The organism is Amorphus sp. MBR-141 (assembly GCF_053628695.1).
In genome coordinates this window covers 1-57,671 of record NZ_JBRJGW010000016.1, presented here as the reverse complement: position 1 = coordinate 57,671, position 57,671 = coordinate 1, and the positions used below count along the sequence as shown (strand labels likewise).

General features: G+C 68.5%; 45 protein-coding genes, 1 tRNA gene and 1 riboswitch. Of the genes, 34 read left to right on the top strand and 12 right to left on the bottom strand.

Annotated features, from left to right (window positions below):
* Nucleotides 1-196 precede the first annotated feature (196 nt).
* The gene (locus tag ACSSVZ_RS19660; protein WP_453972437.1) at nucleotides 197-883 is read left to right on the top strand and encodes a GntR family transcriptional regulator; all 687 of its coding nucleotides are present in this window, start codon (nucleotides 197-199) and stop codon (nucleotides 881-883) included.
* 63 nt (nucleotides 884-946) lie between these two features.
* Here ACSSVZ_RS19660 and ACSSVZ_RS19655 read toward each other — a convergent pair whose 3' ends face one another.
* A complete protein-coding gene (locus ACSSVZ_RS19655) occupies nucleotides 947-2,416 on the bottom strand; it encodes an MDR family MFS transporter (RefSeq protein ID WP_453972436.1) in 1,470 nt (489 codons plus the stop codon).
* 337 nt (nucleotides 2,417-2,753) lie between these two features.
* On the opposite strand from ACSSVZ_RS19655, the gene ACSSVZ_RS19650 reads away from it, so the two are divergent.
* On the top strand, nucleotides 2,754-3,731 hold the full coding sequence (locus ACSSVZ_RS19650) for a 2-hydroxyacid dehydrogenase (protein ID WP_453972435.1): 978 nt from the start codon (nucleotides 2,754-2,756) through the stop codon (nucleotides 3,729-3,731).
* 123 nt (nucleotides 3,732-3,854) lie between these two features.
* Nucleotides 3,855-3,930 (top strand) — tRNA-Ala (locus ACSSVZ_RS19645).
* Nucleotides 3,931-4,114: 184 nt separating this feature from the next.
* On the opposite strand, the gene ACSSVZ_RS19640 is transcribed toward ACSSVZ_RS19645, so the two are convergent.
* Together ACSSVZ_RS19640 and ACSSVZ_RS19635 are read right to left on the bottom strand one after the other, a co-directional pair.
* Nucleotides 4,115-8,965, bottom strand: coding sequence for a DUF3320 domain-containing protein (locus ACSSVZ_RS19640; protein WP_453972434.1), 4,851 nt, complete (start codon nucleotides 8,963-8,965; stop codon nucleotides 4,115-4,117).
* A 1,638-nt stretch (nucleotides 8,966-10,603) separates the two neighbouring features.
* Entirely contained in the window at nucleotides 10,604-11,209 is a 606-nt protein-coding gene (locus ACSSVZ_RS19635) for a TetR/AcrR family transcriptional regulator (RefSeq protein WP_453972433.1), read from the bottom strand.
* Between the two features lie 185 nt (nucleotides 11,210-11,394).
* On the opposite strand from ACSSVZ_RS19635, the gene ACSSVZ_RS19630 reads away from it, so the two are divergent.
* Nucleotides 11,395-12,192 carry an alpha/beta fold hydrolase gene (locus ACSSVZ_RS19630; RefSeq protein ID WP_453972432.1) on the top strand — a complete coding sequence of 266 codons (798 nt, stop codon included), beginning with the start codon at nucleotides 11,395-11,397 and terminating at the stop codon, nucleotides 12,190-12,192.
* Nucleotides 12,193-12,540: 348 nt separating this feature from the next.
* Here the strand turns inward: ACSSVZ_RS19630 and ACSSVZ_RS19625 are convergent, their stop codons facing one another.
* A complete protein-coding gene (locus tag ACSSVZ_RS19625; protein ID WP_453972521.1) occupies nucleotides 12,541-12,810 on the bottom strand; it encodes a DUF6925 family protein in 270 nt (89 codons plus the stop codon).
* Nucleotides 12,811-13,062: 252 nt separating this feature from the next.
* Between ACSSVZ_RS19625 and ACSSVZ_RS19620 the strand changes: the two genes are divergently transcribed.
* The gene (locus tag ACSSVZ_RS19620) at nucleotides 13,063-14,031 is read left to right on the top strand and encodes a hypothetical protein (protein WP_453972431.1); all 969 of its coding nucleotides are present in this window, start codon (nucleotides 13,063-13,065) and stop codon (nucleotides 14,029-14,031) included.
* A gap of 21 nt (nucleotides 14,032-14,052) precedes the next feature.
* Complete coding sequence (locus ACSSVZ_RS19615; RefSeq protein ID WP_453972430.1) at nucleotides 14,053-19,950, top strand: autotransporter outer membrane beta-barrel domain-containing protein; 5,898 nt, start codon at nucleotides 14,053-14,055, stop codon at nucleotides 19,948-19,950.
* Nucleotides 19,951-20,491: 541 nt separating this feature from the next.
* Here the strand turns inward: ACSSVZ_RS19615 and ACSSVZ_RS19610 are convergent.
* Complete coding sequence (locus tag ACSSVZ_RS19610) at nucleotides 20,492-21,628, bottom strand: AraC family transcriptional regulator ligand-binding domain-containing protein (RefSeq protein WP_453972429.1); 1,137 nt, start codon at nucleotides 21,626-21,628, stop codon at nucleotides 20,492-20,494.
* Here ACSSVZ_RS19610 and ACSSVZ_RS19605 point away from each other — a divergent pair.
* From ACSSVZ_RS19605 to ACSSVZ_RS19560, 10 genes are all read left to right on the top strand, one after another.
* Entirely contained in the window at nucleotides 21,615-23,207 is a 1,593-nt protein-coding gene (locus ACSSVZ_RS19605) for an arylsulfatase (RefSeq protein ID WP_453972428.1), read from the top strand. The genes ACSSVZ_RS19610 and ACSSVZ_RS19605 overlap by 14 nt on opposite strands.
* A 126-nt stretch (nucleotides 23,208-23,333) precedes the next feature.
* Nucleotides 23,334-24,314, top strand: coding sequence for an HAD family hydrolase (locus ACSSVZ_RS19600; protein ID WP_453972427.1), 981 nt, complete (start codon nucleotides 23,334-23,336; stop codon nucleotides 24,312-24,314).
* Nucleotides 24,315-24,388: 74 nt separating this feature from the next.
* Nucleotides 24,389-25,402 carry an AAA family ATPase gene (locus tag ACSSVZ_RS19595; RefSeq protein ID WP_453972426.1) on the top strand — a complete coding sequence of 338 codons (1,014 nt, stop codon included), beginning with the start codon at nucleotides 24,389-24,391 and terminating at the stop codon, nucleotides 25,400-25,402.
* 13 nt (nucleotides 25,403-25,415) lie between these two features.
* Entirely contained in the window at nucleotides 25,416-26,405 is a 990-nt protein-coding gene (locus ACSSVZ_RS19590; RefSeq protein ID WP_453972425.1) for a DUF58 domain-containing protein, read from the top strand.
* Nucleotides 26,402-26,902 (top strand): DUF4381 domain-containing protein, encoded by a 501-nt coding sequence (locus ACSSVZ_RS19585; RefSeq protein WP_453972424.1) that lies wholly within the window; start codon nucleotides 26,402-26,404, stop codon nucleotides 26,900-26,902. Before ACSSVZ_RS19590 ends, ACSSVZ_RS19585 begins: the two co-directional genes overlap by 4 nt.
* A complete protein-coding gene (locus tag ACSSVZ_RS19580) occupies nucleotides 26,899-27,921 on the top strand; it encodes a VWA domain-containing protein (RefSeq protein ID WP_453972423.1) in 1,023 nt (340 codons plus the stop codon). The genes ACSSVZ_RS19585 and ACSSVZ_RS19580 overlap by 4 nt, the downstream gene beginning before the upstream one ends.
* Nucleotides 27,918-29,459 (top strand): VWA domain-containing protein, encoded by a 1,542-nt coding sequence (locus tag ACSSVZ_RS19575; RefSeq protein WP_453972422.1) that lies wholly within the window; start codon nucleotides 27,918-27,920, stop codon nucleotides 29,457-29,459. The genes ACSSVZ_RS19580 and ACSSVZ_RS19575 overlap by 4 nt, the downstream gene beginning before the upstream one ends.
* A complete protein-coding gene (locus ACSSVZ_RS19570) occupies nucleotides 29,456-30,769 on the top strand; it encodes a hypothetical protein (RefSeq protein WP_453972421.1) in 1,314 nt (437 codons plus the stop codon). The genes ACSSVZ_RS19575 and ACSSVZ_RS19570 overlap by 4 nt, the downstream gene beginning before the upstream one ends.
* Nucleotides 30,770-30,833: 64 nt before the next feature.
* On the top strand, nucleotides 30,834-31,901 hold the full coding sequence (locus ACSSVZ_RS19565) for a formylglycine-generating enzyme family protein (protein WP_453972420.1): 1,068 nt from the start codon (nucleotides 30,834-30,836) through the stop codon (nucleotides 31,899-31,901).
* Nucleotides 31,902-32,583: 682 nt separating this feature from the next.
* The gene (locus ACSSVZ_RS19560) at nucleotides 32,584-33,216 is read left to right on the top strand and encodes a 2OG-Fe(II) oxygenase (RefSeq protein WP_453972419.1); all 633 of its coding nucleotides are present in this window, start codon (nucleotides 32,584-32,586) and stop codon (nucleotides 33,214-33,216) included.
* A 22-nt stretch (nucleotides 33,217-33,238) separates the two neighbouring features.
* On the opposite strand, the gene ACSSVZ_RS19555 is transcribed toward ACSSVZ_RS19560, so the two are convergent.
* Nucleotides 33,239-33,541 carry a PqqD family peptide modification chaperone gene (locus ACSSVZ_RS19555; protein WP_453972418.1) on the bottom strand — a complete coding sequence of 101 codons (303 nt, stop codon included), beginning with the start codon at nucleotides 33,539-33,541 and terminating at the stop codon, nucleotides 33,239-33,241.
* Between the two features lie 209 nt (nucleotides 33,542-33,750).
* On the opposite strand from ACSSVZ_RS19555, the gene ACSSVZ_RS19550 reads away from it, so the two are divergent.
* The gene (locus tag ACSSVZ_RS19550; RefSeq protein WP_453972417.1) at nucleotides 33,751-33,912 is read left to right on the top strand and encodes a hypothetical protein; all 162 of its coding nucleotides are present in this window, start codon (nucleotides 33,751-33,753) and stop codon (nucleotides 33,910-33,912) included.
* A gap of 12 nt (nucleotides 33,913-33,924) precedes the next feature.
* On the top strand, nucleotides 33,925-35,853 hold the full coding sequence (locus tag ACSSVZ_RS19545; RefSeq protein WP_453972416.1) for an asparagine synthetase B family protein: 1,929 nt from the start codon (nucleotides 33,925-33,927) through the stop codon (nucleotides 35,851-35,853).
* 14 nt (nucleotides 35,854-35,867) lie between these two features.
* Here the strand turns inward: ACSSVZ_RS19545 and ACSSVZ_RS19540 are convergent, their stop codons facing one another.
* Complete coding sequence (locus ACSSVZ_RS19540; protein WP_453972415.1) at nucleotides 35,868-36,695, bottom strand: sulfotransferase domain-containing protein; 828 nt, start codon at nucleotides 36,693-36,695, stop codon at nucleotides 35,868-35,870.
* A 23-nt stretch (nucleotides 36,696-36,718) separates the two neighbouring features.
* The gene (locus tag ACSSVZ_RS19535) at nucleotides 36,719-37,585 is read right to left on the bottom strand and encodes a hypothetical protein (RefSeq protein WP_453972414.1); all 867 of its coding nucleotides are present in this window, start codon (nucleotides 37,583-37,585) and stop codon (nucleotides 36,719-36,721) included.
* Nucleotides 37,586-37,964: 379 nt separating this feature from the next.
* On the opposite strand from ACSSVZ_RS19535, the gene ACSSVZ_RS19530 reads away from it, so the two are divergent.
* A complete protein-coding gene (locus tag ACSSVZ_RS19530; RefSeq protein WP_453972413.1) occupies nucleotides 37,965-38,834 on the top strand; it encodes a 3-keto-5-aminohexanoate cleavage protein in 870 nt (289 codons plus the stop codon).
* Nucleotides 38,835-38,907: 73 nt separating this feature from the next.
* On the opposite strand, the gene ACSSVZ_RS19525 is transcribed toward ACSSVZ_RS19530, so the two are convergent.
* Nucleotides 38,908-39,507, bottom strand: a complete 600-nt coding sequence (locus ACSSVZ_RS19525; protein ID WP_453972412.1) for a nuclear transport factor 2 family protein — start codon at nucleotides 39,505-39,507, stop codon at nucleotides 38,908-38,910.
* Between the two features lie 189 nt (nucleotides 39,508-39,696).
* Here ACSSVZ_RS19525 and ACSSVZ_RS19520 point away from each other — a divergent pair, with 189 nt between their 5' ends.
* Entirely contained in the window at nucleotides 39,697-41,322 is a 1,626-nt protein-coding gene (locus ACSSVZ_RS19520) for a bifunctional 3-(3-hydroxy-phenyl)propionate/3-hydroxycinnamic acid hydroxylase (RefSeq protein WP_453972411.1), read from the top strand.
* Nucleotides 41,323-41,366: 44 nt separating this feature from the next.
* Here the strand turns inward: ACSSVZ_RS19520 and ACSSVZ_RS19515 are convergent, their stop codons facing one another.
* Nucleotides 41,367-42,143 carry a helix-turn-helix domain-containing protein gene (locus ACSSVZ_RS19515; RefSeq protein WP_453972520.1) on the bottom strand — a complete coding sequence of 259 codons (777 nt, stop codon included), beginning with the start codon at nucleotides 42,141-42,143 and terminating at the stop codon, nucleotides 41,367-41,369.
* A 145-nt stretch (nucleotides 42,144-42,288) separates the two neighbouring features.
* Between ACSSVZ_RS19515 and ACSSVZ_RS19510 the strand changes: the two genes are divergently transcribed.
* From ACSSVZ_RS19510 to ACSSVZ_RS19485, 6 genes are all read left to right on the top strand, one after another.
* Nucleotides 42,289-42,831 (top strand): TRAP transporter small permease, encoded by a 543-nt coding sequence (locus tag ACSSVZ_RS19510; RefSeq protein WP_453972410.1) that lies wholly within the window; start codon nucleotides 42,289-42,291, stop codon nucleotides 42,829-42,831.
* 53 nt (nucleotides 42,832-42,884) lie between these two features.
* Nucleotides 42,885-44,186: a TRAP transporter large permease gene (locus tag ACSSVZ_RS19505; protein WP_453972409.1), complete on the top strand. Its 1,302-nt coding sequence runs from the start codon at nucleotides 42,885-42,887 to the stop codon at nucleotides 44,184-44,186.
* 100 nt (nucleotides 44,187-44,286) lie between these two features.
* Nucleotides 44,287-45,288 carry a TRAP transporter substrate-binding protein gene (locus ACSSVZ_RS19500; RefSeq protein WP_453972408.1) on the top strand — a complete coding sequence of 334 codons (1,002 nt, stop codon included), beginning with the start codon at nucleotides 44,287-44,289 and terminating at the stop codon, nucleotides 45,286-45,288.
* A gap of 70 nt (nucleotides 45,289-45,358) precedes the next feature.
* A complete protein-coding gene (locus tag ACSSVZ_RS19495) occupies nucleotides 45,359-46,339 on the top strand; it encodes a VOC family protein (RefSeq protein ID WP_453972407.1) in 981 nt (326 codons plus the stop codon).
* 44 nt (nucleotides 46,340-46,383) lie between these two features.
* Entirely contained in the window at nucleotides 46,384-47,235 is an 852-nt protein-coding gene (locus ACSSVZ_RS19490) for a fumarylacetoacetate hydrolase family protein (RefSeq protein WP_453972406.1), read from the top strand.
* Between the two features lie 9 nt (nucleotides 47,236-47,244).
* A complete protein-coding gene (locus ACSSVZ_RS19485) occupies nucleotides 47,245-48,225 on the top strand; it encodes an NAD(P)H-quinone oxidoreductase (protein ID WP_453972519.1) in 981 nt (326 codons plus the stop codon).
* A 22-nt stretch (nucleotides 48,226-48,247) separates the two neighbouring features.
* Here the strand turns inward: ACSSVZ_RS19485 and ACSSVZ_RS19480 are convergent, their stop codons facing one another.
* Entirely contained in the window at nucleotides 48,248-48,790 is a 543-nt protein-coding gene (locus ACSSVZ_RS19480) for a hypothetical protein (RefSeq protein ID WP_453972405.1), read from the bottom strand.
* A 448-nt stretch (nucleotides 48,791-49,238) separates the two neighbouring features.
* Here ACSSVZ_RS19480 and ACSSVZ_RS19475 point away from each other — a divergent pair, with 448 nt between their 5' ends.
* The 5 genes from ACSSVZ_RS19475 (at nucleotide 49,239) to ACSSVZ_RS19455 (ending at nucleotide 52,088) form a co-directional block, all read left to right on the top strand.
* Nucleotides 49,239-50,012 (top strand): ferredoxin--NADP reductase, encoded by a 774-nt coding sequence (locus tag ACSSVZ_RS19475; RefSeq protein WP_453972404.1) that lies wholly within the window; start codon nucleotides 49,239-49,241, stop codon nucleotides 50,010-50,012.
* A 48-nt stretch (nucleotides 50,013-50,060) separates the two neighbouring features.
* Entirely contained in the window at nucleotides 50,061-50,390 is a 330-nt protein-coding gene (locus ACSSVZ_RS19470; protein WP_453972403.1) for a hypothetical protein, read from the top strand.
* Nucleotides 50,387-50,671, top strand: coding sequence for a hypothetical protein (locus tag ACSSVZ_RS19465; RefSeq protein ID WP_453972402.1), 285 nt, complete (start codon nucleotides 50,387-50,389; stop codon nucleotides 50,669-50,671). Before ACSSVZ_RS19470 ends, ACSSVZ_RS19465 begins: the two co-directional genes overlap by 4 nt.
* Nucleotides 50,672-50,690: 19 nt before the next feature.
* Nucleotides 50,691-50,902: riboswitch (cobalamin riboswitch) on the top strand.
* Nucleotides 50,903-50,953: 51 nt separating this feature from the next.
* Entirely contained in the window at nucleotides 50,954-51,136 is a 183-nt protein-coding gene (locus ACSSVZ_RS19460; protein ID WP_453972401.1) for a CbtB domain-containing protein, read from the top strand.
* Nucleotides 51,137-51,326: 190 nt separating this feature from the next.
* Complete coding sequence (locus tag ACSSVZ_RS19455) at nucleotides 51,327-52,088, top strand: CbtA family protein (RefSeq protein WP_453972400.1); 762 nt, start codon at nucleotides 51,327-51,329, stop codon at nucleotides 52,086-52,088.
* A 173-nt stretch (nucleotides 52,089-52,261) separates the two neighbouring features.
* On the opposite strand, the gene ACSSVZ_RS19450 is transcribed toward ACSSVZ_RS19455, so the two are convergent.
* Nucleotides 52,262-53,272, bottom strand: coding sequence for an AraC family transcriptional regulator (locus ACSSVZ_RS19450; RefSeq protein ID WP_453972399.1), 1,011 nt, complete (start codon nucleotides 53,270-53,272; stop codon nucleotides 52,262-52,264).
* A gap of 248 nt (nucleotides 53,273-53,520) precedes the next feature.
* Between ACSSVZ_RS19450 and ACSSVZ_RS19445 the strand changes: the two genes are divergently transcribed.
* The 3 genes from ACSSVZ_RS19445 to ACSSVZ_RS19435 all read left to right on the top strand — a co-directional run bounded on the left by ACSSVZ_RS19445 (nucleotide 53,521) and on the right by ACSSVZ_RS19435 (nucleotide 57,397).
* On the top strand, nucleotides 53,521-54,582 hold the full coding sequence (locus ACSSVZ_RS19445; RefSeq protein WP_453972398.1) for a hypothetical protein: 1,062 nt from the start codon (nucleotides 53,521-53,523) through the stop codon (nucleotides 54,580-54,582).
* A gap of 13 nt (nucleotides 54,583-54,595) precedes the next feature.
* On the top strand, nucleotides 54,596-55,600 hold the full coding sequence (locus ACSSVZ_RS19440) for a hypothetical protein (protein WP_453972397.1): 1,005 nt from the start codon (nucleotides 54,596-54,598) through the stop codon (nucleotides 55,598-55,600).
* Between the two features lie 300 nt (nucleotides 55,601-55,900).
* Nucleotides 55,901-57,397: a phenylacetate--CoA ligase family protein gene (locus ACSSVZ_RS19435; protein WP_453972396.1), complete on the top strand. Its 1,497-nt coding sequence runs from the start codon at nucleotides 55,901-55,903 to the stop codon at nucleotides 57,395-57,397.
* The last annotated feature ends 274 nt before the right edge of the window (nucleotides 57,398-57,671 follow it).

Below are 57,671 nucleotides of genomic sequence, written 5' to 3'. Positions count from 1 at the left end.
GATCGAGTGACGCGCGTCGGTTCGGACCGATCGCCCGTCACGGCCGTTGTCCCGGCCTTGTGCGTGCAAGTGTCAAACTCTGGCGCCCGGCAATTCCACCGGGATGCAGGATGCTCTAAGGCTGAAGCGATGTCCTGACTGCGACATACCATAATACCGTATTATGAATGGGTCAATCAGACGAAGGAGACACGCCGTGGCGGCGGGAGACACCAGTTCTATCGACATCGTGAAAGCGGTCGCGCCGTTGCGGCTCCAGGTCGTGGAGGGCCTTCGGCGCGCCATCATTTCAGGCCGCCTGCAGCCGGGCCATCGCCTGACCGAGCGCGAACTGATGGCGATGATGTCGGTGTCGCGGACGGTGATCCGCGAGGCGCTGCGCCAGCTGGAGACCGAGGGCCTGGTGGCGATCGTGCCGAACCGGGGGCCGATCGTGCGCGAGCTCACCAAGGCGGAGGCCAACGACCTCTACCAGATCCGCTCAGTGATGGAGGGCTTTGCCGCGCGGCTGTTTGCCGAGAATGCCTCGGAGGAGGACATCGCCCGGCTGGAGGCGGAGCTGGACGCGGTCGAAAAGGCCTATGCCGACGGCGAGACGGAAACGATCCTGGTGACCAAGAACGCCTTCTACCGGATCATGTCCGTGGGGGCGGGGTCGCCCACGCTGGCGCAGATGCTGGACACGCTGCACGCGCGGATTTCGCGCTGGCGGGCGCTCGGGCTCAGCCATCCGGACCGGCGCGGCGGCCGCTCCGCGGAGACGGTGGACAACCTCAGGGCGGTGATCACCGCCATCAAGGCGCGTGACCCGGACGAGGCGGAGGCGCGCATGCGCGTGGAGACGCGCCAGGCCGCCGAGGAGGTCCGCCGGCTGCTGGGATGAGTATCCCGCGGGGCGACGCGGAGACCGGGTTTCTCGTCCGCCAGGGGCCCGCGGCTGTGGCGATCAGCTCCGTCCGCGCAGCGGCCGCTCCTCCAGCTTGACGAGGGAGAGCAGCGCCATCGACAGGGTGACGGCGGCGACCGCGAAGATCCACCGGAACGCCGACACCAGTCCCACCGGATCGGCGACGCGGGTGCCGATGTCCTCGATGCTCGCGCCCTGGCCGGCCATGGTCAGCAGGATGGCGCCGAAGATGGCCGCCATGATGGCCCCGCCGAACTGGCGGAAGAAGGTCGACGACGCGGTGGCCGTGCCCATCTGATGCGGCTCCACGGCGTTCTGGATCGCCACGATGGTCACGGGCAGGGCCGTGCCGATGCCCAGGCTGATCAGCCCGAGGGCCACCGACAGCGTCAGCCCCGACATCCGCTCGAAGCCGAATGCCGTCAGCGCCATGCCGGCGACCGCCCAGCACAGGCCGACGATCGCGACGCGCTTGTAGTGGCGCAGATAGTACATGCCGTGGCCGGCCACCGTCGCGCCGACCACGGCGCCGATCATCAGCGGGATGACCGCCAGCCCGGACTGGCTCGGCGAGTAGCCCAAAAGGGTCTCGAACAGCAGCGGCGTCACCACCGTCAGGCCGATGAAGCTGCCGGTGGAGAAGAACGCGCCGATCGCCCCCGTCGCGACCACCGGGTTGCGCAGGATGGTGATCGGCACCAGCGGCTCCGGCGCCATCCGCAGCCGGATGACGAACAGGATCCACAGCACCAGCGCCGCGGTGAACAGGGCCACCGTCGTCGACGACAGCCAGCCGTGGCTGTTGCCCGACCAGGTCAGCGGCAGCAGCATGCTCACCGTCGCCGCGATCAGCAGCACGGCGCCGATGCCGTCAAGGCTGTGGGGCCGCTCGTGGCGCGGCAGCCGCCGCAGCGCCGGCCAGCCGATCGCCGCCGACAGCGCCGCCAGCGGCAGGTTGATCCAGAAGATCAGCGACCAGTGGAAGAAGTCGGTCAGTGTGCCGCCGATCACTGGGCCGGCGAGGCTGGCAAGGGCGTAGACCGAGGTGATGTAGCCCTGGTAGCGGCCGCGGTCGCGCGCCGGGATCGCGTCCGCGACGATCGTCATCGGCACCGCCATCAGGCCGCCGGCGCCCAGCCCCTGGACGGCGCGCGCCAGCACCAGTGCCAGCATGGTCGGCGACAGGGCGCAGGCGATGGAACCCACCGTGAAGACGCCGAGCGCCAGGAACAGGGCCGTGCGTCGACCGCGAATGTCGGCATACTTGCCGTAGAGCGGCGCCGTCGCGGTCGCCATCAGCATGTAGGCCGTCACCACCCACGGCAGGTAGAAATCGTCGCCCAGGTCCGCAGCGATGGTCGGCAGGGCGGTGACGATCACCGTCTGGTCGAGCGCGGCCAGGAACATCGCCAGCATCACGCCGATCAGCACGATCCTGAGATCGCGTCCGTGCAGATAGGCGGGCGGCGTCGGGGCGGATGCGGACGGGGAAGGCGGATCGGACGTCATGGTCACCTGCGAATGCGGCCGGTTGCGGCCTCGGCCGTGGCCCCGCCCCCCGGCCGGTCCCGGAAGGGCCTTGCGAGAGCGGTATTACGGTCATACGGTCAGCATGCAAACCATGCACCGGGAGGCCGGGGCATGGGAAGTCGTCGGTGGGCGACGGCGTCGATCATCTGCAAGGCCGCCGCAACGCACCGGCAGGCCGGTCGGCGGGGACTGCCGGTCCCGAATCATCCGGAGCATAGCCCGATCGCGCGCGATCCGGGCGGCTTCGGTGGCCTCGGACCACCGGCAACCGGGCCTGCCGGCGCAGCCGCCGAACCGCAACGAGGGGAACTGCCGAATGACCTGCGATGTCGTCTGCCTGCGGCCGGAAGCCGATTTCCTGAAGGTGGGCGTCGCGCCGCCCGCAAGCCTGGCGATCGCCTTTCGCGCCCCGGACGCCGACGACGTCCCCGCGCTGGTTCGGGGGGCGAAAGCGGTGCTGATCCCGGCGGTCGGCCCGGCGCTTCCGGCCGCGCTGTTTCAGGGCAGCGACGTGCGCCTGGTGCAGGTCACCGGCGCCGGCGTCGACCGGCTCGACCGGGCCGGCATGGAGGGGCTCGGCATCGCCGTCGCCAACGTGCCCGGCGGCAGCAACGACGCGCTGGCCGAATACGCCATCGCCACCGCGCTGGTGCTGCTGCGCCGCTTCACCCAGTCGACCCGCGCGCTGCGGGCGGGCCGCTATGCCGCCCACCGCGCCGACCTCGTCCAGGCGCTGCCGCGCGGCCTGGGCGACATGACCGTGGGCGTGGTCGGCCTCGGCACCATCGGCCTCGACGTCGCCCGCGGATTTCATCGGATGGGGGCCAGGATCCTCTATTTCGATCCGGCGCCGCGCGATCCCGATGGCGCCGCGGCGCTCGGCGCCGAGCGGACCGACCTCGCGACGTTGCTGGAGCGGGCCGATGTCGTCACCCTGCACGTGCCGCTGCTTCCCGCCACGACGGGGCTGATCGGGGCGGCGGAGCTCGCCCGGATGAAGCCCGATGCGGTGCTGATCCACGCCTCGCGCGGCGGCATCGTCGACGAGGCGGCGCTGGCGCGGGCGCTGTCGGTGGGGGCCATCGCCGGGGCTGCCGTGGACGTCTATGCGCAGGAGCCGCCGGCCGCCGACCATCCGCTGTTCACGCTCGACGAGGCGGCCTCCGACCGGCTGATTCTGACGCCCCACATCGGCGGCGTCACGCGGCAGGCGTGGGCGACGCTGTTCCGCACGGCGTGGGACAACGTCCAGGCCGCGGTGGCGGGCGCCGGGATCCGCCACCGGGTCTACTGAGCCGCCGCCGGCGGCCGCGCCGGTGGATCGGCGGGGAGGGGCGTCCCAAGTGCCTTGACACGAGGTGCCGGCGCACCCTACATCCGCGATGCTTTCCGAGGCCGCGCGCCTCGCCAAGCCCCGGGGGCCGTAGCTCAGATGGGAGAGCGCTGCAATCGCACTGCAGAGGTCAGGGGTTCGATTCCCCTCGGCTCCACCAATCCCCCAGGAAGTCCCGGCTGGCGTGAAGCCGTTGAGTCCGAAGGCCCAGGGCCTTCCGTGTGCTGTGCGGACGTACGGCACACTCGGCATTCGGGCGGCCGGCCGAACTCGCCACCGCTCGGACCTCCGGTTCCAAAGTCGAACCTCTCGCCAGGAATCAGCGTGGCGAATGACTGGATCGGTCATCCGGCACGGTTGCGCGTCTGGCTGGCCGCTTCCTGAACCTTTCTCAAACGCTCCCTCGAAGAAGCCGAGAGCCGGTCGACGCCCAAGAGGCGCGCCATAACAAGGGGCGGATCATCCTCGTCGAAAATTTCTGGCTTCTGGAGGGCGAAGTCTGTCAGCTCCGCAAGCGAGATCTCCGGAATGTTCCTGCGGTGCTCTGGCCCGGCCGGCTTCCGATAGGGGAACCGATCTTGCGGGGGGCCATTCCACAGGAAGGGGCTGTCGCCTGTTTCTGTGCGCTCTGCACCGTGGACATGCTGTTCGATGCGCTCACGAATGCGCTTGCCCGTTCGTAGCCAACCGTGCGCGCGGGCGATGCGCTGCATGAGAATGTCCTCTCGTACAGGTGCTTCGGCCTCCAGGACCGCGTCGACCATTTCCTGAAGTGTCTGGCGGTACGAGGCGGCGTAGAAGCGATCGGCGTCAGCCGGAAACCGTGAGAGGTCGGTGACCCGATACAACTGCCCCGTTTGTCCATCCAGCTTTTGGTCAGTATGCACGAAAGTGCTGCCATCCTCCGCGAAGTGGTCCCCGAACATATCCTCTCGGGGCTCGGGATCTTCTGGCTCCGATGTTCCGGAGGAAGTCCGCGGAGGCAAATCGGCCTGCTCCTGCGCCTCTCTCGTCTCGCCTTCCGTTTCATTCATTTCCCAATGGATGGGCTCTTCTTCGGACGGCGTCGGCTCAGCGTGATTTCGGCTCTCCTCGAGCAGGGCTTCCAAAGCGTCGTGCAATCGGGTTGCTGCGCCGGCACTGTCGAACCACCAGTCGGTCGACCAGACCCGCAGGATGTTCCAGCCAAGGCCTCGAAGCACCTGTTCGCGGACCTTGTCGCGATCCCGAGCGGTCGCCGAACGGTGATAGGTGGCACCATCGCATTCGACGCCCGCGAGAAACGCTCCCGCCCGATCCGGGTGCTTCACGCCGATGTCCACCCGGAAACCTGAAACTCCGACCTGTGGGACGAGATGCCATCCGCGGTTGCGCAGCGCCTCGGCGATCGCTTCCTCGAACGGCGACTCCAGTTCACCCTGTGAGCCGGCATCCTGTGCGGGCAGCGCGACCGGTCCTCGTTCGGCGTAGTCGAGGAAGGTCTTGAGGTGATGGACACCGGTCGCCTTCGTTCGGCTCAGGTCGATCTGGTCGGCAGTTATTCCGGCGAAGACAACCAGTTCCTGACGGGCACGCGTGACCGCGACATTGAGACGCCGCTCGCCGCCATCGTGATTAATCGCACCGAAACTGACCGAGAGTTTTCCCGCGTGATCCTTGCAAAACGTGATGGAAAACAGGATCACGTCTCGTTCATCGCCTTGCACGTTCTCGAGGTTCTTCACGAAAACGGGCTCGATCCGCTCGTCGGCGAAGAACCATTCGAGGTCCTGGTTTGCCCGTCGCTCCTCGTCGAGGAAGTCCTGAATCAGGGACTGCTGCTGGGTGTTGAAGGTGATGACCCCGATCGTCGGCCGCTCGCGCTCCGGCAGGGCGAGCCAGCGTTTGAGGCGCCCCGCCACCTCCCGGGAAATCGCACGGGCCTCTTCCTTGTTTGTCCGGCTCTTGCCCCGGTCATAGACCGCGTTCGGCACGTGTCGGAAGGAAACTGCCCTGTCCTCGGTAACAGGAGAGGGGAACGTGATCAGCCGGTTCTCGTAGTAGTTCCAGTTCGAGAAAGCGATCAGCGACTCATGTCGGCTCCGATAGTGCCAGCGAAGGTCGTGAACCGGGAGCCCAGAAGCCTTGGCCTCGTCGAGGATGCTCTCCAGATCTTTTTCGTACTCTTCGACCTCGCCGCTCTCTTCCTCGTTTCGCCCGAAGAAGTTGGTGGGCGGAAGTTGCTTCGGATCACCGACGATGATTGTCTGCCGACCCCGCGCCACCGCCCCGACGGCGTCCCATGTCGTGATCTGTGAGGCCTCATCGAAGATGACGACGTCGAACAGTGCCTGTTCCGGCGGAAGGTACTGCGCGATCGAGAGCGGCGACATGAGCACGCATGGCGCGAGCTTTGCGAAGCTCTCTGGCATGCCGCCGATCATTTCTCGTATGGACCGGCTGGGCCGCTTGAGCTCCATCTGGTGCCGCAGGAGGCCGAGCTCCGACTTCCGCGGCACGCTTTGTGGAGAAGGCAGGTCGTGCTCGACAGCCGAGCGGACGCGAGCCGACGCGGCCTTGCGAACCAGATCGTCAATATCGCGGAACTCGCCGATCGCATGTTCGTGCTGGAAACGTCGGAAATCTCGCAGGGTTGCGTCATCGTCGATCGCCAGCGGAAGCCACCAGCGGACATAGCCGAGCAGAAGTGCTTCGCGTGCATCGTTCGCGACGATCGCGCCAGTCTCGAGGTCTCTGATCAAAGGTCCGAGGCCATAGGCCGTGGCCCTGTTTCTCACGGAACACCACGACGACCAGTTGCGCAGCAGAGAGCGGCAATTCTCCAGTTCCGAGGCAAGCTCGGCGACAGCGGATAGGCCGCCCCTGGCCTGATCGATCTCGGGCGCCGTGCCTGCGATGCCTGAGAACGTTGTTTCGGCTTCGAGGAAGTGGCGATATGCACGGAGGTACGCCTCTGCCGACCGCCGTATGGGCCTGCTTTCCGCCCCGGAGAGGACGGGCTCGACAGCCCGGGCGATTGCCTCGGCGTCGTTGCCAAAGTCCACCAGCTCAAAAAGCGCCTCTCGTAGGTGTGCGGCTGCAGTCAGGTGATCGCGGAGACGTTGGGTGTCCGTGTTCACGCCGTCGAAATAGTGTGGCACCGCAGAGAGCGGGCTGCCGTCAGCAGCGGATGCCGACGCCTGCATCGCTCGGAGCAGTGGAAGGTCGATCTGTGGATGGGCACGTCCGGCGCGCGCATACGACTGCAGGAGCTTCCGGCACTTGCGGCTGCGCAGCCATGAAAGCGGCCACATCGAGGAGGTTGCCTCGCGCCACTCCCGATCGAGCTGCTCGACCGGCACGCGCTGTACTTCACCTCGATCGTACTGTCCCGAGAGGCTTCCCTCATTTGAGGCGTAGTCTTGCAGCGTCGTCTGGAACGCATCGAGTGAGGAGCGAATTCGGTCAAACGTCTCATCGAAGATGACGGAGAAATCGCCCTCGGCATGCTCCTCAAGATGGGCGGCTATCGCCACATAACACGCGAGCTCTCGTCGATTGGCATCCGTGATAGATGGCAGGCCGATCTGAGGGCGGAGCTCGGAGAGCGCTGCCGCCAGTTGGGATGCCGCTTGGCTGTATTCCCGCCCGGCTGCAAGCAGTTGTTCCTGCCAGATAGAGCTCCACTCCGACACGTCGATCGAGTTCAGCACAGGGCGGACTTCAACCGCCGCGAACGTGAGGCCGAGCTCTTGCGCGAGTCCCTGGAGGTTCAGGAAGCTCGGGCGGTCATGCGCATCCTTTGACGGCCAGGTGAGGGCTGGGGCGTGGCGATCCTTTGCGCGCAGCGCGATGCCCATGGCGGCAAAAGGCGTAAGCCCGTTCGGTGACGAATAGTGGAGAGCTTCAACATAGGCGTTGAGCTGATCGCGGCGGACCTTGAGACGGTCGTTCAACTCCACCCATTCCGAACGGCTATCCTTGCCGCCCTTCTCCCACGCGTCCTTCAGTTGTCCAAGGAAACGACGACGGTCGGCCTTGTTCGAGTGCAGCTCAAGGCAATGATCCCCCAGCCCGTGCTCGCGCAGTCTGCGGTAGACGACATCCAAAGCCGCCGTCTTCTCCGCGACGAACAGCACGGTCTTTCGACTAGCCAGACAGTTCGCGATCATGTTGGCGATGGTCTGGCTCTTGCCCGTCCCCGGGGGGCCGATGACGACGAAGTCCTTGCCCTCTGCCGCCGCCAGGCTCGCAACAACCTGAGAGGAGTCAGCCGGCAACGGCGTGACGATTTCGGCGGGCGAGTAGAGGGTGTCGACTTCGCGCTCGTCTCGGAAGACTGCACTGTCGCTGGTGAAGGCCTGGTCCGGCGTGTCGATCAGGTGTCGAACGACGCGGTTTTGCCGCAGCGCATCGGTCCGCTCCGTCAGGTCCTTCCACATTAGAAACTTGGCGAAAGAGAAGGTCCCAAGTGCCGTCTCGTCCACGACCTCGAAGCCAGGCACGTCGCGAACCGCCTGCCGCATGCGCTCGAGCACGAGCGGGACATCTATGCCGCTGTCGTCGGTTGGCAGATCGTTCTGCAACGACGGCACATCCAGGTCGAAGTCGCGCTTCAGAAACTGGAGGAGCGTTGCATTGAAACGGACATCGTCCTCGTGGTGAAGCAGACGGAACTGCGAGGATGCGCTCCGGCGGTCAAGCCGCGTGGGAACGAGGAGAAGCGGAGCTCGATAAGTTCGGTCGTCCTCCGGCTTCTTCTTCCACCGCAGAAACCCGACAGCAATATAAAGGGTGTTGGTGCCCCCTTCGGCCAGATCACTCTTTGCCTGCCGGTAGAGCGTCGTCAGGCCGCCCTCTAAGGCCTTGGCGTCGAGCGGCGACGCCAACTCATCTCGCTTCAGGGCGTCGGCCGCGAACTGCCGCTGGATATCCTGACCACGGGTCTCCCGGAACAGTGCCGGATCCCGCTCCCCAAGGGGGTTCTGCTCGGGCAACGAGACAATCCTGATCCCGATGCCCTCCGCGAGCCGGTCCTCAAGATAGGCCGGGTCGGGGCAAAGAAACGGTACCGTCGATTTTGAGAGCGTGAAATTGAGCAGGCGATTGCGAAGCGACAGGTCGAGCAGCTTGCGCTGCCAACGATTGACACGGCCGGCGGGCGTTGTCGGCTTTTCCTCCGCGGTCTCCCCGGGCATCGCCTCAAAGTCGGGCATCGACGGGAGCGGAGGCTCGACGGCGGGTGTCTCGACGGCAGGTTGTACTGATGCGGTTCCATCGTGTGAGGCGAGGGGGTGATCCCCCCGCTGCGCGAGCGCGCCACGTCGATGGCTGCAACGAAAGAGGTTTCGTTCTCCTCGTCCAGCCGAGCCTTCGCCGAGTTGCAGGCCTGTGCGAAGGTCATCGCCGGGCGGTGGGTGACGCCGGTCGTCTCAAAGCTGATCAGTTCACGAGCCGCAATGGCTTTGCGAATTTCCGCCACGTCGGTTTCGAGCGTATGAGGCAACGTCCGTTTCGCAAGCCAGACGCCCACGGTCGCGTGCCCCTCGAACAGAAGCACGACCGGATGGAGCCCGGCAGCCTCAAGTGCCGCAGCAAAGAGCAGACTGGTGTCGAGGCAGGTCGCGAGGCCATGGTTCAGGATCGTGCCCGGCCGCCGGACCTTCTGGCCGCGGCTCTCGAAGCTGGCCGGAGGCTCGGCGTAATGTAGCCCGAGGCCCGCTATGGCAGAGTAGATGGCCGCGGCAAGCATATATGCGCGCCGTGGGTCGCCGCTTTGGTATCCGTCCATCCCCGATGGGTGACCATGTCGAGCAAGGCTTTCCGCCGCAGCCCGCAGGACCTTGGCCACTGCCCCGTCGTTCGGCATGATGAAGGCCGGCAACAGCTGCGCCATATCCGAGACGCCGCCCCATTCATCCCGGGCGAGCAGCCGGACTGCAACGGTTGCTTCTGTGACGACGACACCCCCTGACGCTAGCCGCAGGGTGACATCGCCTCTTTCCGCCTCATTGAGGCCGGAAAGATACCCGGGATCGAGATCGACTTTTTGATCGGATACCCAGACCGCATCGCCCGGCAGGAGCCGATCGATCTTCCAGGTCTTTGCTCGAAGGAAAGGCGGTGAAGCCGTCAGCGATAGCTCGGCATTCTCCAGCGCCTTTTGCGTGGAGTTGGCGAGTTTGATCGATCGGAGGACGGGTATCGCGTTCTGATAGGATGCGTAGGTGAAGGCGGCGGCGATCTCTGCCTCCAGCGACACCGCGCCCTCGCTCGCTCCTTCTGAGACTTCGTGCCCTGCGTCAGAAACGCCCGACCCCATCAACCTGCTCCAACTTCACGGTGAAATCTGTTGTTGTTTAGCAACTAAATCAGATCGGTTGTTCGCGGGAAACCAGGGGCAGGGGAAACACCTAGCAGGTGGTCGAGTGAGGTTTCGACATGTCCACGTGTTCTGCGACCTATCGCCGAGGGCTGCCAAGGCCGAGCCATAGCAGGTGAGGCAGAGTTGGCAACGAGGCGAAAGATCGGTCTCCGCCTGTTTCTTTGTGAAACCGGTTTCAAATTTGATTGACCACGGCGCGCCGAACGAGCCCAACTTCTTGGGCTTGATCCGTTTTTACTGCCGATTTGTGAGTGAAGCCGTTTCGCCCTCGTACGGACCAGTCGCAGTGGGCAGAGATGGACATTCTCACAGTTGCTCGGGAACGGATTCTGCTGGCCGGAAGGGGAATGGCAAGTTCCGGCGGCGAACCTAGCGAAGCGGACATTCGTGCGAGAACACGCGCCGTCGTGGTCGGCCCTTTCCGGACGTTCACTGGTCTCCGCGCGTCCCCGCACCGAAGGCCTTCGGATCATGGTCTCAGCGCACGCCGAGTGGCCCGCTCGGCTTCCTCGATGATCGCCCCAACCCGCGCCGGGGGTGGTGTCGAGATCAGCTGCAGGGCGATGCCGCGGAAGAGGCCAAGGAGGAACACGGCCATCGCCTCGGGGTCGGCGTCTGCTCGCACCGAGCCGTCGCTGATCCCTTCGCGAACCTTATCGGCGAGCAGGCCCCGGAAGCGAGCGTCCTGTTCCGCGTAGAGCGGCACCAGGACGGGATCGCTGGCAATCGCCTCGCCCCACATCTGCAGGAACGCGCGGGCAGCCGGACGTTTGTCGGTGACGTTCTTCAGGTAGGCGCGAACCGTGTCCGACAGCCAGACTCCGGCGCTTTCCCCAGGACCCGGGACATCAAAGGCCTGAGCATCGCGCATCACCGCGCGGAGCAGATTTTCGCGGCTGCCGAAGTGATGGGAGACGATCCCCCGGCTGTAGCCGGCGGCCTCGCCGACCTCCGCCAGGGTGAGCGCACGCGACCCGCGCTCGGCGATCAGCGCCGTCGCGGCAGCTACGACCTTGCGTTCGGTCTGCTCGCGACGCTCTTGCTGCGTGCGGCGCGCGGGAGGCTTATCGGGCATCAGGACTGTTCAGGCATCGGATCGACGAAACAGATGGTCTGTCCGTGTGCGCTCTCCTCCCATCGATTGCAAGCACGACAGAGCGTGCGCAAACGACCCCGGAGGGGCGATCGGCTCTGGTCCTTGCATGTCAATCATGCCATGATACTTGTGTGTTATTAAGCAAGTATCAAAGAGGTGACCTGATGTCGCGTACTCCACTCGTCCTCGTCCATGGCAACCCCGAGTCGGCGGCCATCTGGGGACCGCTCATAGGAGAACTCGACCGGGCCGACGCGGTCGCCCTGTCCCCGCCGGGGTTCGGCGTCCCCGCGCCCCGCGGCTTCGACTGTTCGACGACGGCCTATCGCGACTGGCTGGCGTCTCAGTTGGAGCTGTTCCGCGCTCCGGTCGACCTGGTGGGACACGACTGGGGCGGAATCCACGTCGCGGCGCTGGCCATGAGCCGTCCGGATCTGATCCGCAGCTGGGCCTCCGATGCGCTCGGCGTGTTCGCGCCCGATTACGTCTGGCATGCGCGGGCACAGAAGTGGCAGCAGGAGGGCGAGGGGGAAGCCTCGGTGCAGGAGATATGGGGCGGCGACTTTGAGCAGCGACTCGCCGTGACGTCGACCCTCGGGATGACCGGGCGCATGGCGGAGCGGGTCGCGGCAGGCATGGATCCCGAGATGGGCCGCGCCGTCCTCAAGCTGTTGCGGTCGGCACGTCAGCCGGCGATGGCCGAAGCGGGACAGCTCCTGCCGAGCGCCGCACGACGCCCGGGGCTCGCTCTCATCGCCGTCGACGACTTCGGGCGAGCGAGCGGGACGTTGGAGCAGCATGAGTGGGCAGCGCAGCGATCGGGCGCGACAATGGCGCATCTGCCGGGTGTGGGCCACTGGTGGCCGGAGGAGACGCCCGCACCGGTTGCTGAGGCTCTGACGACCTTCTGGGCGGCGCTGCCGGATCCCGCAGAGGCTCCTGCGACCGGCTCCGGGGGATGACATCTGGGGACCGGCGGCGTGGATCCCGGCAAGCGCCGCGACGTGGTGAGAGCGGCGTCGCCCGCGGCTTGCCACGGCTCGCTCGGCCCGATGGCAGATCTCGGCGACCCACACCGGCGACGTCGCCGGCGTCAGCGCCGATGGCCGACGCAGCACCGGCGACGCATGGTGCTCTACCGCATGCAAGACGGGCTGATCGTCGAGACCTGGTTGCACATTGGCGAAGCGAGTGTCGGCTGTCGGAGACGGCGCAAGCTGCCCTGTACGGCCGGGATGGGCGCGAACCTGAATGGGTGAAAATGGCCCGAAAGCGGACGGTCAGTTTCGCGCATCGTCGGACGCTCAAATTCAGGTATTTCCCATCAGCAGTTGCGGCAACACATGTTTCTGCGGGCCCTTCGGGCTGCGCTCGTCCGGCCTGGGGATGCGCTGCCTGACCTCTCCCCCGGCTTTGGTGACGAAGAGAGGATGCGGGGACAGCTTCGGCATCTCCTGCATCAGCGTGCCAAGCTCGGCTAGCGACCGCTCGGTCGCGGCGCGCAGGCGCTCGATCACCGTCCGATCGGCGCTCCGCACACAGACGTCGACCTGGAACGCACCGAGCCCTGTTTCGAACAGGATCGCGCCACACGTCGATTGTCTTCAAGCCCCCTATATCTGGGGGGTGGGCGGTGCGCGGGGGCAGTCCATTCACCCCGCATGCCTTGACGATTTGGGCTGATTTCCGGTGCCGGCCGAGACCGATGCCATGGAAATCCGCGGGCGAATAAGTTTACCCGAGAGCTGAAAGCCGCTTAATCAGGAAAGACGGCTCCTCTTTAGGTTCGGTCGCACATTCCTGCGGCCTATGGCGGGCATAGGGCGCAAGATATGCACGAGACCCACACACCTTCTGCGAAATCGGAAGGTGCCAAGATCTCTGTCCGTACCGCAACGTTCGGGGCGGACGCGGCCGGGACACCGGCCGCGCGCACGACCCGCTCGCGCATCCGCCGGGTCGCCTCGTCGCTGCTGTTCCAGTCGACGGCGCTGGCCGGCACCTTCGCTGGCTTCCCCGTGCCGATCTATTCGCGCGCCTATGCGGGCACGACCTGCAGCCCGTCGTCGGTCACCAGCGACTACGTCAACAATTCCTCGAAGACCGACGCCACCACCTTCACCTGCACCATCACCTCGTCGTCGAGCTCGCCGCAGTACGCCTACGGCGGCGCCTACATGGCCTTCGATCAGCTGTCCGATGCTCAGGTCTTTCTCAGCGGCACCAGCACGTTGGTCACGGTCAAGGGTACGTACGAACCAGCCGGCGGCCTCAACATCGCCGTGGTGAACGAGGGCGACATCACCGTCGGCGCGAGCGCGGCCACTTCCTCGATCCTCACGTCGTCGTTGGGAAGCAGCAACCAGCGGTTCCTGCTGGCCGACCAGTCGGCCGGCCTTTCGGTGGTCTCGCGCGGGAGCCTGCGTTTCGCCGATCCGACCGACAAATCGCATTACGGGACAGGGGCAAGCGGCGGCGACGCCAAGATCACCAATTCCGGCACGATCACCAGCACTGTCGGGGGCGGTATCTACGCGCTCTCGAAGGGCGGCGACAACTACTACGGATCCGCCGGCGCGGCCGGGAACGTCACCGTCTCCTCGACGGCGGACGTGACCGGCAAGACCTTCGGAATCGTGGCGATCAGCCAGGGTGGCGGCGCGGCATCCGGCTTAGACAACGACCACACGATCGCCAGCGGAACCGGCGGCAACGTTCAGATCAACGTCAGCGGGTCGGTCTCCGCGACCGCCAGCGGACCGGCCGTCTTCGGCGCCTCCTACGGCGGAGCGCAGGCGTAGTCCCAGAACTATTTCTCCCGGATGTCGCTGTACGGACCGATGGGCGACGGAGGGTCGGCGGGAACGGCAACGGTCACGGTCGGCTCATCGTCCGCGGCGTTTTCGGGAACGATTTCCACGACGTCGTCCGGCACCGTCGGCAACGGCATCATCCGGCAGTACGGGCCAAACGGTCAGGGCTCCGACGTTGCAACGCGGCTGCGCACATCAGGCGCCGCCATCGCGGCCTACAGCATCGGCGGCTACGGGTTCATCACCGACAAGTCCTACTCGAAGCCAGGCGGCAACGGCGGCGACGGCGCCGCGGTGACGATCACCGTCTACGGGACATCAAGCGCGGCCATCAAGACAAGCGGCTCCGACTCCCCGGCGGTCCATGCCCTGAGCGCCGGTGGGGCGGCCGACGACTGGGAGGGCGACGGGGCCGATATCGTCGGCGGCAACGGCGCGTCCGTGACGGTGAAGCTCACCGGTGGCGGTACCATCCAGACCGAAGGGAAGCATTCGAGCGCGGTCATGGCGCAATCCCTCGGCGGAAGGGGAACCTGGAATTACGACGGCAAGGCCACTCAGGCCGGTGCGGCCGGCTCCGTCACCGTGACCAACGACTTCGCCATCACCACCAACGGGAACTACTCCCACGGCATCGTCGCCCAGTCGGCATCCGCCGCCTATGGCGGCGCCGACCTCGTCTATCCGGGCGAAGGCTCCGTCTTGTGGGGGGATGCCAGCGGCTCTTCGCCCTCCAGCAGCACCGTGACCGTGACCAACGCGGGCGATATCACGACGTACGGGGTCGATTCCCACGGCATCGTCGCCCAGTCGCTCGGCGGTGGCGGCGGTCTTCTCGTCGCCACGACGACATTGTCGACCGACGGCACCGGGGTGGTCACCGGCACGACGTCCCAGAACGTCGGCGGCTACAGCGGCAGTTCGGACGGCCACGAGGTGACCGTCACCAACAGCGGCAACATCACGACCAGGGGCGGCTATGCGACGAGCGGATCGTCGCCCAGCGAGGACGATGCGTCGCTGGGCGGATCGATCGCTATCCTCGCCCAGTCCATCGGCGGCGGCGGCGGCATGGTCACCGGCTCGGGTGCGTCGAGCGGGACGACCAAGGGATCCTACTCGACCATCGGCGGGGCCGGCTCGTCGAGCGGCGACGCGAGTGGCGGCAACTCCGTCACGGTGACCAACACCGGCAACCTGACGACCTACGGCTCGGAGGGGCACGGCATCGTCGCCCAGTCCGTCGGCGGCGGCGGCGGCGCGGGGCGCAACAAGCACGGCCTGTTCCTGTCGGTCGGCGGCAAGGGAGGCCCGGGCGGCGACGGCGGCACGGTCACCGTCTCCACCTCGGGCAGGATCGTCACCTCCGGCGACTACGCCAGCGGCGTCATCGCCCAGTCGATCGGTGGTGGTGGCGGCGCCGGCGGCAAGGCCACGGCGTGGGGGGCCATCATTCCGACCGTCAGCGTGGGCGGCACCGGCGGCAAGGGCGGCGGCGGCGGCAACGTCACCCTGGAGCGGCAGGACGACAGCTACATCTACACCAAGGGCTACCACGCCCCGGCGATCGTGCTGCAGTCGATCGGCGGTGGCGGCGGGACGGGGGGCGCGGCCAAGTCCTACAACGCCGGAGCTGGATGGTCGCTCGCCTTCTCGTCGGGCGGGCATGGTGGCTCCGGCGGCGCGGGTGGCGACGTCTACGCCCATGTCGGCGGTACCGTGAAGACCGCTGGAAAAGACTCGCCCGCTGTCATCGTTCAGTCGCTCGGCGGCGGCGGCGGACAGGGCGGCACCGCCTCGTCGAAAGCGCTGGCGGCCGGCGTGCCGGTCGGGGCCAGCGGCAAGTCCGTCTCGCTGTCCATCGGGATCGCCCACGGCGGCGACGGCGGCTCCGGCAGCGATGGCAGCAAAGCCTATGCTTGGATCGAGGACAGCGCCACGGTTTCGACCCAGGATGACGGCGCGTCCGGTCTGATCGTCCAGTCGGTCGGCGGTGGTGGCGGCCAGGGCGGCGATGCCACCGCGGCGAGTGGGTCGGCGTCGCTCGCAGGCTTGCTGGAAGGCCGCACCGATGGCATCGCCACCGTCGAGGATGCGACGCTGCAGTTCTCGCTCAACCTGGCGCTGGGTGGAACGGGCGGCAAGGGCGGCGATGGCGGCATCGCCTACGCGCACAATCTCGGCGCCATTTCGACGACCGGCGACTTCGCCGAGGGCATGGTGGTGCACTCGACCGGCGGCGGCGGCGGTCACGGCGGCACCGGCGAAAGCCATTCGGTCAGCGGCTTCGGCGACAGCACGTTCACGCTCAGCGTGTCGCTCGGCGGCAGCGGCGGCGACGGCGGCGATGGCGGCACGGCAAAGGCCGGCGTCTCCTCCTCCGGGTCGATCACCACCGCCGGCACGAATTCCGACGCACTGATCGTCCAGTCGATCGGCGGCGGCGGCGGTATCGGGGGCAGCGGCAGCGGCGACGTTGACGCGAAAACGCAACTGACGATCGGTCTCGGCGGATCGGGCGGGAGCGGCGGCACAGGCGGCACCGCCTACGCCTGGAACGCCGGCAAGATCACCACCAGTGGTGATTTCTCGAGTGGCATGGTCGCCCAATCGATCGGCGGCGGCGGCGGCAAGGGCGGATCCGGAACCAGCTCCGTCACCCATTCCTTCGAGTTCGCGAAGACGCTGAAGGAAGAGTCCGACATCGACGTCAAGGCCAAGTGGGATCTGGCCATCTCGCTGAAGACCCAGATCGGGGCGAGCGGCGGCGACGGCGGCGATGGCGGCGCCGTCATCGTCGGTCTGCCGGATGCCGGCCAGACCGACTTCTCCTACGGCACCATCACGACGTCCGGGACGTTCTCCGATGGCATCATCGCCCAGTCGATCGGTGGCGGCGGCGGACTGGTCGGCACGTCTTCGAACAAGAACAAGTACGACGCGCACGTCGACAGCGTCGAGTTCGCCTATGCGATCCACACGTTCGGCGGCAGCGGGGGAGCCGACGGCAAGGGCGGCACGGTGAGCGTCTATGCGGCCAACATCACCACGTCCGGCTTCGGCTCGAACGGCGTCGTCGCCCAGTCGATCGGCGGCGGCGGCGGCAAGGGCGTGACGACCGGCTACGCGCTCGATGCGGTGACCCTGATATTCGGGGCGGAGGCCGATGACGCGGACGACATGAAGGGCGGCAGCGTTGCCGTCCGGACGCTCGGGGAAACCAACATCATCACGTCGGGCGATATCGCCATGGGCGTGGTCGCCCAATCGATCGGTGGCGGCGGCGGTCTGGCAGGCGTGGCCCTCGGCACGTCGACCGAGGTCAACTCCGACGCCGGATCCAATGTTATCCAGCCGGAATTCGGCGTTTCCGGCTCGGGCGACCACGACGACTCCTTCGATGGCGGAACCGTCTCCGTCCAGCACTACGGCTCGCTGACGACGACCGGCGATCGGTCGGTCGGCATTGTCGCGCAGTCGATCGGTGCGGGTGGCGGACTGGTGGTCGCCTCGGCCCAAAGCATCAGCTACGCGTCCTTCAGCTCCGATCAAGGCACGGGCGCCGGCCAGGAGGTGACGGTCGAGCTGCACAACGGGTCGTCGATCGCGACCACCGGAGACGGCGCTGTCGGCATCCTCGCCCAATCGCTCGGCGGCGGCGGCGGGGTCGGTGCGGACCTCAACCAGAAACTGAACGTCTACTATCTGAAGGACGGAGGAAAGTACGCGCACGGAAGCAAACGATACTCCAGCAAGGTCGCGATTTCGGTCCACAGCGAGGCGTCGATCTCCACCACCGGCTCCTATGCCCACGGCATCCTTGCCCAGTCGGTGGCCGGCTCCGGAGGCATTTTCGCGACCTCGTCCCACAAGACCTATGCCGGATCGTTGCACCTGAACGACGACAATACCGACGGCGACATCGACATCGACCTCGCCGGCAGCGTCAGCGTGACGGCCGACAACGCCTGGGGGATCTGGGCACAGGTTCAGGACGGGTCGATCGAGGTCACCATTGATGGTGCGGGCAGCCTGATCGGCACCACCTCCTCGGACGTCAACGGCGGTGCCGCGTTCGCAGCCATCAGCAGCGGCGGATCGGCGACGATCTCCAACTCCGGCACGGTCACCGGCAACGTGGTGAAGAACGTCGCCGGCCAGGAGACGTGGTCGAAGGACTATTCCGCCTCGTCTTTGGCAGACGGCGCGGTGCGGATGAGTGCGGCGGCGCCCGCCGGCCAGGCGCTGTTCGCCAACCAGGGCAGCGGCACCTTCGCGACGGGGACGATCGCCGATCTCGACACGGTGCTGAACGCCGGCACGCTGTCCATCGGCGGATCGAACCGCACCCTGAAGACAACGGTGACCGGCGATCTGGTCGGCGTCGGCACGTCGGATAGCGGCAGCGCCTTCGACGTCGGCGATGCCGGGCTCGACCGCAGCTTCACGCCGGTCTCCTACTTCGAAGGCACCGCCGAGAAATCCTGGCGCACCGCCACGTCCAGCCGCGGCGGCCTGATCGCCGGCCTCGACGTCGACATGGAGAAGCGCACCGGCGATCAGCTCGTCGTCCGCGGCGACTTCGCCGGCACCTGGGGCACCATCCTCAACCCCTACGCCATGCTGCCGAACGTCCGCACCGACTTCATCAAGGTCGCCGGCGCCGACCTCAGCGATACCTCGATCCTCTCCACGCTCGTCTACCGCTTCACCGATGTCACCACCTCCGACACCGGCTGGAAGGGGTTCGAGGTCAAAAGTGCCCACTTCGAGGACACCGGCGTGGCCATGGGCGCCAACGCCACCGGCGTCTCCCACGGCCTGCAGAGCGCCTGGGACAACCTGGCCAGCGGCGGCGCCACCACGGTCGACGCCGACGACGGCGGGCCGTCCATCGCCCAGGCGTTCGCCGCCTTCCACGCCGCCACGCCGTCGACGCTGGAGCAGATGCTGGCCGTCGTCGCCTCCCAGACCACCGTCGCCGGCCCGGCGGGCGCGCCGCAGGGCGCCGTCACCGCCGCCAACAGCGTGCTCTCCTGTCCTGCCTTCACCACCGGCGTGGCCCTGCAGGAGGGCGAGTGCGTGTGGGGCCGCTTCCTCGGGGCACGGGCGGAGCGGGACGCGACAGACGGCAGCATCGGATACGAGGAACAGACCACCGGCCTCCAGGCCGGCGGCCAGAAGGCGCTCGGCGACGGCTGGTTCCTGGGCGGCAGCCTCTCCTACGAGGACTCCTGGTTCACCAACGACGCCGGCACCGAGAAGGTGGAAGCCAACTCGTTTACCGCCGCGGCGGCGCTGAAGAAGGAGGTCGGCGCCTGGCTGTTCGCGCTGGCCGGCGGCGCCGGCTACACGTGGGGGGAGTCCTCGCGCTACCTGTCGCTCGGTTCCCTTTCGGCCGTGGCCGAGGCCGACCCGACGTCGGCCTTCGTGTTCGGCCGGGCCCGGGCCTCCTACGAGATTGCCTTCGACACGCGGTTCTACATGCGGCCGATGGTCGACCTCGACGTCATCACGGTGCACCAGGAGGGCTACCGCGAAAGCGGCGCCGGCGGCCTCAACCTGATCGTCGACGACGCCACCAAGACGGTGTTCGGGGTGACGCCCGGGGTGGAGTTCGGAGCGCGCCTGGACATGGGATACGGCCTTCCGGCGCGGCTGTTCGCCGGCCTCGGCGTGTCGTTCCTGTCCGACGACACCTGGGAATCGACCGCCCGCTTCGCCGGTATCACCGCCATGGACCAGTTCACCACCATCATGCCCATCAACGACACCGTCGGCCTGGTCACCGCCGGCATCGACCTGCAGAAGGTGCACGGCATGCAGCTCAAGCTGCAATACGACGGCGCTTTCGCCGACGGCTACCAGTCCCACGGCGGCTCGCTCAGGTTCGGCTACCGGTTCTGAGGCCGCGAGGCGTCAGGCAAGTCTCTATTGTACTGCCCGTGCCTGAATGAATGGCTGCTTACGGGCATTCTGCAAATGGAGGCAGATGACTGACTTGGGCGCTTGGCGGACGGGCAGCTTTCGGTAAATAAGGAGCTGGCCCCGTCAACGACCAATATGGGCGCAACGTGCCCGCCAGGAATAGAGCCTGCGAGATATGGTTCAACGACTGCACGGTCGTTACCGTCACTCGGCTTTGCAGCTATGGAAGTTGCTTATGCTACACAGGCTGCTACGTCTCTACAATCAACGGCGCGCTAAGTTATTGGTTTCAAAGAGATTGGCTCTGAGGCGGTTCGCCTCCCCCGGCTCCACCAATCCCCCCAGGAATTCCCGGCTGACCTGAAGCCGTTGAATTCCCTCCCATCCGGTTTTGCTGACCACAACGTGCGTTCGCTCTGCCGATGCGGAGGCGAGACGTGAAGCTGGTTTCACTTTCCTTTGGCCACAGTCCGTCTTCAACGCGCGCTCGGTGGGCCGTTAGAAGCCGCGCGGCGCCAGCTCAGGCATCTTTTCGTTCTTTCTCGGACCACCGTTTTGCTGCGCGCTGATAGTTCGACGTGTCGGAATAGCCGAGTGCCGCGGCAATATCGGCGACCCGCATCGTGCCGCGGGCCACGAGTTCCTCTCCCTTTGCACGGCGCACGCCCTCCAGCACGGTCCTGAACGTCACGCCGTCTTCCGAAAGCCGACGCTGCAAGGTCCGGGCCGGAAGATCCAACCGGCTGGCGATGAGGTCGATGCTGGTATGGCCCTCCAAGAGGGCGAGACTGACGAGATCGCCGACGATGGTGGTGAAGGAGGGCGTCCGGTTCCGCATCGCGGCGCGAACGTCGCGGAGGGTGATCGACGCGGCTGTCGACCCGGACGAGATCGGGCGCTCGCGGGTCAGCTCGCCTTTGGTGAGCGGCAAGCCGATCCCCGCGGAGGCAAACTGCCACGGAATGCCGGTCGTCTCCTCTCGCGAGGCGGCGGAGGAATCGCGTCCGTAGGGGACCTCGATCCAGGCAGGGGCCCAATCCTGGCCGAGATAGCGGCGCGCGATCTTGACCATCGTCGGAACGACGTGGTCCGCGTGCTGCGCCGTGTCGAGCCCCGGAAACGGCGGCGGTATGTATCGCCAGATGAAATGGTCGCCGTCGCCAGTGAGGGTGGTCGCCGGGCCGGACTGGTGCAGGGCCATCGTCCACGACAGCCGGGCGATCGCGCTGCGGAGCGTGAGCGCACCCAGGCCGTAGTGCATCCACAACCCGTAGTCCTCCGGTTCCATGCCGAGGCCGACGCGCAGACCGAAGAGCGGATCGTCCGCAACCTCGGCGGCCTCGGCGAACAGCCTGACAAGCGCCGACATGGGCAGGCGCGTCTCTCTCATCTCGATGAGGCCAAGGGGAAGATCGACGCGCTTGAAGACGCGGACGACGGCCGCGCGACCCCGCATCTCGGCCAGAAGTTCCGGCAACGGCCCCATGCCGGTCGCCGACGTCATCGGGGGCAGGGCCTGTCCCATCACACTCTCCTGAGTGGCGCAAAATGACCGATTTCGTCGCTTTTGTTTAACGGCCACCTCGGACAGACTGAGAGCACGCGGCAGATCGTCGCAATTAAAATAATCGGGAGGTGTACGCATGAGACGGCTCATAACCCTTTCCGCCGTCCTGGGAGTCGCTGCATTCGCGGCCGCAGGCGCACAGGCGCAGACGCAGGACGGCACCGCTCAGGGCGGGGCTCAGAATGAGAGCCGACCCAACATCCTCGTGATTTTCGGCGACGACATCGGGCAGACCAACCTGTCGACCTACAGCTTCGGGTTGATGGGGTACCGCACGCCGAACATCGACCGGATCGCCGCGGAAGGCCTGAAGTTCACCGACTACTATGCCGAGCAGAGCTGCACCGCGGGCCGCTCCACCTTCCTGACGGGCCAGTCGACGCTGCGCACCGGCCTCTCCAAGGTCGGACTGCCCGGCGCCGACGTCGGACTGCGCGCGGACGACGTGACCATTGCCTCGGCGCTGAAGGACCTCGGCTACGCCACCGGCCAGTTCGGCAAGAACCATCTGGGCGACCGGGACGAGTTCCTGCCGATCAACCACGGCTTCGACGAGTTCTTCGGCAACCTCTATCACCTCAACGCCGAGGAGGAGCCGGAGAACCGCAACTATCCGACCGACCCGGCGTTCCGCGAGCAGTTCGGTCCGCGCGGGGTGATCCGCGCATCGGCGGACGGGGAGATCGAGGACACCGGGCCGCTAACCAAGAAGCGCATGGAGACGATCGACGACGAGACCTCCGCCGCCGCTATGGACTTCATGGAGCGGCAAGTGGAGCAGGGGAAGCCGTTCTTCACCTGGCTCAACACGACGCGGATGCACTTTCGCACCCATGTGCGCGAGGAGAACCGAAGCCCCCCCGGCCTCACCGCGCTAACGGAATATGCCGACGGCATGATCGAGCATGACGCCCTGATCGGCGTGGTGCTGGACAAGCTGGAGGAACTGGGCGTCGCCGACAACACGATCGTGATCTACACGACGGACAACGGCCCGCACCAGAACTCCTGGCCCGATGCGGGGACGACGCCGTTCCGCAGCGAGAAGAACACCAACTGGGAAGGCGCCTTCCGGGTCCCGGCGATGATCCGCTGGCCCGGCCAAATCGAGCCGGGAACGGTGAGGAACGGCATCTTCTCCGGTCTCGACTGGTTCCCGACGCTGCTCGCGGCGGCAGGCGACGCCGACATCAAGGAGCGGCTCCTCGACGGGGCGACCGTCGATGGCGCCGAGTACAAGGTGCATCTCGACGGCTACAACCAGCTCCCCTACCTGACCGGCCAGAACGACGAGAGCGCCCGGAACGAATTCTTCTATTTCAACGACGACGGCGCGTTGGTGGCGCTGCGCTACGAGAACTGGAAGGTGGTGTTCCAGGAGCAGCGTGCGACCGGCACCCTGCAGGTCTGGGCCGAACCGTTCACGTCGCTGCGTGTCCCGAAGATGTTCGACCTGCGTGCCGATCCCTACGAGCGGGCGGACATCACCTCCAACACTTATTGGGACTGGGTGCTGGAGCACGCCTTCCTGCTGGTGCCAGCGCAGGCCGAGGTCGCGGAGTTCCTGGGGACCTTCGAAGAGTACCCGCCGTCCCAGCGCGCGGCCAGCTTCTCCGTCGACCAGATCCAGGAACGGCTGGAGAAGAGCCTCAGCGGCACGGTCCAGTAGGCGCTCGCAGGTCCAGGGACCGGCCGAGGTCGGACGCTCCCGAACCGGCTGGCGGGCGGAACGCGGTTTCCGCCCGCCGTGCATGTCGCGGCGGCGGATGGCGCCGCCGAATGCGGGAAACCACCCATGCTCAAGATCCTTCTTACGGGCGCGCTTGCTCTCGTCGCGACCGCCGCCGTCGCCGACCCGCTTCCGTCCTGGACCGACGGCGAGGCAAAACAGCGGATCATCGCGTTCGTGGAGGGCGTGACCGACCCGGACGCCGACACCTACGTCCCGGCTTCCGACCGCATCGCGGTCTTCGACAACGACGGCACCCTCTGGTCGGAGCAGCCGGTCTATTTCCAGGCGCTCTACGCGCTGGACGTGCTGCATGAGAAGGCGGCGGCCGACCCGTCCATCCTGTCGTCCGACGTCCTGAGGGCGGCGAACGACGGCGATGTCGAGGCGATGATGGCCGGCGGCGTGAACGGTCTGCTCGAGGTGATCAACGTCAGCCATGCGGGGATCACACCGGAGGACTTCGAGGCCAGCGCCTATGAGTGGCTGACCACGGCCACGCATCCGACCAGCGGACTGACCTACGCGCAGATGACCTTCCAGCCGATGCTGGAACTGCTGAGCTACCTGCGCGACGAGGATTTCACCACCTGGATCGTCTCGGGCGGCGGCATCGACTTCATCCGCGCGTTTGCCGACGAGGCCTACGGCATCCCGCCGTGGCAGGTCGTCGGCAGCGAGGGCAGCAGCAGCTACGCGGTCGCCGACGACGGCGTCCCCACCATCACCAAGGACGCGGGCCTCACCTTCAACGACGACAAGGAGGGCAAGCCGGTCGGCATCATGCGCCACATCGGCAAGCGGCCCATCCTCGCGGCCGGAAACTCGGACGGCGACTTCGCGATGCTGGAATGGACGACGGCCGGCGATGGGCCGCGTCTCGGGATTCTCGTGCACCACACCGACGGGGAGCGGGAGTTCGCCTACGACCGCGACGGGCACATCGGCGTGCTGAACCGCGGCCTAGACGAGGCGGCCGGACGCGGCTGGCTCGTCGTCGACATGAAGCAGGACTGGGCGCGGGTCTGGCCGGGCGGCAGCCGGTGACCGCACGGCGCCGGCCGGTCCGCGCGAGGCACGCCGCGTGATCACGAGGTGCAGGACGAGTGGGTGAGTTGCGTATGGCGATGCAAATGGAGACGGGCGAGGCCCGGGCCGGGATCGAGGCGCTTGGGGCGCGCATGGGCGAGGCCATCATCGGCCAGCGCGAGGTCGTCGAGCGGCTCATCATCGGGCTGCTCGCCAACGGCAACCTCATCGTCGAAGGCTTGCCGGGCCTTGCCAAGACCCGCGCCATCAAGGCCCTGGCCAAGAACCTCGACTGCGACTTCAGCCGCATCCAGTTCACGCCCGATCTGCTGCCCGCCGACGTGACCGGGACCGAGGTCTACCACCAGGGTGAGGGCGGGGCGTTCCGGTTCGAGCCGGGGCCGATCTTCGCCAACATCGTGCTGGCGGACGAGATCAACCGGGCCCCGGCGAAGGTGCAGGCCGCGCTGCTGGAGGCGATGGAGGAGCGGCAGGTGACGGTCGCCGGCAAGACCCATGCCCTGCCGCCGCTGTTCATGGTGATGGCGACCCAGAACCCGATCGAGCAGGAGGGCACCTATCCGCTGCCGGAAGCGCAGATGGACCGCTTCCTGATGCACGTGATGATCACCTATCCGCCGGTCGACGACGAGGTGGAGGTGATCCGGCTGGTGCGCCGCGAGGAGATCGCCGCAACGGCGGCGAAGGACGGAGAAGGCGCCCCCGCGGCATCGAAACCGGCGCCGGTGCCACAGGAGGCGGTGTTCGCCGCGCGCCGCGAGATCGGCGGCATCCACGTGGCCGAGGCAATGGAGCGCTACATGGCCGATCTGGTGAACGCGACGCGCGCTCCGGCCGCGTTCGGCAACGATCTGGTGCGGTGGATCGAGGTCGGCGCCAGCCCGCGCGCGAGCCTGGCCCTCGACCGGTGCGGGCGGACCCGGGCCTGGCTCGCCGGCCGCGACTATGTCGATCCGGAGGACGTGCGCGCCATCGCGCCGGACGTCCTGCGCCATCGGCTCAAGCTCACCTACGAGGCGCAGGGGGAGGGAGTGTCCCCGGATGCGGTGGTGGCGGAGGTGGTCCGGCAGGTGGCGCTGCCGTGAAAGGAGGTGACGCGTGGATCGTGCCGCCCGGATAAGAACCGGGACGCTGCCGCCGGCCCGGCCGGGCGGTGACGGCGACCCGCGCGTCCGCGTCTCGCTGGCGGGCCTCAGGCGGCTGGAAGCGGACGCGGGCCGGCTGACCTTCCTGCCGCGCCAGCCGGCCCGCTCGGTGCTGAACGGACGCCATGCCTCGCGCATGCGCGGGCGCGGCCTCAACTTCGAGGAACTGCGCACCTACCAGCCCGGCGACGACGTGCGCGCCATCGACTGGAAGGTGACCGCCCGCACCGGCGAGCCGCACGTGCGGGTGATGACGGAGGAGCGCGACCGGCCGGCGCTGATCGTCGTCGACCAGCGCATGTCGATGTTCTTCGGCTCGGTCCACGCGATGAAGTCGGTGACGGCGGCGGAGGCGGCGGCGCTCGCGGCCTTCGCCATCGCCGGCGAGGGCGACCGGGTGGGGGGCCTGGTCTTCGGCGACCGGGCGATCGCCGAGATCCGGCCGGAGCGCACCCGCGCGGCGCTGAACCGGTTCCTGGCCGCGCTGGCCAACGCCAACGGCCTGCTCGGGCCCGACGCCCCGCCGGCCGCTCCGATGCCCATGAACACGGTGCTGCGCGCGGTGAGCCGCATCGCGCCGCGCAACCATCTCATCATCGTCATCAGCGACTTCGACGAGATCGACGCGACCACGCAGCGGCTGGTCGACGGGCTGTCGCGCCACAACGACCTGGTGCTGTGCCTGGTCTCCGACCCGTTTGCCGACGATCTGCCCGCCGGGCTGCGCCTCGTCGTCTCCGACGGCGAGCTGCAGGCGGAAATCGACACCGGCGACCGCACGGCGCATCGCCGGCTCGCCGACATGGCGCGGGGGCGGCTCGCCGCCGTGATGGACTGGCAGCGCCGGCTCGGCGTGCCCGTGCTGCCGCTGACCTCGGCGGAGGAGACGCTCCCCCAGGTGCTCCGGCTCATGGGCCGGCCGCCCCGCGGAGGCGCGCCATGAGCGGCGATGCGGTCTCCGGGCGCAGCGTCACCACGCTGATCGACCTGCTCGACCGGCTTGCCGAGCCGGCCGAGCCGGCGCCGGTGTCGATGGCGCCGGAGACGGTCGGCTGGGCGGTGCTGGCCGTGCTCGTCGCGGCGATGGTGCTCGGGCTCGTCGTCCTGGCGGTCCGGTGGCGCCGGGCGAACGCCTATCGGCGCGCGGCGCTCGCGCTGGTGGCCCAGGCCGGGGACGACGGCCCGGCGATCGCCGCCATCCTGCGGCGCACCGCGCTCGCCGCCTATCCGCGCGCGCGGGTGGCGAGCCTGTCCGGCACCGACTGGCTCGCCTTTCTCGACCGCACCGGCGGCGCACGGACGGATTTCCGATCCGGTCCGGGTGCGGCGCTCGCGACCGCCCCCTACCGGGAGGGGGACGGCGCCATCCCCGGCGTGGGGGCGCTGGCGGCTCGCTGGGTGCGGTGCCATCGGGCCGGGCGGAGCGGGGCGGCGCCATGATCAGCCTCGGCGCGCCCTGGGCGCTGCTCCTCCTGCCGCTGCCGATCCTCGCCCGCTGGCTCTTGCCTCCGCACCGCGAGCGCGTGCCGGCGCTGCGCTTTCCGTTCTTCCGCCGGGTCGTGGAGAGCGCCGGGGTGGCGCCGCGGGCCGGCGCCGTGGTGCTGGCGCGCTCGCGGCTCCAGATGGCGGCGGCGGTCGTCGTCTGGGTGCTGCTCGTGGTGGCACTGGCCCGCCCCGAGCGCATCGGCGCGCCGGTGGAGGTGACGCGTGCCGCCCGTGACATCGTGCTGGCGATCGACATTTCCGGCTCGATGGACGCGCGCGACTTCGCCGCCCCGGAAGGCGGAACCGTGCAGCGGCTCGCGGGCGTGCGCGACGTGGTGCGCCGGTTCGTGGAGCGGCGCGAGGGCGACCGGATGGCGCTCATCGTGTTCGGCACGAAGGCCTACGTGCAGGCGCCGCTGACGGAGGACCTCACCACCATCGTCGACCTGCTCGATCGCACCGAGGTGGGCATGGCCGGGCCGCACACGGCACTCGGCGATGCGATCGGGCTCTCCATCCGCACCTTCGAGGCGAGCGACATCGACCAGCGGCTGCTGATCCTGCTGTCCGACGGCACCGACACCGGCAGCCGGATGAGCCCGCTCAACGCCGCCGAGATCGCCGCCTCGCGCGGCGTGGAGGCCTACACGGTGGCGGTCGGCGACCCCGACGCCTCCGGCGAGGACCGGGTCGACGTGGCGACCCTGGAGGCGATCGCCGAGCGCACCGGGGGCGAGAGCTTCTTCGCCGGCGACGCGGCGGCGCTGGAGGCGGTCTACGCGCGCATCGACGCGCTGGCGCCACGGGAGGTGGAGACGCTCTCCTACCGGCCGCGGCAGTCGCTCGTCTTCGTCCCGATGCTGCTGGCGGTCCTTGCCGGGACGGGAACGGTCGCGGCCCTGCAGCTGGCCAGCCGGCGGCGCGAGCGGCGTGGCCCGGCCAGCGGGGCAATGGCCACGGGGAGGGCGGCATGAGCGGCTTTGCCCTCGTTCTGGAGGGGTTTCACTTCATCCGGCCGTGGCTGCTGCTCATGGTGCCGGCGGTCCTGATCCTCTGGGCGCTGGTGCGCCGGGCGCGGGCCCGCCGCGACGTACCCGCGGACGGGCTGGCGCCGCACCTGCGCGCCGCGCTGACGGTGGGCGGGACCGGCGGCGCCCGGCTTACGCCCATCGATGGCGTGGCGGCGACCCTGATCCTCGTGGCCATCGGAGCGGCCGGACCGACCTGGTCGCGCATGCCGGACCCGTTCGTGGCCCGGTCGGCGCCGGTCGTCGTCGCACTGAAGGTGACGCCGTCGATGGAGGAGGCGGATGTGGCGCCCGCGCGGCTGGAGCGCGGCAAGCAGAAGATCCGCGACCTGCTCGATCTGCGCGCCGGGGCGCGCACCGCGCTCGTCGCCTATGCCGGCATGGCCCACGCCGTGGTGCCGATGACCGAGGACCCGTCGGTGATGGTGCCGTACCTGGAGGGCCTGTCGCCCGACGTGATGCCGGAGGATGGCAACGATGCGGTGGCGGCGGTTTCGCTGGCCGCCGAGCTTCTGGCCGGGCAGGACGCGCCGGGGGCGGTGCTGCTCGTCGCCGACGCGCTCGATCCGGCGGATGCGGCCGCCCTGCAGCAGGAGGGGATGCCGCCGATCGCGGTCCTGGCCATGCTGCCGGACGGCGTGCGCGATCGCGGCTTCGACGCCCTCGGCAGCATCCCGGTTGTCGCGGTGACGCCGGACGACGGCGACGTGCGCAGCCTCGATCGGACCCTCGACGCGGCCTACCGGCGGGCGATGCTGGAGGACGGCGACCAGCCCTGGGACGACAGGGGTTGGCTGCTTGCCTGGCCGGCGGCGCTCCTGACGCTTCTCTGGTTCCGCCGCGGCTGGACCATGCGCTGGGCTGCAGTCGTTGCGCTCGGCCTTCTCGCCATGCCCGGACCGGCGCGGGCAGACGGCGCCGTGGACCTTTTCCTGACGCCCGACCAGCAGGGGCGCATCGCCTTCGAGCGCAAGGCGTTCGGCCGCGCCGCCGATCTCTTCGTCGATCCGCTGTGGCGGGGCTACGCCCTCTACCGGGCCGGGCGCTACCCGGAGGCGGCCGAGGTCCTGACCCGGGTGGAGACCGCGGAGGCCGCCTTCATCCAGGGCATGGCCTTCATCAAGAACCGCGCCTACCGCGACGGGGTGCGCGCCTTCGAGACGACGCTCGCCCGGGATCCAAGCTATCCGGACGCGGCGGAGAACCTTGCCGTGGCGCGGGAGATCGTCGCGTACGTGGAGCGCGCCCGCGAACAGTCCGACACCGGCGAGGACCAGGGCGTCGGGGCCGACGACGTGGTGCTCGACAACGAGGCGAACCGCGGCGTGGAAACCGAGATGGAAGCGCCCGAGGCCGGCGAGGGCGGCGGACTGCTGACGGCTGACGAGTGGATGCGTACGGTGGACACCCGCACCGGCGACTTCCTGCGCCAGCGCTTCGCCATCGAGGCGGCCAGGCGTCCGGCACCGGAGGCCGGCCGATGAGGATCTCCGCGCGCTCCGGTCCGGCGTTCCTTCTCTGCGCCGTCGCGACGACCGGCGCGGCGTCGCCGGCGCTCGCCCAGGCCGGGGCCGCCGACGCCCCGGTGCTGGAACTGACCTTCGAGGAGACGGAGACCGTTCCGGGACAGCCGCTGACCCTGCGGCTCACCGTCTACGTCCCGACCTATCTGCCGAAACCGCTGGTCTGGCCGAGCCTGGAGGCGCCGAACCTGCTCGTGCGGCTGCCGGAACGCTCCACCGGCCCGGTGAGCAGGCAGATCGACGGGGACACGTGGGCCGGCGTGTCGCGGCGCTACCTGATCTCGCCGATGGTGCCGGGCGCCTTCTCGCTGCCGCCGCAGGAGGTGGTGGTCACCTATGCCGATCCCCGGACGAACCAGCCGGAGCAGGCGACGCTCGCCACCGCGGCGATCGCGTTCCGCGGTGTCGTGCCGGAAGGCGCCGAGGGGCTGGAGCCGTTCCTGGCGGCGACCGGCCTTTCGCTCGACCAGACGATCGAGGGCGAACCGGGCGCGATGACGCCGGGCGACAGCGTCACCCGCACCGTGACGGCCCGGATCGCCGGCACGTCGGCCATGTTCGTGCCGGAGCTGCTGCCGGACACCACTGTCCCCGGCGTCGCGGCCTATCCGGCCGCGCCGGTCACCGCGGACAGGGACGAGCGGGGAACGCTGAGCGGCGAGCGCACCGAAAGCATCACCTATGTGGCCGAGGGGGGCGGCCGCGGGGAGGCCGCGGCGATCAGCCTCGACTGGTACAATCTGACATCCGGAAAGGTGGAGACCGCCACCGCCGACGGCTTCGCGATCGCGGTGGAGGGGCCGCCGGCCGAGGCCGGCCTGCCGCGCGACTGGCGGGCGATCGGGCGGGCGGCCGGTGCGGCGCTGGTCGTCATCGCTCTGCTCGCGTTCCTGGCGGTGCGGCTCCTGCCCCGCGCGCGGCGGTTCGTGGCCGCGCGGCGCAAGGCCCGGCTCGCCTCGGAGCCGCATGCGTTCAGCCAGCTCAGGAGCGTCATCGCCCGGCGCGATGGCCGCGCCCTCTATGGTGCGCTGGATCTCTGGGCGGGCCGCCTCGAAGGCGCCGATCCGCGCCGCCGGCCGGATGTCTCCTCCGCCCTTACCGCCATCGGAGCGGCGCGCTACGGGACGGCCGGACAGGACGGCGACATGCAGGCCTGGGCCATGCTCTCGCAGGCTCTGGCAGCGGCGCGGCGCGACGCGCGCCGTCACCGAGCCGCTTCCCCGTTGCCGCCGCTCAATCCTGCCGGCGCTTCGCTTGCGGGGGCGCCATGACCGCGGCGATCCGTTGCCGGGAGCGTCCACCGTTCCCCATCCCCACCGCCAGACCGGAGACGTCATGATGCCAACCCGCCACGACGCCTTGCTTGCGTCCGCGCTGGTCCTTTCGGCCGCCGCGGCGGCGGGTGCCTACGCGCTGTGGGACCAGTCGGCGCGGGCGGAAGAACCACCGGCCGTCGCCGTGGAGGCCTGTCCCGAGCGGGTGCAGGCGAGCGGCGAGGCGCTCATCGAGGGCGGGCGCTTCACCATGGGGTCCGACAGCGAGCGGCCCGAGGAGCGCAAGGCGCATCCGGTCGAGGTCTCCGATTTCTACATCGACCGCACCGAGGTGACGAACGCGCAGTTCGCGCGCTTCGTGGAGGAAACCGGCTACGTCACCATCGCCGAGCGCGGCATCGGCGAGGCGGGGCGGGGCAAGCTGCCGGACGCGCTGCTTCAGCCCGGCGGCATGGTCTTCGCGCCGCCGACCGAGCCGCTGGAGGACCTGACCGACGTGTCGCGATGGTGGCGCTGGGCGGAGGGGGCCGACTGGCGCCATCCCGAAGGGCCGGGAAGTTCCATCGAGGGGCGCGCGCACCATCCCGTCGTGCAGGTCACGGTGGAAGACGCCTACGCCTACGCCCAATGGGCGGGCCGGGCGCTGCCCACCGAGGCCCAGTGGGAATACGCGGCTCGCGGCGGTCTGGACGGCACCAAATACAGCTGGGGCGACACCTACGACCAGAGCGACGGCACCAAGGCCAACACCTGGCAGGGCGCCTTTCCGACCGAGGATGCGGCGGTGGACGGGGCCCACGGCACCGCCAAGGTCGGCTGCTACGAGGCGAACGGCTATGGCCTCTACGACATGGCGGGCAATGTCTGGGAATTCGTCCAGAACTGGTGGGTGCCGGGCCATCCCGCAGACACGGCGCGCGATCCGCTCGGCCCGACGCTTCGCGAGGCCCGGCGGTTCGGCACGGTCCTCGGCCCCCAGGTGACCGTCAAGGGCGGCTCCTGGCTCTGCTCGCCGCTCTATTGCGCCCGCTACCGCCCCTCCGCGCGCCAGCCGCAGGAACTGGCGCTCGGCTCCAACCACATCGGCTTTCGCACGGTCCGGCCTGCGACCAGGGGAAGCCAATTGTGACGATGCATCTGAGGCCACGGCACTGTGCCCGGGGTGGTGGCTGGAGCTCGGCACACAATGCCAATTCCGCGCTAGTCGACAGATGCCATCGTGGTTGCTCCTGTTGCACATTTCTGCTACACAGCAGAGATTAAATCGCACGCTAAGTTATTGGTTTTGAAGGTTTTGCTGTCAGGCCGGTTCGCCTCCCCTCGGCTCCATCAATCCCCCAGGAAGTCCCGGCTGGCGTGAAGCCGTTGAGTCCGAAGGCCAATTTCTCCGCATGCGACACATAGGTGTTGTACGGGAAGGAAGAATGGCTGAGGTGGGCGAACGATCGGGCCTCGTGCTCCGGGATCGCACCTGCTGTTACCGGTAACCGCCCGGAAACGCTTCCCGAGCGGCTCAGCCAGCCGGATACGCTTCGGTCCGGCCTCCAGACCATCCCGCCCCGCGATCCGAAGGGCCTGCGGGACGACCAGATTGAGGCTATCCAGGGACTGAAAGTCCGGCTCGCGGATGACAGGCGCGCTCGCTCATTCAGTTGGCGAGCGGGGAGGGCAAGACGTCTTAAGTCTGCTCTGCATCCGGGTGTTCAGTGCAGGCATTTGATGGATTGGATCGTCCCGGCGCTTGTGCATTGATGAGCGGAATTCGGACGGGCTATCAGCTTTCGCACGGGGGTCGATCGGATGGTCAGCGGATGAAATCCAGCACGCTCACGGCCTTCTCGGCGCTGCCGCCCCATTGGATCATCGACACGGCATTTGGGGCCGACCTGGCTGCGCGCCTGCTTTCGTTCGTGCTGGAGCGGGAATCGGTCTTTGCCGACACCACCGTTGGCAGCAGCGCGAGCAAAGCCGTTCGCAAGGCGGTGCGCAGTTCACGCGCCACACAGGATTTCGGAGACGTGCGCGGCGAACTGGAAGAGCGGTTTCGCAGCCTGCTCCCCGCCGCGATATCCCGCCTGGGGCTTGCTCCCTTCGCGCTGACCGGCCTGTCGATGGAACTGGCGGCACATGGGGACGGGGACTTCTATCAACGGCACATCGACACGTTCGTGGCCGGCAGCGCGTCCAGGTCCGATCGCATGCTGACGGGCGTCTACTATTTTCATCTCACGCCGTGCCCGTTCACGGGCGGCGACCTGCGTCTCCATTCGCTTCGATCGGCGGAGGACGGCGGCAGCCATGTCGATGTCGGGCCGAGGAACGACCGCCTGTTGCTGTTCCCCGCCTGGGCCCCCCATGAGGTGCGCCCCATCTCGTGCCCCGGCGGCGGTTTCGCGCAGTCCCGCTTCGCCATCAACTGCTGGTATCTGGGCAAATCCGCCTGAGCGGCTCGTGCCGCCAGGCGCATCAGACGACGTCGTCGGAACCGGACGCGACCATCTCCTCCTGTTCAAGCCGTGCGAGAAAGCGCAGCGCCTCCTCGCGGATTGCGGCTTCCGGGGCATCATAGGCGTCGGTGAGAGCTGCCACGATATCGTCCAGGCTTTGCGGCGTCTCCATCAGGCGCCAGATGTGCGCACCGACGGCGTTCAGATTGAAATACTGGCCTGTCTCCACGCTCATCATGACCAGTTCGTCGTTGAAGTCGGCGCTCAGGACGTTTTCCCGGCGCCGATAGATCGGGTTGGTCGGTTTGCTCGAAACGTCCATCGTCACTCTTGTCACTCTGACAACTGCTGTGCCGCTCCACGCGCCCACTTCAGGTAAGTAGCAGATGCATAGAGCGATTTTCCAGGCAACATCAAACAAGCGTGCTAAAATGGATCGACATGGCCGGTTCGGGGGAATCCGCACAAGCCATGTGACCGGCCGACGAGACCGGCCGATGAAACCAGTTCAGAGTGTCAGGGACGCATGACATGAGCGGCATCAAGAATGAAGAGCGGGCCGTGGACGCTCCTGCGGCGAAGCAGCCGTGGCAGACGCCTGACTTCGAAGTCCTCTCCCTCAACCAGACCGCCAACAACGGCCTCGTCGCGCCTGGCGACGGCACCTTTTCACCGTCACCGAGCGGGAGCTGATTTCACACATCCATGTCGTTTTTCGCTGGCCTCGCCGGCGCGGGCCCGGTTGAACCGCGGGACTCCGAGCGTCTCGGCACCATCGCCGTCACATACGGCGGTGGCAAAGGCAGGATCTGGCGTGGCGACACGGCTGCACTGGTTCTTACGCCGCGTGCGTTCACCCCGGAAGACCGCTTGGACCGGCACCCGGCAGCCTTCGCCGGCGGCACGTCGCGGCTGGTGTTCGACGGGCGGCTGGACAATCGCGACGAGCTCATCGCATCGCTGAACCTGCCCGCCTCCGACGCCGCACGGCGCGGCGATGCGGCCTTGGTGATGGCAGCGCTCGAACGGTGGGGCGTCGACGCCTGCCCCCGCTTTGTCGGTGCCTTCGCCCTGGCGTGGTGGAATGAGGTCGACCGCCGGCTGGTGCTGGCGGTGGATGCCACCGGCGGTCGGGCGATCTTTGCCCATGACGACGGCGACCGACTGTATTTCGCCACTCGCCCGCTGGCCGTGCTCGCCTTTCCCGCCGTTGAGCGGCGCATCGACGAGGCGGCGATGGCGCACCTGCTGCTTGCGCGCGCGATGCCCGCAGGCGCAACTCCGTTTCAAGGTGTCTTCCGTCTCCCGCCCGCCGGCCTGCTCGTCTGGCACGACGGCCGTTGCTCCGTCCGCCGCTACTGGCAGCCGGATCTGGAGCGCAGGATCCGCTATCGGGACCCGCGGGAGTATGTGGAAGCGGGCCGCGAGATGCTGGACCGGGTGGTTGCGCCGAGCCTGAGAGCGGCGGGTCCGGTTGCCTGCCAGCTGTCGGGCGGGCTCGATTCCTCGGGAGTCGCGGCAACGGCCGCCCGTCTGCTGGACCCGGCCAGCCTCCACACCTTCACGTCGGTCCCTGATTCTGCGGTGCCCCTGCCAGCCGAGCGTCCGCGGGCCTTCTATGACGAAACGGCGCTCGCCCGCGCGACGGCGGCCCTCTACCCGAACATCGACGCGCACTTCGTGCCCACGGGGGATATCACCCCGGGCGAAGAGGACGCGACCCGGCTGTTCTGGGAATTCGGCCTTCCCGTGCGCAACTTCATGAATCTGGCCGCCTGGGAGCCGCTCTATGCCCGCGCGCGCGAAACCGGCGCGTCCGTCATTCTCACCGGCACGTCCGGCAATTCGACGCTTTCGTGGAAGAGCGAAGCCCTGCTCGCCGATCTCGCGCGGTCCGGCCGGCTGCTGGAGGTGGCCCGCCAACTCCGCGGCCTGCATCGTCACGGCTCTCGGGTCTCGTCGCAGCTCCGGCAGAACCTGCTCGCCAATGCCGTCCCGGCCCGCCTCCGCACCGCCGTCCGGCGCCTGCGTGGTACCGAGGACGACTGGCAGGCGCGGTCATCGGCAAGTGCCGCGCTGGCGGCAAGCGTCGATGCGCGCGCGATCACCGACACGAGGCTCTTCGGCGCGGGCGGGAGCGATCGCGACCGCTGGTTTCGCCTCGCTTATCTGGAGAAGACCTGGTCGCAGAACCAGTGGCTCGCCGCGCATCCCTATGTCAGCGGATGCGACGTGCGCGATCCGCTCGGGGACCCGAGGATGGTGGAATTCTGTCTGGCGCTTCCGGCTGGGATCTGGCAGCGGGACGGCGAGCCCCGCTCGTTTGCCCGCGAGGTGCTGAGCGACCGGGTGCCGCGGCAGGTGGTGCGCGAACACAGGCGCGGCTATCAGAACGGCGACTGGTTCCATCGGCTGACCCGGCTGCGCCCCGGCTTCATGGCCGAACTGGAGCGGCTGGAGGCATCGCCGGCGGCGCGGCGGATGATCGACCTTCCGCGCCTGCGGGCCGTTGCCGAGGACTGGCCCGCCGATGCCGATGCCGCCATGGCGCGCGCCACCGACATGCTCGACCTGTTCGGACGCGGCATCCACTATGGCCGTTTCATCCGCTGGGTGGAGGGGTCGAACGGCTAGATCCGGAAATGGCTCTAAAGGTAGCCCAGCCGCCGCATGACATCGCCGTGGTCGCGCTCGATCCGCGCGGCCTGGGCGAGGCTGAGCGTGTCGCGCCAGCCGCCGGCGATCCCGCGGCGGAAGAACGGCCGGTCGCCACGCAGGCTCTCGGGGAAATTGCCGGCCGATTCCTCGGCGCGCAGCCGCTCGAACCGCGTCGCCACCACCGCGGCTTCGATCGCCGCGTCGCTGCAAGACCAGCCGAGCGCCGCGCTGACCCGTTTCAGGGTCGAGGCGAGGTCGGCGACCATGTCCTCGTAGCGGATCGTCAGCGCACCAAGGCCCGACTCGTCGAGCCAGCTCAGGACATGATTGCGCCAGCTTGAATAAAGCTGCGGCAGGTGGAAATGCGCGGAATCGCTCTTGGCGGCGACGCGGTAGCCGGGGTCGGCCATCAGGTCGATCGCCCGGTCGATCTCCATGTCGAAATGATGCGCGAACGAGGCCGCCACATCGCGCGGATCCCGCACCAGATAGATCGTGGCGGCGGTGATATCGGCGGGAAACAGCGCCTCGCCGTCGGCCGTGCGCGTCCAGCAGTCGTGCACCTTCCAGATGGTCGTCCGGCGGCCCTGGGTATCGATCAGGCCGTAGATCTTCGGGCGGAGGAGATGCGCCTCCTCGGCCGACAGGTCGGAGGAATCGATGTCGAGCGCCATATCCAGGCGATGCCGCATCGCCAGGAAGATGCCGATGTGGTTGGTCATGCGGGCAAGGTCGTAAGTGGCCCCGCCCTGGCGCAGCGCGCCGAGCGCGATCCGCATCCAGGTGTTGCCCGACTTCGGATACGACGCCAGCCACACGTGCTCTCGCGGTGCGGCGCACGTCATCGCAACCGCGCCATCAGCCGGCCCAGTTCGCCGCCCTGCCGGGCGAGAACGTCGAGTCCGTTGGGCAGCACCAGCGCGTGATGCGCCAGTTGCCCGCCGAGCACCGAGCAATTCTCGAACACCTGGTCCGAACGGCCCAGCAGTCCCGCCGCCGTGCGGCGATACACATTCTCGTAGAGCATGCGCACCGCGGACAGTCCGTCCAGCGGCTCAACGCGCAGGCCGCTCTCCCGCATCTGCAGGTGGATCTGGCACACGCCATCGAGGCGCATCGGCGCCGGCTCGAACCGGTCGGCCACTTGCCGGTCGAACTTCTCCAGATGGACGGTGCGGCGCAGATAGCGGCCCGGCGTGATGCCGAGCGTATCGAGCGTGTCGCGCCACATCTTCTGTCGGGGAAAGGTCGGCAGGACCAGGGGGCCGCCTTCGGCCCCGCTATCGATCACCGTGACGTCGTCGGACAGCAGCCGTGCGCCTTGCGCCAGCAGCAGCGCCGCGAGCGTCGATTTACCGGCGCCCGAAGGCCCCGCCAGGGCGAAGACCTTGCCGTCAAACGCAACGCAGCTCGCGTGGAGCGGCAGCAGGCCCCGCTGATGGCAGAGAAATCCGAGGACGGATCCCAACAGGAACAGCGCCACGTCCGCGGTCTCCGGAGGATGCGGGGAATCGACGATGACCTCGTTTCCGTCGCGGACGAGATAGGTCGCAACGTTCCGGACGGTATATCGCAGCCAGCCCCGCTCGTTGATCTGGACCAGCGGGTGCTTGCGCACCGTTCCGTCAAGTTCATCCGGCACGTGGCCGGTCCGGATCCAGATGTCCGGACTCCGGTCATCGCCGCTCCATGGCAGGAGCTCGGGCAAGGGCCATTCGCTGCGCACGCGCCAGCCACAAAGCGAATGATCACGTATCCTTGCCGTCACAAAAACCCCAATCGCAATCTGCTCCGACGCACTCTTCGCGCCGGCCTCTACAACGCCTTCTTTTGCAGGCGCAACAGCAGGCCGCGTTCCAGGACGTTCCTCTCAATGATCGCCCTCGATCTCACTTGACCGATTCTCACATAGGGCAATTTCGGCAGCCGAGAGCGAAAATCTTCAGCGGCCTGCCTATTCGCGCGGCCGCCTTGACCCGCCGCTCCGGCCCTGTCCAGAGAGCGGACATTCGGGGGAATCCGGTTTGAGAAGTCCGCGCCCGCTGCGACACGGGGGACCGGATCGATGATCATGCGACAAGGCGCCAATGCCCTCCAAATTCCTCACGTGCGCGGTGCTCGGCAACTTCACGACGCGCCAGCAGAACGCGAACCTCCCGATCACCCCCCGCGAAATCGCCCGCGACTGCCTCGAGGCGGCGGCGGCCGGGGCGGCGATCGTCCACATCCACGTCCGTGATCCGAGTACGGAGCTGCCGTCGATGGACGTGGCGCTCTACCGGGAGGTCGTCGACCGCATCCGCGACACCTCGGCGGACCTGGTGATCAATCTGACGACGGGCAACGGCGGGCGCTACCAGCCGTCCGCGGCGGACCCCGCCGTCGCCGGGCCGAAGACGAACCTCCTGAAGCCCGAGCGGCGGGTCGAGCACATCCTCGAGATCAGGCCCGACATCGCCACCCTCGATCTCAACACCATGGTGTTCGGCGAGGAGGTCGTCATCAACACGGTCGCCTCCATCCGGCGCATGGCCGCGCTGATCCAGGGCGCCGGGGTCCGGCCCGAGATCGAGCTGTTCGACAGCGGCGACATCGCCATCCTCAACGATCTGGTGGCCGACGGCGTCTTCGAGAAGGATCCGCTCTGCTCGATCGTGATGGGGGTGAAGTACGGCTTCCGGCCGTCGCCGGAGACGGTCCTCTACGCCCGTGACCTGCTGCCGAAGTCCGCGGTCTGGACGGCCTTCGCCACCGGCCAGCTGGCCTTTCCGATGGTGGCTCAATCGGCGCTCGCCGGCGGAAACGTGCGCATCGGCCTGCAGGACGCCGTCTGGCTGTCGCGCGGCGTGAAGGCGCCGTCCAACGCCGCCATGGTCGAGAAGGCCATGCGCATTCTCGACGCGCTGGGGGAAACCGTGCTCGGGCCCCGCGAGGTTCGGGCCGCCCTCGGGCTGTGACGGACGCCGTCCCGCCGACGGCGGCGCGTCCGCCGGCAGGCTCCGCCGGGCGACCGGATCGGCGGGCCGTTCGTCAGCCGCCGGCCAGCCAGACCGCGCCGTCCGCCAGCAACCGGAGCGCCGCGTCCGACCCGTCGATCACGATGGGGTCGACGAGGCTGCGTCCGCTGGCGCGCAGGCGGTACCCCAGGAACCGGTAGGGCTCGGGGATGTCGGAGAAATCCGTCTCCGCCATCCAGCGGTCGAACGCGTCGGACGGCACCACCGGATCGAAGCGGTCCTTCTCGTAGATCGCCACGCGCTCGGCGATCCGCCAGCCGTCGGGGGCGCGGACGAGCCGGTCGAAGAAGCGGGCGTAGCTGGTGTTGTCGACGGCGACGCCGGCGATCGTGGCGCGGCCGAGGATCTGGACGCTGGTCTCGCAGACGGCCCGGTCGCCCTCGATCCGGACCACCGGCAGCCCGATCTGGTGCTTGCTGCGCGGCGACTGGGCCTTGTAGGTGGCCTTGCAGCGCTCGATGAAGGCGTCGTGGCCGCCGGAAAACCAGGTGACGGAGATCCGCCCGTCCTCGGCGAAGGTCCCGGCGAGCTCGGTCCAGCGCCCCTGGTCGCGCCAGAGGCCCCAGGCCTGGATCACCTGGGCGATCGCGACGATGTCCGCTGTCCCGCTCATTGCGTCTCCTCGCATGCCTCCGCCCGCGGTGTCGCCGGCCGATCGGACGATAGGCCGCGTCCGGCTGGAAGACACCGTCCGGCGCGCGCTGTCCACGGTGTGAACGCTCGGGAGCCGTGCGTGGACAGCCCGCACGGCAGGCGGCTCTAGTTGCCCCGATTTCACGGCAGGCGATGGGACGAGGACAGCATGGCGAACTATCCGGCGGAGGTTGCAGCGATCGTGGTGGGCGCTGGGCCGACCGGCCTCACAACGGCAAACCTGCTCGCCGCCTACGGCGTCGATTGCCTCGTCCTGGAGCGAGAACCGGCTCCGCTCGACCTGCCGCGCGCGATCGTTCTGGACGACGAAGGGGCCCGGACGCTGCAGGTCTTCGGCCTGGACCGGACCTACATCGCGCGCACCAGAACCGGCAACGGATCGCGCTATTATGCCGACGACGGCAGCTGCTTTGCGGAGACCGGCGCCGGGCCGTCGACCTACGGCTTTCCGAAGCGGAACTTCATCTTCCAGCCCGAGCTGGAGGAAGCGCTGCGCGGGCGCCTGGAGGAGCAGGCGCCCGGATCGATCCGTTTCTCCTCCGAGGTGGTGGCGATCGACGACGCGCCCGACCACGCGCTGGTGTCCGTGCGCGATGCGGACGGGCGGATCCACCGCATCAGGACGCAATGGGTGCTGGCCTGCGACGGCGGGCGCAGTCCGACCCGCGAGCGTCTCGGCATCGAGATGGTCGGCAGCACCTACGCCCAGGACTGGATCGTCATCGATATGGTGAACGATCCCGACCAGACGGCCTTTTCGAAGTTCTTCTGCAGCAGCACGCGGCCTGCCGTCAGCGTTCCGGCGCCGCACGGCGGACGCCGGTACGAGTTCATGGTGCTGCCGGGCGAATCCCGGGAAGACGTCCTCGATGCGGAGTTCCTTGCCACGCTGCTTCGGCCGTTCCGCACCTACGATGACGCCGAGGTCCTGCGAAAGACCGTCTACACGTTCCATGCGCGCATCGCCCAGCGGTTCCGGGCCGGGCGGACGCTGCTCCTCGGCGATGCGGCCCACCTGACGCCGCCGTTCGCCGGCCAGGGCATGAATGCCGGGCTGCGGGATGCCCAGAACGTGGCCTGGAAGGTCGCCGCGGCACTCGGTGGCGGGGCGGACGCCGCCGTGCTCGACAGCTACGACGACGAACGGCGCAAGCCGGCCTGGGACATGATCCTTCTCGCCGTGACGATGGGCAACTTCGTCATGCCGATCGGCGAGGAGCACCTGAAGTTCCGCGAGCTCCTGATGAAGGCGCTGGAGCCGTTCCCGGGTGTCCGGGACTATCTGATCCAGATGCGCTTCAAGCCGAAGCCGCGCTACCTGTCGGGGCTCTTCCTCAATCTCGACGCCCCGGAATTCGAGGCCTCGCTGGTCGGCGAGATGATCCCGCAGCCGATCCTGCACCGCGGCGAGGGGACCCTCCTGGACAGCCTGCTGGGGCCCGGTTTCGCGCTGATCTCCCAGAGCGATGCGGGCCGCCAGGCGCTGGCCGGATACGGGCCGTCGGCCTGTCTCGGCTTGCCGCTGGCCAAGGTCCATCTGGGTTCCGATGCGGCGCAGGGTGGCGCGCAGGACTGGCCGCGCGGCGACGCGATCGCGCGGCCGCTCCTCACCCACCGCGACCGGATCATGCTCGTCCGGCCCGATCGCTACTGCGCGGCGTCGTTCGCGCCGGACGACCTGGCGAGCCAGATGGAGCGCTACCGGTTAATGCTGTGCCGGGCAGCCGCCGCCTCCGCCGGCGCTCCGCCGACGAACGTGCCGGCTCTGCCCTGATCCGGCCGGGGCGGACCTGCGGGCCGGTGACGTGCGGAACCGCCCTACGTGCCGTCGGGCGCGGGGGGCGCCGTCTCGGCCGCAAGCCGGGCAAGCTCGGTCGAAATTCTGGCCGCCGTCTCCAGCAGCTCGCGGCCGAGCTTCTGCAGCGCCTCCTCCATCTTCATGGCCGAGGCGATCCAGATCACGGTGAGGCAGGCGACCGGACGCTCCGGCCCCATGATCGGGGCGGACAGGCTCATCGTGTGGCTGTTGAAGCCGCTGCTGCGGTAGCCGAGGCCGAGTTCGCGGGTCCGGTTCAGGATGAAGGGCAGGGGGCCGTCCTCGTGATGGTCCACCTCGGTCTCGCCGAATTCCGCCCGGAGCCCTGCGAGGATCTGCTCGCGTTCCTGCGGCATGACATGGGCGAGATAGGCGCGCCCGCCGGATGTCTTGAGCACCGGCAGCTCGCGTCCGACCATGCCGTGATCGACCGAGAACGGACTGATGTTGTGGGTCGATTCGCGGACGGCCATCCGGTAGTCGCGAAAGGTGACGAGGTCGACCGGCCAGAGGATCCTGCGCGCCAGCTGCATCATCTGCGGCACCGCGATCTGGGCGACCCAGTCCTCGTCCCGGAAGCCGGAACTCAGCGATTTCGTCTGGAGCGTCGGCCGCCACTCCTCGCCGGAGGGCCCGCGCACGACGAACCCCATGCCTTCCAGCGTCTCCAGCAGCCGGTAGGCCGTGGGGCGAGGAACCCCGACAAGGCGCGCCACTTCCGAGGCCCGAAGCCCGTTGTGCCGGTTGATCGCCTGCAGGATCTCCAGACCGCGCTTCAGCGATCGAACCGCACCGAATGTCGAAATGGGCTGGCCTCCGGCTGTGTCCGCCTGTCGGACATGTCGGGCCGAAACGTTGCAATCGGAAGGACCCAAGTCAAGGCTGCCGCACCCTCACGACATCGGTGGGGGTGGGAGGAACTGCATGAAGACCTTTGAACGGCGCGTCGCCGACGCGGCCCGAGGGCTCGCCCTGATCGGCTTCTTCGGGCTGCTGGTGCTTGCGTCGATGACGACCCTCGACGTGCTGCTCCGGTGGCTGTTCAACGCGCCGCTCCAGGGCGTCAACGACGTCAGCGCCGTCGTCATGGCGGTGGTCATCGCCGCCTGCATTCCCGCCAACCTCGCCATGAAGCAGAACATCACCGTCGAGGTGATCGGCGCGATGGGCGGTCCGCGGCTGCAGCGCGTCTTCGACGTCTTCGCGAGCCTCCTCACCATGATCTTCATCGCGCTGATCGCCTGGCAGTTCGTGCCCTATGCCAGCGGGCTCAGGGAGACCGGCGAGCGGACCTGGGTGCTGGCCTGGCCGGTCTGGCCGTGGTGGACGGCGACCTCCGTGATGATGGTGCTCGCCGCCATCGTCCAGGCGCTGGTGCTGATGACGGACGTGCTGGCGCTGTTCGCCGGGGCCACCGGCGAGGAGGCGGACGCTCCGCCGGCGCACGGCATCGACCCGCTTCTCTGACCTTTCCGACCGGTCGTTCCCGGCGTTCCCAGTCCATCAAGGAGTCCTCCCGAATGGACCCGTTGTTCATCGCGCTCATCGGCTTCCTCATCATGCTGGCGCTGATCGCCGTGCATGTCCCCATCGGCGTCGCCATGGCGCTCGTCGGGGTCGTGGGCTTCGGCCAAATGGCCGGGTGGGCGCCGGCCGTATCGCTGATGGCCACCGAGCCGGCTTCGGCCATGGCCAATCTCGACCTGGCGGTGATCCCGCTGTTCATGCTGATGGGCAGCCTGGCGGCCGCAGGCGGGCTTGCCGGCGACATCTACAATCTGGCCTACGCCCTGGTCGGCCATCGCCGCGGCGGGCTTGCCACCACGACGATCGTGGCGAGCGCCGGGTTCGGCGCCATCTGCGGTTCGGGGGTGGCCACGACGGCCACCTTCGGCAGGGTCGCACTGCCGGAAATGCTGAAGCGGGGCTACGCGGCCGACCTTGCGGCGGGATCGATCGCGGCCGGCGGCACCCTCGGCATCATCGTGCCGCCGTCCTCGATGATGATCCTCTACGCCGTGCTGACCGAGCAGTCGGTGCTGGACCTCTTCGTCGCGGCGATCATCCCCGCCGCTCTGGCCGTCGCCCTCCACATCGTGGCCATCCAGATCAAGCTGATCCGGGACCCGGAAGCCGGCCCGCGCGGCGAGAAGTCGACGCTTCAGGAGCGGCTGCACGCATTCCGGGAGGCCTGGGGCGTGATCCTGCTCGCGGTGGTGGTGATGGGCGGCATCTACTCCGGCATCTTCACCGTCAACGAAGCCGCGGCCGTCGGCGTCGTCATCGCGTTCGTCATCGCGCTGCTGAAGCGGCGCCTCAGCTGGAGATCCTTCGTGCGCGTGCTCGCCGAGGCAAGCGCCGGCACCGCGATGATCTACATCATGGTGTTCGGCGCGACGATCTTCTCCTACTTCATCGCGATTACCGGCGGCGCGGCCTACCTCGTCGGCTTGATCTCGGCGCTCCCGGTGCCGCCCGAAGCGATCATCTTCGGATTGCTGGTGCTCTACATCTTCCTCGGCGCCTTTTTCGACGAGGTCGCGGCGATGGTCATCACGCTGCCGTTCGTGATCCCGGTGATCCAGACGCTCGGCTACGACCTCGTCTGGTGGGGGATCGTCAACGTCGTCGTCATCGGCATCGGCATGCTGACGCCCCCCATCGGCATCAACGTCATGGTGCTGAACTCGATGCACAAGTCGATCAGCCTCGGAACGATCTACCGGGGCATCCTCCCGTTCCTGTGCGTCGATCTCGTGCGGCTGGCGCTGCTGGTGCTGTTTCCGGTGCTCACGCTCTGGCTTCCGCGCGTGCTCGGATGACCCGCTGTTCACGAGGCGGACAGCAGTGCGTTCGCCGCTGCAGTCCCCGGGCGCGTGATCTAGCGTCTGCCACATTCAAACGAACAATCGGGAGGACGCAATGAAATCCATGGGAGTGGCGCTGACGGTCTCGCTTTCCGTCGCACTCGGCGCAGTTTCGGCACACGCGGAGACCCTCCGCTTTTCCAGCTTCGAGCCGCCGATCGCGCACGTGACGGCGAAGATCCTGACGCCCTGGGCGAAGGACGTGAGCGACGCGTCGAACGGCGAGCTGTCGATCCAGATCTTCCCCGGCGGCACGCTCGGGCGCAATCCGGCGCAGCAGATCAAGCTGGTCGAAGACGGGGTCGCCGACATCGCCTGGGTCATTCCGGGCTACGTGCCCGGCCGCTTCCAGGAGGGCACGGTCGCCGAGCTGCCGTTCCTCGTTCCCAGTTCCACCGTCGGCTCCGCGGCCATGTGGGAGATGTACGAGAAGGGCCTGTTCAAGGGCGACTACGACAAGTTCAAGATGATCGGGGTGCTCGTCTCCTACCCGAACTTCGTCACCTCCACCAAGCCGGTGCGCGAGCCGTCCGACATGGCCGGGCAGAAGTTCCGGGCGCCCGGGCCGACCATGCTGTCGGCGATCGATGCCCTCGGCGCGGTTCCCGTCGGCGGCATCACCGGCCCCACCGCGGCGGAGAGCCTCAGCCGCGGTCTCATCGACGGCACCTTTACCCAGTGGGGCGCCATGGAGACGTTCCGCATCGGCGAAGTGGTGAAGTACTGCAACATCATCCCGCTCGGCGGTACGCCGATGCTCGTGGTGATGAACAAGCAGAAGTACGAAGCGCTGTCCGACACCGCCAAGGCGGCGATCGACAAGTTTTCCGGCGCGGCGTTTTCCGAACGGTTCGGCAAGTCCTTCGACCAGAACGTGGAAGAGGCGAGGGAGAAGATCGTCTCGGCCTACCATCCCGAGGTGATCGAGCCGGACCCGGCGCTGGTGGCCAAGTGGAAGGCCGCCGTCGAGGTCGCGACCACCGACTGGATCGCCAACAACCCCGACGGGCAGGCGATCTACGACGCCTTCTCGAAGGCGCTGGAAACCCACGATTAGGGCCGTCCGGCCGGCCGGGCGGCGTCAACCGCCTGCCCGGGCGGCCGTGCGACGACGAGGAGCAGACCACATGACGCTCGCATCCCTTGGCTATATCGGCGTTCGCTCGTCCCGCACGGCCGACTGGCAAAGCTTCGCGACCAACCTTCTCGGCATGCAGCAGGTCGATGCCGGCGGGTCGGTGCGGGCGTTCCGGATGGACGACCGCAAGCAGCGGCTGATCGTGACCGGCGACGGGCCGGAAGGTCTCGACTTCATGGGGTGGGAGGTCGAGACGCCGGACGCTCTCGAAGCACTCGCGGCGCGTCTGGAGAATGCCGGCGTCGCGGTGACGCTCGAGCGATCCGCCCTCGCGGACGAACGGCACGTGGCCCGGCTGATCTCGTTCTGCGATCCGGAAGGCAACCGCCTGGAGGCGTTCTGCGGCCCGGCGATCTCCTCGGAGCCGTTCCGGCCGGCGCGTCCGATCACCGGGTTCAAGACCGGCTCGCTGGGCATGGGGCACGCGGTGCTCCATGCCCGCGACGTGGACGTGCTACTGCCCTTCTACCGCGATCTCCTCGGCTTCCAGGTCACCGACTTCGGCCTGAAGCCCTACAAGCTCTACTTCTTCCACCTCAACGGCCGCCATCACAGCTTCGCCATGGTCGGCTCCGGCCGCCAGGGCATGCATCACTTCATGGTCGAGCTCCTGTCGCTGGACGACGTCGGCCAGGGCTACGACATCGCCCAGCAGGAAGACGGCCGGCTGGCCTACACGCTCGGCCGCCATTCCAACGACCACATGCTGAGCTTCTACGCGAACTCCCCCTCCGGCTTCTTCGTCGAATACGGCTGGGGCGCGCGGGTGATCGACCCTGAGACCTGGGAGCCGCACGAGACCTTCGACGGGCCGAGCTACTGGGGGCACGACCGTCTCTACATGCCCGAAGGGTCCGCCGACAGGGAGCGGCTGCGCGCCATGCGCATGGACGCCGCCCGGCGCGGCGAGCGCGCCGCCGATCCGCAGAGCAACTGCGCCTGGCTCGACAGCATCATCGCGCAAGAGTGACGGCGTTCGAAATTCTGAAGTCAATTCAAGAAGGTAGTTGGAATATGCGTGTTTGTTCCTACGTTCTGCCCAAGGGCGGCGCGTCGTTCGGTGTGGCGGATGGCGACCGGATCCGGGATGCGGGGCCGGCCTTGCGTGCGCGCCACGCGGATCTGCGCGCCCTGCTGGCGGCGGATGCTCTCGACGCGCTGCGGACCGCCGCGGCCGACGCCGAGACGTTTGCCATCGACGCCGTCACCCTGCTGCCGCCGGTGCCGAACCCCGACAAGATCCTGTGCATCGGCCTCAACTACATGACCCATATCCGCGAGACCGGACGCGACGCGCCGAAGCAGCCGTCCATCTTCACGCGCTATCCGTCCTCGCTGGTCGGGCACGGCGTGCCGCTGATCCGCCCGGCGGCCTCCGACTGGTTCGACTTCGAGGGCGAACTCGCCGTCGTCATCGGCAAGCCCGGCCGGGCGATCCCGGCCGCGCGCGCGATGGAGCACGTCGCCGGCTATTCCTGCTTCAACGACGGATCGGTGCGCGACTTCCAGCGCCACACCACCCAGTTCTGGGCCGGCAAGAACTTCGACCGCAGCGGCTCCATGGGGCCCTGGCTGGTGACGGCCGACGCGCTCGCCGATCCTGCCGCCCAGTCCATGACGACCCGGCTCAACGGCGAGGTCATGCAGTCGACGCCGATCTCGGACCTCGCCTTCGATATCCCCGCGCTGATCGAATACATCTCGACGGTGACGGAGCTGCTGCCGGGCGACATCATCGCCACGGGCACGCCGAGCGGCGTCGGCCTGTTCCGCGAGCCCAAGGTGTTCATGCAGCCGGGCGACCGGATCGAGGTGGAGATCACCGGCATCGGAACGCTGGCGAACCCCATCGTGGCAGAGGACTGAGCGGTGTCCATGAAGGCGGTGACGATCCGCGAGCCCGGCGGCCCCGAGGTGCTGGTGCTCGACGAGATCGATGTTCCGACCCTCGGCTCCGGCGAGGTCCTGCTCGAAGTCAGGGCGGCCGGGGTCAACCGGCCGGACCTGTCCCAGCGCGCCGGACGCTATCCCGTGCCCGCCGACGCGAGCCCGATCCCGGGGCTCGAGGTGGCGGGCGTCGTCGCAGCGGTTGCCGACGGCGTCGACGGCGTCCGGCCGGGCGACCGGGTCATGGCGCTCGTCCACGGCGGCGGTTACGCGGAATTCTGCAAGGTCGATCACCGGCACGTCCTGCGGCTCCCGGACGGCCTCGACTTCGTCGCGGCGGCGGGACTGCCCGAAGTGGCCCTCACCGTGGAGGTCAACATGGTGATGCGGGCCGGGCTGCGGGCCGGGGAGACGGTGCTGATCCACGGCGGCTCGTCGGGCATCGGCTCCCACGCCATCGCCCGGGCGCTGTCGCTGGGCGCCATTCCCGTCACCACGTCGCGCGACGCGGCGAAGACCGCCTATTGCGCAGAGATCGGCGCCAACCCTGCGATCGACAGCAGCGCCGGGGACTGGCCGGAGGCGGTGATGCAGGCGACGGGCGGCCGCGGCGTCGACGTGATCCTCGACATGGTGGCGGGCGCCTACACGGCAGCGAACATCGGCTGCATGGCCGACGACGGGCGCTATGCGCTCATCTCGCTGCAGGGCGGCCGCGAGGTGACGATCGACCTGGAGCCCGTTCTGCGTCGCCGGCTGACGATCATGGGCTCGACGCTGCGGCCGCTTTCGGCGGCGGCCAAGGCGGCGATCGTCGAGACGGTCCGGCGCGACGTGCTGCCCCTCGTGGCAGAAGGCCGGATGCTGCCGCACGTCCACGCGACCTTCGATCTGGCCGATGCAGCCGGTGCGCACCGGCTGATGGAGCAGAGCGCGCACTTCGGCAAGGTCGTCCTGACGGTCGGGTGAGCGCCACCGTCCGAGGGCCGGCCTAATCGGCCTTGAGGATCTCCATGGTGCCATCCGGGAACGTGATGTCGGCGAATTCCGGATAGGCCTCCTTCAGGATCGCCTTCTGCCGGTCGTTGTCGAGCCGCACCAGATACCAGCGGCCGTCGTCCTCGAACGCCAGGGTGTGGGTCTTCGTCTCGACCTTGCCGACATTGGGCGCCTCCATCACCGAGTGGGTCGGCACCATCAGATAGGTGCGGCCCTCGGCGGTCTCGGCGACCTCGGCGGCGTCCAGGTCCATGCCGAACGAGACGATGGTCACGTCCGTCATCGCCTGCTCGATCTGGCCGGCGAGCCCCTGCTTCAGTTCGTCGACGGTCACCGAGGCCTTCTCGGCGATGAACGCCAGCACCTTCGGCGGCACCACGGCGATGATTCCATCGGTGTCGTTGGCGCGGATCGCCTGATCGAAGGTCTCGACCCGCGTCTCCAGCGCCGCCCGGTCCTGCTCCGGCAGGTCGAGGCTGAGGGCCGGGCCGCCGAGGACGATCAGGCAGAGAAGGCCGAGGGCGGGTGCGCGCATGGGGGTCCTTTCGCGTGCGGCATGCGGGGCCGGGGATCGCCGGCGCCGGGGAGGGGACACGTCCCGCCGGACACGGCGGCGGCACGAAGACCCTTCAAGCGGCCGATCGTGACCACGATAAGACGCGGCGCGATTTTGGCGGGCGCGCCGCGCTGCAATCGCCGATCGGTCCTCGACATTGAGATGGCGCAAGGTCAGCCGGCGCGCCGTGCGCCACACATATCGGGCAGGGTTCGGGTAAAACTTGCCCTTGACCACGGCGTGCGGAAGCATGACTTACCTTTTCAGGGCCCTGCAAGGTGTTCTACAAGCGGGCCACGTCTGCGCGGCTTCCGGATCGGCGCGGGCACCGACATGACGACCGGACGGACTGCCCGGCGCCGGCGGCGCAGGTGGCGACGGACGGTCAGAGCGGGCGCCAGGCCCGACCGACCACAAGGACAGAGTGATGGCGGCCATCAACGAAGAACGCGTCCTCTCCGTCACCCACTGGACGGATTCGCTGTTCTCCTTCACCACCACCCGCAGCCCGACCTTCCGCTTCGAGAACGGCCAGTTCACGATGATCGGCATGAAGGTCGACGGCAAGCCGCTGCTGCGCGCCTATTCGATGGCCAGCGCCAACTACGAGGAGGAGCTCTCCTTCTTCTCCATCAAGGTGCCGAACGGGCCGCTGACCTCGCGGCTGAAGAACATCGCCGCCGGCGATCCGATTCTCGTCGGCGAGAAGGCGACGGGCACCCTGGTCCAGCATTCGCTGCTGCCGGGCCGCACGCTCTACCTCTTCGGCACCGGCACCGGCCTCGCGCCGTTCCTGTCGGTGATCAAGGATCCGGAGGCCTACGACCGCTTCGACAAGGTCGTGCTGGTGCACGGCTGCCGCCAGGTCCGCGAGCTCGGTTACGGCGAGAAGATCGTCTCCGACCTGCTCGACAGCCCCTATCTGGGGGACGTGGTGCGCGACAAGCTGCTCTACTATCCGACGGTCACCCGCGAGCCCTTCAAGCACCGCGGCCGCATCACCGAGCTGGTCGAGACCGGCAAGCTCGCGTCCGACCTCGGCCTGACGCCGCTCTCGCCCGACGCCGATCGGGTGATGCTGTGCGGCAGCCCGGGCATGCTGGCCGACTGCGGCAAGCTCCTGGAGGGCCGCGGCTTCGACGAAGGGTCGAACGCCAAGCCCGGCCACTTCGTCATCGAAAAGGCGTTTGTTGAAAAATAGCGGGCCCGCCTCCCGGCGCCCCGCGCCATCCGACGAGGTGCCTCGCCCATGATCGCCCGCCTGTCCGTCCTGTCGTTGCTGCTGCTCGCCGTGCCGGCTCACGCCCAGGAGTTTCTCGGCCATTTCTCCACCGGGCCGAGCTGCCAGGGCATGGACGCCGAGATTTCCAAGTCGCGGATCGCGGTCGGTCCCTTCGAGTGCAAGGTCAAGGACATCCGCTCCCGGGCGGACGGCATCTTCCGGGTCGACGGCATCCAGTGCCGGGACGAGGGTGATCCGGCCGGTACGGCGACGCTGTACGGCAAGCTCGCCGACGGCAAGGTCTATTTCTCCTGGAAGGCCAATCCCGACATTCGCCTCTATCGCTGCGAGCGGTGACGGCGGGCGGCGACGACGGCGCTGCTCGCTGGCGGAGCGATCTCGACGCGCTGGAGTTTCCGGTCGGCGAGGGGGCCTGCCTGGTGCATCGGCTCGCCTTCCGGACGCTGCTGGACGGTTCCGCGACGCCGGAGGCCTGCATGGCCCTGTACGCCGCCGAAACCGGCCGCTTCCGGGCCGCCGCCACGGCGAAGATCGCCCGGGCCGGGCTCTCTCCCGGCGCCCGTTTCCATCTCACCAGCCGCGATCTCAGGCGTGCCGCGCCGCCCCGCTTCGATTGACAGGCTGCGGGGCAACGGCTTATCTCGTCGGTGCACTGGTTCTCGCGGGACGAGAGTCCCCGGGATGAAAAGGGAACACGGTGAGGACGACCCAAGAGGGGCCGAGACCGTGGCTGCCCCCGCAACTGTGAGCGGTGAGTTTCCGTTCGTTTCTGCCACTGGCGACTGCCGGGAAGGCTGAACGGAGATGGCGACCCGCAAGCCAGGAGACCTGCCAGGCGCGACACCGGCCGGACATGGGTCCGGTCCGATTTTCGTTCATGCTTGACCGGGAGGGTCAATATGTCGACTTACGCCGCTTCGTCCACCGTCCGCGTTTCGCGGTCCTCCAGCGCCGTCGTTCAGGCGCTCTCTGCCATAGCTCTCGGCGTGTTCGTCATCGGTGTGGCCGGGTTCACCCAGCTGCCTGCCGTGCACAACGCCGCCCACGACATGCGGCACTCGAACGCGTTCCCCTGTCACTGACATCCGGTCGCGCCACCGGGATTTGAGTAGATCGAGACGTCCGGGGGCCGCTGCGTGCGGTCCGGCGTCGTTCATGTCATCGTGTCGGCCGTGCCGCCGGATGCGCTGGCGCCTTCGCTGACCGGGTGGATCCGGACGGCAGGGGCCCAGGGTGCGACCCGGCGTGCGTTGCGGCCACAGGGAGCCGTCCATGTCCATTTTCCGTCCCATCGTCTTCACCGCCGTGCTCGCGGGCCTGCTCGTCGGACTCGCGGTCACCGTCGTTCAGCACTTCGGAACCATCCCGCTGATTCTTGCCGCCGAGGTCTACGAGAACGGCGGCGAGGCTGCGCACGATCATGGCGCCGCCGGCCACGACCACGGTGCCGCGTCCTCCGAGACCGAAGCGGCTGCCCCCGCCCACGACCACGAACCGGCCTTCTGGGCGCCGGCCGACGGGGTCGAGCGCACGGTCTACACGGCGCTCTTCAACGTCATCACCCAGGTCGGCTTCGGGCTGCTGCTCACGGCCGGCCTGGTGCTGTCGCGGCGTCCGATCTCCTGGCGCGAAGGGTTCCTCTGGGGCCTCGCCGGCTTCGTGATCTTCTCGTGGGCACCGTCGCTCGGCCTGCCGCCGGAGCTTCCCGGCATGCCGGCGGCCGAGCTCGGCGCACGGCAGGCCTGGTGGATCGGCACGGTGGTCGCCACCGCCGTCAGCCTCGGCCTGGTCGCGTTCGTGCGCTCGCCGCTTGCGGCCGCCGCCGCCGTCGTCCTCTTCGCCGTTCCGCACCTGATCGGAGCGCCGATGCTGGCCGAGATGGAGACCGCAGTCCCGGAAACGCTGGAGCACCGGTTCATCGTGGCGGCGCTGATGACGACGCTCCTGTCCTGGTCGCTGCTCGGCGGGCTGGTCGGGGCGTTCTTCCATCGCTTTGCCGCCGGCGAGGCCGAGAGCGACGTCGCCCACGCCTGAGCAAACCCAGGAAAAGTGCTCTTGCGGTTTTCCGTCCGGGTTTGCGGGCTGAAAAAGCAAACCCAGGAAAAGTGCTCTTGCGGTTTTCCGTCCGGGTTTGCGGGCTGAAAGAGCAAACCCAGGAAAAGTGCTCTTGCGGTTTTCCGTCCGGGGTTGCGATCTGACCAGCAAACCTATCCCGTCCGGAACCGGCGCACGGTCTCGGACGGGCTTTCGCCGTACCGGGTCTTGTAGCTGCGGGCGAACTTGCTCAGGTGATCGAAGCCGCAGTCGGTCGCCACGTCGGTGACCGTGCGGCCGCTCCGCGCCGCCTCCATCAGGTCGCGGCGGGCGAGATCCAGCCGCACCTGCCGGACATAGGCGATCGGCGTCAGCCCCAGATGGTGCTGGAAGGCCTTGTGCAGGGTGCGCGGCCGCACGCCCGCCGCCTCGGCGATGTCGGCGAGGCGCACCGGTTCGCGGGCGTGCACCTTGATGAACTCTTCGGCCCGCGACAGCGCCTGTGGCCGCGCCGCTCCGATCCCGGCGAGCCAGCCGCCGGCCGAATGGTCGAGCGCCGTCAGCATCAGTCCCGCCAGCACGGATCCCGCATGCTCCGCCAGCCGCGGATGGGCCCAGCCGACGCCGCCTTCCCGGGCATCGCCGGCAAGCGCCCGCAGCAAGGCGAACAGGCTGGCGGTGCGCGCCGTCTCGAAGGCCGGGGCGGGCGCGAACAGCACCGGCTCCAGGATCCGTCCGCCCTCCGCCCCCCATCCGGCCACCGCCTCGTCCAGCAGCGAGCGGTCCACCCGCACGATCAGCTGGGTGCAGTCGGCCCCCCAGGTCTTTTCGGTGCGGCGGTCGGGATTGACGACGTACAGGCCGCCGGCGTGCACCGTGTGTTCGGCTCCCTCCTGCCGGTAGGTCGCGGTGCCCGCCAGCGTCCACTGCAGCAGGTAGAAGTCCCTGAGCGGCGGCATCCCGATCACCGTTTCGGTGCCGTAGGTGAGGTGGTTCAGCGACAGGCTGCCGACGCTCGCGTGGCTGTGGCGGAAACCGGGAAGGTCGGCCGCGGTGGTCAGGTCGTGGGTGCGGAAGAAGCGCGCGACGTGCCGCTTAGCGAGGCCCCACGAAGCCCCCGCCGTGGCGTCGCGGGCGGCGAAAGGCAGGGGCGGATTGAGGACGGTCGTGCGCTCTGGGGGCATTGGTTCCTCGCATGTCGCACCGGGCATGCAGGGGGCATGCTGGTCGGATGCGGCGGTCCTGTCCAGCCGGCATGCGGGGTCCGGTGGCCGATCGTGCCGCCATCCGAGGCGATCCGGCGCAATTTGCGGCACCGTGCCGAATTGGGCTAGAGGGGCGCGATCGGGCTAGTCAGGCCGGGCGGCGGTCGACATCATAACGGTTCCAGAGTGGTGCCGGGCCCGTCGGCGGGCCCCGTGAAAGGCCTCGAATGGATTCCGCCGCTGTCAAAGCGCTCGCCAGGGACTTCGGTGCCGACCTCGTCGGCATCGCCAGCGCCAGGACGCTGAACGCGTTTCCGCCGGATCCGCGCTGGCCGCAGACACCCGATCGCATTTCGCCCCACTGCAAGAGCGTCATCGTCATCATCTCGCGCATTCCGGTGGCGGTGTTCCGGGCGAAGGCGTCGGCGGCCGTCCAGTACATGGACATGCTGGTGCTGCGGCGGATGGACGTCATCGCCCACAAGCTTGCCGAGGCGCTGGAGCGGGAGGGGCACCCGTCCTTCGTCACCGCCGCCCAGGAAACCGACTGGGACCTGAAGACCGCCTCCTACGGCCGCCTGTCGACCCGCCATCTCGGGATCGAGGCCGGCCTCGGCACCTTCGGCCTCGAGGTCAACATCCTGACGCCGGAGTTCGGGCCGCGCGTCTACCTGACCGGCATCCTGACCGAGCTGGAGCTGGAGCCCGACCCGCGCATCACCGAGCAGGTGTGCATCGGCGAATCCTGCTCGCGCTGCCTCTATTCGTGCCCGACCGATGCGGTGAAGCACTTCGGCATCGACAAGCGCGCCTGCGCCACCGCCGCCCAGGAGTTCGGCTTCATGACCTCGCTGGGCGTCTTCGAGGAGATGATCGACACCGACGACGACGCCCGCCGCAAGGAGATCGTCGAGAGCCGCGACATCTACGGCTTCTGGCAGGGGTTGCTGCGCGTCGTCGGCTCGTTCGGCGACTGCCCGCGCTGCCTCGCCGTCTGCCCGGTCGGCAACGACTACCACGCCCACCTGGCCGGCCCGCAGAAGGTGATCCCGGAAAAGACGCCGGAGAAGGTGGAGAAGGCGAAGGCCTTCAAGGAGGCGCGCAAGGCCGGCGAGCCGGTCCCGGGCCTCGACGAGTGGAACCGCCGCTGGGTGGGCGAGGACGGCTACCAGGGCCTGGTCGCCCGCCAGCTGCAGGCCTTCAAGGCGGCCCAGAAGGCCCGCGCCGACGCCCATGCGGATGCACTGGCACCCGCCGATGCCGCCGCCGACCCCGACGCCGAGCGCTGAGAGAGCACGCGACATGGTCACCGTCTTCCAGGAGCCGATCACCAGCGACGACGTCAAGGACAAGGCCCGCGCGCTCGGCGCCGATCTCGTCGGCATCGCCGATGCGGCCGCGCTCAACCAGAACCCGCCGGACCCGGCGCGCCCGAAGCGGCCGATGGACATCTCCGACTACGACGCCGACCGGGTGATCGTGCTGGCGAGGCGGCTCTCGGCCGGCACCACGCGGCTGCCGCGCTGGGACGAACGCCACAAATACTACAACGACGAGCTGGCACTGACCGCCATCGAGGCGGTCTCGCTGGAGCTGGTGCTGTGGCTGGAGGACCGGGGCTATCCGGCCCTCATCGTGCCGCCCACCCACGTCGATCCGCTCGACTATCGCGGCGACGCCAGCGCCGCCCTCGGGCCGATCCTGTCGCTGCCGCATGCCGCCGTGGAGGCCGGTCTGGGCACGCTGGGCCTCAACCAGATGCTGCTGACGCCCGAGTACGGGCCGCGCGTCATCCTCACCGCGGTGCTCACCTCCGCGCCGCTGGAGGCCGACGCCCGGGCCATCGAGGCGCTGTGCCGGGGGGCTGCCTGCGGGCGCTGCCTCTCGGCATGCCCGGGCGACGTCATCCGCCATTTCGACCGCGACTGGGAGGCCTGCCAGACCTACCGCTCGCCGCACGGCTTCCATGCGCTCGCCGACCACATCGGCCGCATCATCGACGAGCCGGACCCGGCGAAGAAGAAGGCGATGCTGCGCTCCAAGGACCAGTTCTATCTGTGGCAGTCGATCCTGCGCGGCGCCGGCGTGGTCACCGGCTGCCGGCGCTGCCAGGACGTCTGCCCGGTCGGCGACGACTACGCGCGCCTCGCCGACGTGCTGGCCGAGATCGCCGAGGACACGCCGGAGAAGCGCGCGCGGCTGGCCGAGATGGTGGCGGCGGAGCGGGCCGGCGACCTGCCGGCGGCCTACCGGGCGGCGGAGCGCTGGATCGGCGAACTGACGGGCGAGGGCGTGCTCGCGGAGTGAACACGGGCTGCGCGGCGGGCGGACGGCCCTCCGACGCGGCCGGGCGACCGGGAGGGGAAGGCGGACGGGGGATGGGGAGATCGCCCGTCCGCCGCTTCTCCGGGCAGGGGAACCCGGAGCCGTGCGAGACGGGGAGGGGGACGGTGGACGGGCGTTGGGAGGCGCCCGTCCACCACGTGTCCCGCAAGGCCCGCCGGGCCGGGGCCTATCGAGCCCGGCCCGGCGGCGCCGCGGGACGACAGGATCGGGCGGGACGTGGCCGGGCCGGCCGGCAGGACGGGACGTGAGGAGGGGCTGGCGGTGAACCAGGGTCTGATGCTGCCGGAGACGGCCGCCGCACTTGCCGCCACCCAGCGCGAGGGCCGCCGCCGCGCCGTCGAGCGGGCGCTGCGCGCGCCGTTCTGGCGGCCGCGGCTCACCGGGCTCGACCTCGACCGCATCACCGAGCCGGGCGAATGGGCGAAGATCCCGATCCTCACCAAGGAGGAGCTCAGGGCGCTGTCGCCCGAGGCCTTCTACGCCGACTTCTGCACCGCCGGGCGCCGCGACACCGTCGAATACTGGCGCTCGGGCGGCTCCACCGGCCGGCCGCTGTTCTACCCCCGCACCGCGGCCGATATGGCCCACGCCATGGCCGGCTTCCGCCGCGTCTACGCCTGCGCCGGCGTCGGTCCGGACGACCTCGTCCACATCTCGCTGCCGCTCGGCATTCATCCGGCCGGCCACATGTGCGCCCGGGCGGCGGAGGCGGAGGGCGCCGCCGTCATGTGGGTCGGCGCCGGCAACGCCGCCCCCTCGGTGATGCAGCTCGACCTCATCCGCGCCTTCCGCCCCTCCGTCTGGGTCGGCATGTCGAGCTACGCGATCCATCTGGCCAACCTCGCCGCGGCCGAGGGCCTGCGCCTCGCCGACTGCGGCGTCCACACGGTGATCTGCACGGCGGAGCCGCTGTCGGCGGCCAAGCGCGCCAAGCTGGCGGCGCTGTGGGGGGCGCGGGTCATCGATTCCATCGGCATGACCGAGATGATGATGATGGGGGCGGAGACGGCGCCGGGCGCCGGCTTCCGCATCTGGTCCGACTTCGTCTACCCCGAGGTGGTCGACCCGGAGACGCTCGCCCCGGTGGCGCCGGGCGGCGAGGGGCTGCTGGTGGTCACCGCGCTCGCCACCAACCAGGCGACGCCGTTCCTGCGCTGGAACACCGGCGACGTGGTGCGGATGCTGGCCCCCGAGCAGATCCAGGAAAAGTGGGAACCGGTTTTCCGTCCGGATCTGCGGGGAGACGAGCAGATCCAGGAAAAGTGGGAACCGGTTTTCCGTCCGGATCTGCGGGGAGAAAAGCAGATCGAGGAGACGTGGGAACCGGAGGGGCGCGGGCCCCCCGACGGCTGGAACCCGCTGTATCCGGCCGGCCTGCGCGCCGACAACGACGGCCGCCGGGCGCCCGATCCGCGCTTCGCGCTGTTCCCGCTGATGCGCCACGCCCACCGCACCGCCGGCTTCTTCAAGGTGCGCGGCGTCAACATCGGCCACACCGACTTCGAGGACATGATGTTCGCCGACGCCCGGGTCGCCGATTTCCGCGTCGAGGTGGTGGCGACCGACGGCGCCGACGTGCTGCGCGTCCACCTGGAGGCCGGCGGCGGCGCCGACCCGGCGGCGCTGGGCGCCGAGCTCGCCGCCCGCGTCCGCCGCAGCTTCGAGCTCACCCCCGACCTCGTCTGGTCGCCCCCCGGCACCATCGCCCGGGCCTTCGAAAGCTCGGTCAAGGCCGCCCGGTTCGTGGATTTGAGATAGAGCAAGCCCAGGAAAAGTGCCCTTGCGGTTTTCCGTCCGGGCTTGCGGAGAGAGAGAGCTTTGTAGCGCTCACGCCGAGTGCGCTACGCGCACCGGCTGCGCGGGCGCGGCCTGACCGGCCGGCGCACGGTCGTGCGCTGGTGGGAGCCCAGAACAAGTGCCCTTGCGGCTTCCCTCCGGGTGGCCTGCTCCCCGGCAAGTGGCCACTGTTGTGAGTTAGATTTCGGCTCCAACATTGGAGCTGAGAATGCCGAAGAAGCGCTATTCCCCTGAA

Coding starts and splice junctions, on each gene's coding strand:
- ACSSVZ_RS19655 (WP_453972436.1), bottom strand. CDS start 2,416: ATGACGTCCGATCCGCCTTCCCCGTCCGCATCCGCCCCGACGCCGCCC.
- ACSSVZ_RS19650 (WP_453972435.1), top strand. CDS start 2,754: ATGACCTGCGATGTCGTCTGCCTGCGGCCGGAAGCCGATTTCCTGAAG.
- ACSSVZ_RS19640 (WP_453972434.1), bottom strand. CDS start 8,965: ATGCCCGACTTTGAGGCGATGCCCGGGGAGACCGCGGAGGAAAAGCCG.
- ACSSVZ_RS19635 (WP_453972433.1), bottom strand. CDS start 11,209: ATGCCCGATAAGCCTCCCGCGCGCCGCACGCAGCAAGAGCGTCGCGAG.
- ACSSVZ_RS19630 (WP_453972432.1), top strand. CDS start 11,395: ATGTCGCGTACTCCACTCGTCCTCGTCCATGGCAACCCCGAGTCGGCG.
- ACSSVZ_RS19620 (WP_453972431.1), top strand. CDS start 13,063: ATGCACGAGACCCACACACCTTCTGCGAAATCGGAAGGTGCCAAGATC.
- ACSSVZ_RS19615 (WP_453972430.1), top strand. CDS start 14,053: ATGTCGCTGTACGGACCGATGGGCGACGGAGGGTCGGCGGGAACGGCA.
- ACSSVZ_RS19605 (WP_453972428.1), top strand. CDS start 21,615: ATGAGACGGCTCATAACCCTTTCCGCCGTCCTGGGAGTCGCTGCATTC.
- ACSSVZ_RS19610 (WP_453972429.1), bottom strand. CDS start 21,628: ATGAGCCGTCTCATGCGTACACCTCCCGATTATTTTAATTGCGACGAT.
- ACSSVZ_RS19600 (WP_453972427.1), top strand. CDS start 23,334: ATGCTCAAGATCCTTCTTACGGGCGCGCTTGCTCTCGTCGCGACCGCC.
- ACSSVZ_RS19595 (WP_453972426.1), top strand. CDS start 24,389: ATGGCGATGCAAATGGAGACGGGCGAGGCCCGGGCCGGGATCGAGGCG.
- ACSSVZ_RS19585 (WP_453972424.1), top strand. CDS start 26,402: ATGAGCGGCGATGCGGTCTCCGGGCGCAGCGTCACCACGCTGATCGAC.
- ACSSVZ_RS19580 (WP_453972423.1), top strand. CDS start 26,899: ATGATCAGCCTCGGCGCGCCCTGGGCGCTGCTCCTCCTGCCGCTGCCG.
- ACSSVZ_RS19575 (WP_453972422.1), top strand. CDS start 27,918: ATGAGCGGCTTTGCCCTCGTTCTGGAGGGGTTTCACTTCATCCGGCCG.
- ACSSVZ_RS19570 (WP_453972421.1), top strand. CDS start 29,456: ATGAGGATCTCCGCGCGCTCCGGTCCGGCGTTCCTTCTCTGCGCCGTC.
- ACSSVZ_RS19565 (WP_453972420.1), top strand. CDS start 30,834: ATGATGCCAACCCGCCACGACGCCTTGCTTGCGTCCGCGCTGGTCCTT.
- ACSSVZ_RS19560 (WP_453972419.1), top strand. CDS start 32,584: ATGAAATCCAGCACGCTCACGGCCTTCTCGGCGCTGCCGCCCCATTGG.
- ACSSVZ_RS19555 (WP_453972418.1), bottom strand. CDS start 33,541: ATGGACGTTTCGAGCAAACCGACCAACCCGATCTATCGGCGCCGGGAA.
- ACSSVZ_RS19550 (WP_453972417.1), top strand. CDS start 33,751: ATGAGCGGCATCAAGAATGAAGAGCGGGCCGTGGACGCTCCTGCGGCG.
- ACSSVZ_RS19545 (WP_453972416.1), top strand. CDS start 33,925: ATGTCGTTTTTCGCTGGCCTCGCCGGCGCGGGCCCGGTTGAACCGCGG.
- ACSSVZ_RS19530 (WP_453972413.1), top strand. CDS start 37,965: ATGCCCTCCAAATTCCTCACGTGCGCGGTGCTCGGCAACTTCACGACG.
- ACSSVZ_RS19525 (WP_453972412.1), bottom strand. CDS start 39,507: ATGAGCGGGACAGCGGACATCGTCGCGATCGCCCAGGTGATCCAGGCC.
- ACSSVZ_RS19520 (WP_453972411.1), top strand. CDS start 39,697: ATGGCGAACTATCCGGCGGAGGTTGCAGCGATCGTGGTGGGCGCTGGG.
- ACSSVZ_RS19510 (WP_453972410.1), top strand. CDS start 42,289: ATGAAGACCTTTGAACGGCGCGTCGCCGACGCGGCCCGAGGGCTCGCC.
- ACSSVZ_RS19505 (WP_453972409.1), top strand. CDS start 42,885: ATGGACCCGTTGTTCATCGCGCTCATCGGCTTCCTCATCATGCTGGCG.
- ACSSVZ_RS19500 (WP_453972408.1), top strand. CDS start 44,287: ATGAAATCCATGGGAGTGGCGCTGACGGTCTCGCTTTCCGTCGCACTC.
- ACSSVZ_RS19495 (WP_453972407.1), top strand. CDS start 45,359: ATGACGCTCGCATCCCTTGGCTATATCGGCGTTCGCTCGTCCCGCACG.
- ACSSVZ_RS19490 (WP_453972406.1), top strand. CDS start 46,384: ATGCGTGTTTGTTCCTACGTTCTGCCCAAGGGCGGCGCGTCGTTCGGT.
- ACSSVZ_RS19485 (WP_453972519.1), top strand. CDS start 47,245: ATGAAGGCGGTGACGATCCGCGAGCCCGGCGGCCCCGAGGTGCTGGTG.
- ACSSVZ_RS19480 (WP_453972405.1), bottom strand. CDS start 48,790: ATGCGCGCACCCGCCCTCGGCCTTCTCTGCCTGATCGTCCTCGGCGGC.
- ACSSVZ_RS19475 (WP_453972404.1), top strand. CDS start 49,239: ATGGCGGCCATCAACGAAGAACGCGTCCTCTCCGTCACCCACTGGACG.
- ACSSVZ_RS19470 (WP_453972403.1), top strand. CDS start 50,061: ATGATCGCCCGCCTGTCCGTCCTGTCGTTGCTGCTGCTCGCCGTGCCG.
- ACSSVZ_RS19460 (WP_453972401.1), top strand. CDS start 50,954: ATGTCGACTTACGCCGCTTCGTCCACCGTCCGCGTTTCGCGGTCCTCC.
- ACSSVZ_RS19455 (WP_453972400.1), top strand. CDS start 51,327: ATGTCCATTTTCCGTCCCATCGTCTTCACCGCCGTGCTCGCGGGCCTG.
- ACSSVZ_RS19450 (WP_453972399.1), bottom strand. CDS start 53,272: ATGCCCCCAGAGCGCACGACCGTCCTCAATCCGCCCCTGCCTTTCGCC.
- ACSSVZ_RS19445 (WP_453972398.1), top strand. CDS start 53,521: ATGGATTCCGCCGCTGTCAAAGCGCTCGCCAGGGACTTCGGTGCCGAC.
- ACSSVZ_RS19440 (WP_453972397.1), top strand. CDS start 54,596: ATGGTCACCGTCTTCCAGGAGCCGATCACCAGCGACGACGTCAAGGAC.